The sequence below is a fragment of the Brevundimonas pondensis genome, assembly GCF_017487345.1.
Taxonomy (GTDB): domain Bacteria; phylum Pseudomonadota; class Alphaproteobacteria; order Caulobacterales; family Caulobacteraceae; genus Brevundimonas; species Brevundimonas pondensis.
Genome location: NZ_CP062006.1, coordinates 2,376,496 through 2,431,983, shown reverse-complemented (window position 1 = coordinate 2,431,983; position 55,488 = coordinate 2,376,496). Strand labels below are relative to the sequence as shown.

Sequence of the window (55,488 nt, the reverse complement as noted above, 5' to 3'; positions counted from 1 at the left end):
CTCCCATGCATCTGGTTCGCGAACGGAACGGTCGGGCTTCCACACCGTTGCGCTGCGACAGACTGTTCCTAGCCAAGCTTGTTCCTGGTTCAAAGCGCGGAGCGCCGGATGCTGCAAGCCCTTCTCGACCAGACCTTTCTGACGCGGGCCATTCGGGTGCGCCTGCCGGACGGTCGCGAGCTGACGGCGGGGCCGGGAACCCCGGAGCTGACGGCCGAGATCACGAACATGAAGGCGGCCTTGGCCATCGCCGCCAATCCCGATCTGGCCCTGGGCGAGGCCTTCATGGACGGGACCTTCCGGGTCGAGGGCGGCGACATCTACGACTTCCTGCAACTGACGACGTCGCAACTGGCGATCCGCCCGCGCGCAGGACGACTGACCTTGTTGCAACGGCTTCGGCGGGGTGCGGAGCAGGCCAACGACCGGTTGCACGCCCGCAGCAACGTCCACCATCACTATGACCTGACGGTCGACTTCTATCGGCTGTTTCTGGACGAGGACCTGCAGTATTCCTGCGCCTTCTTCGAGACGCCCAACGCCACCCTGGATCAGGCGCAGGTCGCCAAGAAGCGGCGCCTGATCGACAAGCTGCTGCTGACGCCGGGCCAGAGCGCGCTGGACATCGGCTGCGGCTGGGGCGGGCTGGGCCTGTCGATGGCCGAGCGCGGGGCGCGCGTCACCGGCGTCACCCTATCGACCGAACAGCATCGCACCGCCAATGAACGGGCGGTTGCGCGCGGCCTGTCCGACCGGGCCGAGTTTCGGCTGCAGGACTATCGCGACCTGAACCAGACCTTCGACCGCATCATCTCGGTCGGCATGTTCGAGCATGTCGGGACCCCCAATTATCAGGAGTATTTCGATGGGGTGGCGCGGCTGCTGGCGGACGACGGGGTGGCGGTGATCCATTCCATCGGCCGCAAGACACCGCCCAGCCGCACCCAGCCCTTCATCCGCAAGTACATCTTCCCCGGCGGCTATATTCCGGCCCTGTCCGAGGTCTTGCCCGCCATCGAGCGATCGGGTCTGTGGGTCACGGATATGGAGGTGCTGCGCCTGCACTACGCCGAGACCTTGCGGCATTGGCGCGAGCGGTTCCTGGCCCGGCGCGACGAGGCCCTGGCCCTGTACGACGAACGTTTCTGCCGGATGTGGGAGTTCTATCTCGCCGCCAGCGAGGTCGCCTTCCGCGAACTGGGCCACATGGTCTTCCAGTTGCAGTTGACGAAGAAGCAGACGGCGGTCCCGTTAAGCCGGGATTATCTGTGCGAGTGAGCTCTTCCTCCCCATCAAGTGGGGAGGGGGACCACGAAGTGGCGGGGGTGGGACAGTGGAACCAAGCAGCCCCTCCGTCACGTCGCCTGAGGCTCCGCGCCACGCAGTGGGGAGGAAAAGAAAAAGGCCGCTCTTTCGAGCGGCCCTGATCGTCTGATCTGTCTTCGCCTCAGGCGACTTCGATCCGGTAGCTTTCGATGACCGTGTTGGCCAGCAGGGTGTCGCACATGCGCTTCACCTCGGCTTCCTTGTCGGACACGCTGTCGTCGAGGTCGAACTCGATCAGCTTGCCGACGCGGGCGTTGGCGACGCCGGCCCAGCCCAGGCCCTGCAGGGCGCCTTCGACGGCCTTGCCCTGAACGTCCAGGACGCCGGGCTTCAGGAAGACGTGAACCTTAACCTTGGCCATTAGTGCAGTCCCCCTTGGATCACGGTCGGCATGTCCTTCATGATGCCGAGGCGGCGGGCCACCTCGGTGTAGCTTTCGATGACGTCGCCCAGGTCGCGACGGAAGCGGTCCTTGTCCAGCTTTTCGCCGGTGGTCGAATCCCACAGGCGGCAGCTGTCGGGGCTGATCTCGTCGGCCAGGATGACGCGGGCGAAGTCGTTCTCCCACACGCGGCCGAACTCGATCTTGAAGTCCACCAGGGTGATGCCGACGGCGCCGAACATGCCGCACAGGTAGTCGTTCACCCGCACCGTCATGGCCAGGATGTCGTCCAGTTCCTGCGTGGTGGCCCAGTTGAAGGCCGTGATGTGCTCTTCCGTCACCATCGGGTCGTTCAGCTCATCCTTCTTGTAGTAGAATTCGATGATCGAACGGGGCAGGGGCGTGCCTTCTTCCTGACCCAGGCGGGTGGCCAGGCTGCCTGCGACGATGTTGCGGCAGACGACTTCCAGCGGAATGATCTCGACTTCACGGATCAACTGCTCGCGCAGGTTCAGGCGCTTGATGAAGTGGTTGGTCACGCCGATGCCGTTCAGGCGCGACATGATGAACTCGCTGATGCGGTTGTTGATGACGCCCTTGCCTTCCAGGGTCGCCTTCTTCTGCGCATTGAAGGCGGTCGCGTCGTCCTTGAAATACTGGATCAGCGTGCCGGGCTCGGGACCCTCGTAAAGGATCTTGGCCTTGCCCTCGTAGAGCTTCTTGCGCTTGGTGTTCATCAATCGGGTCCCGAACGGGAAGAAAACGGACGGCCTCAAAACGAAAAACGCGCGGCCCTGGCCCAAAGGTCAACCGGGGGCGGCGCGGTCCTGAATCGACGGCGGCTATATAAGACCGCACGCCCTTTAACCGAAGGGCGTCTGTGACACAAATATCCTCCTGTAACCTAGCGTCAGGGGCGCGACCGCGAGTCTGGTTGCGTTCGTCTGCGAGGGGGCTATAGACGGCGATGCGGGCCCTGCTTTTCGTCCGCGACTGGAGTTACGACGCGCATGACGACCTTCGACGATCGGGAAAAGGGCTACGAGACCAAGTTCGCCCTCGATCAGGAACAAGAGTTCAAGGCCATCGCGCGTCGCAACAAGATGCTGGGCCTCTGGGCGGCCGAGAAGATGGAGCTGTCGGCTGACAGCGCCGAGCAATACGCCGCCGCCGTGGTCCGCGCCGACTTTGAACAGCCGGGCGAAGAAGACGTCTTCCGCAAGATCGCCGGCGACTTCAAGGCTTCGGGCCTGACGGTTTCGGAAGGTGAACTGCGCTCCAAGATGGACGAACTGGCCTCGATCGCCCGCGAACAGATTCGCGCCGGCGAGTAGCTCCGGGTTCATCCGACCGAATTCAGAAGGGCCGCTGCCGGTGACGGCAGCGGCCCTTCTTTCGTTTTCGGTCGGTCTATTTCGGCATCAGCACGGTGTCGATGACATGGACGACGCCGTTCGATTGGCCGACGTCGGCCTGGGTGATGGTCGAGGTTCCGCCCTTGGCGTCGGTGATGGTCCACTTGCCGCCGCCGGCGTCCCTGACCGTCAGCTTCTCTCCCTGAACCGTGGTCAAGATCGCGGCGCCGCCGCCTTTCTGGGCCTCGGCGGCGATGTCGGCGGCGGTCAGGCGGCCGGGCACGACGTGATAAGTCAGAATCTTGGTCAGGGCCGCCTTCTGGGCCGGTTGCATCAGGCCCTCGCGCGTGGCGGCGGGAATCTTTTCGAAGGCGGCGTTGTCGGGGGCGAAGACGGTGAAGGGGCCGGCGCCCTGCAGGGTCGTAGCCAGACCGGCGGCCTGAACGGCGGCGACCAGGGTGGTCAGGTTCGGCGCCTTGGAGGCGTTGACGACGATATTGTCGCTCGGGTTCATGGCCACGCCGCCGACCATGGGCTCGGTGGAAGCCGGAGCCATCGCGGCGGAATCCGCGGGCATGGCCTCGGTCGGGGCCTTCTCGACCTTGGCTTCGTTGTTGCCGCAGGCGGCCAGCGCCAGCAGGGCGGCGGCGGATACGGTGGCGAGGCTGGCGGTTCGGATCATCTTCATGGCGTGTCTCCATCAGCGCCGCTCGAGGGGGCGGCGGCGTCGGGGAGAACTACGGGCGAGCAGGGCAAATGGTTCAAATTTTCCGGCGCGACGCGTGATCGCCGTGCGCCTGCTTCAGCTCAGGAAGGGCGCCAGCACCGCCCAGGCACGGCGCTTCTCCGCCAGGGGCCGGGCGTGGGCTGGACTGGAGGAGGGCAGGTCGATCAGGGCGACACCCTGCAGATTGGTCAGGATGCGACGCCCCAGCCTGGCCGCCAGCCCGCCGTTGAAGGCCACGGCGCGAAGGTCGGGCAGGCTGTTGGCTAGGCCGCGCAGGTCGGCGGCTTCGGGCGAGCGAATGGCGCCGTCCAGGCTGCCGGCGCGTTCGGCTGAGGCGATCACGTCCCATAGGCCGACGCCACGCGCCTTCAGCCGATTCAGTCGGGCGTCATAAGAAAGTGCGGGCAGGGCCTCGCCCAGCAGACCACCCATCAGCGGCCAGAAGCTGTTGCGCGGGTGGGCGTAATACTGGGCCGCCTTCAGCGAGGCGTCGCCAGGCAGGCTGCCCAGGATCAGGACGCGGGTGTGGTTGTCGACAACAGGCTCGAAGCCGACGCTGCGGGCGTTCATGGTCTTTGGGGTTGGCCCTTGCGCGCCCGATCATACTCTATGTCGGTCTGCCAGGTCCGTCCGCCGAGGCGGAAACTGACGTTCTCCCCCACGGCCGCAGAACCATCTTCGTAGTGGAAGCGCATATTGGACGCCATGCACTGGAACACACGATCATGACGGCGCGAGGCGGCGGTGGGATTCACTACGGCGCAAGCCTCGGGCCGCCCATCCTCACCGACCAGGCATTGCATGGTCAGGGAGAAACCGACCATGCCGTTCAGGCAGCGTCCGGCCGCCGCCTGATCAACCGTGCGCGTAATCGTACGATAGCCTGACTCAGGTTCCGCATCGTCCTGCAGGTGGGCGCCCGGAAGGCTTCCCAGCAAGATGAGGCTCAGCAGCGCCTTGATCATGCCTCGCCGAAGACCCGTTTGAACACCACGTCGACGTTCTTGGTGTGGTAGCCGAGGTCGAACAGGGCCTCGAGCTGGTCGTGGGGCAGGGTGACGCGGGCGTCGGCCTTGAGGAAGTCGAGGAAGGCGCCTTCGCCGCGCCAGACCTTCATGGCGTTCTCCTGAACCGCCGCATAGGCGTCTTCACGCGACACGCCGGCCTGGGTCAGGGCCAGCATGACCCGTTGCGAGTGCACCAGACCGCCCAGGCGGTCGATGTTCTTCTGCATGTTCTCAGGGTAAACGTTCAGGCGCTCGACCACGCCCGCCAGACGGTGCAGGGCGAAGTCGAGGTGGACCGTGGCGTCGGGGCCGATGCCGCGCTCGACCGAGGAGTGGCTGATGTCGCGCTCGTGCCACAGGGCGACGTTCTCCATCGCCGGGGTCACGGCCGAGCGGACCAGACGGGCCAGGCCGGTCAGGTTCTCGGTCAGGATCGGGTTGCGCTTGTGCGGCATGGCCGACGAGCCCTTCTGACCCTTGTCGAAGAACTCCTCGGCTTCGAGGACTTCGGTGCGCTGCAGGTGGCGGATTTCCACGGCCAGGCGCTCGATCGACGAGGCGACGACGCCCAAGGCGGCGAAATAGGCGGCGTGACGGTCGCGTGGGATGACCTGGGTCGAGACGGGCTCGACGGCCAGGCCCATCTGGTCGGCGACATATTGCTCAACCGCCGGATCGACATTGGCGAAGGTGCCGACGGCGCCCGAGATGGCGCAGGTGGCGATCTCTTCACGGGCGGTGACCAAGCGGCGCTTGGCGCGCTGGAACTCGGCGTGATAGCCGGCCAGCTTCAGGCCGAAGGTCACCGGCTCGGCGTGGATGCCGTGCGAACGACCCACGGTCGGGGTGTATTTGTGCTCCTTGGCGCGGGCTTCCAGCGCGGCCAGGACGCGATCGACGCCGCCCAGCAGCAGGTCGGTCGAGCGCGCCAGCTGCACCGCGAAACAGGTGTCCAGCACGTCCGAGGAGGTCATGCCCTGGTGCAGGAAACGGGCTTCCTCGCCGACGATTTCCGACACATGGGTCAGGAAGGCGATGACGTCGTGCTTGGTGGTGCGTTCGATCTCGTCGATGCGGTCCGCATCGAAGGTCGCGTCCTTGCCCTTGGCCCAGATGGCCTCGGCTGATTCCTTGGGGATCACGCCCAGTTCCGCCATCTTGGTGGCGGCGTGGGCCTCGATCTCGAACCAGATCTTGTACTTGGTCTCTTGCGACCAGATGGCGACGGCTTCGGGGCGGGTATAGCGCGTGATCATGGACCGGTCGTGTCGTTCGCGACGGCCCGCGAGTCAAGGTTCGCCATTGACTTCTCGTCCCCTTGTCCCAGATAGGGGCCTCAGAGGACGACCTCTCCCTTCTTTGGGCATGACTGCCGGGACGACCCGGCTCGCCATGCAAGGGAGTAGCGTCATGGCCTGGATTTTCCTTCTTCTCGCCGGTCTGTTCGAGATCGTCTGGGCCTTCCTGATGAAGGCGTCGGACGGGTTTTCGAAGCCGTGGCAGACGATAGGCACCATCGTCTTCATGATCATCAGCTTCGGCCTGCTGTCGATCTCGATGAAGACCCTGCCGCTGGGCACCGCCTATGTGATCTGGACCGGCATCGGCGCGGTCGGGGCCTTCGTGGTCGGCATCGCGGTTCTGGGCGAACCCATCACCCCCATGCGGATCGGCGGCGCGGTCCTGATCATCTCGGGCCTGGTTGTGCTGAAGCTCTCCTCCAGCCATTGATGGGCGACAGCCCAACAGGAGCGACGACCATGGAACTGGTGATCGGTGACAAGCTCTATTCCACCTGGTCGTTGCGGCCCTGGCTGGTGCTGAAGCGCTGCGGCGCGGACTTCACCGAGACGGTCATCCGTCTGAACCGCCCCGACACCGCCGAGCAGATCGCGCTTCATTCGCCCGCCGGGCGCGTCCCGGTGCTGAAGGTCGATGGCGAGACCATCTGGGACAGCCTGGCCATCTCGGTCTGGTGCGCCGAACGCTATCCCGAGGCTGGGCTGTGGCCCGCCGACGCCCATGCGCGCTGGCAGGCCCGGTCGGTGGTCTGCGAGATGCATTCCGGCTTCATGGCCCTGCGCAACGAGTGCGCCATGGCGCCGGACCATTCCATGGTGGGCCCCGACCGCAGCCCGCCGCCGAAGGGCGAGGATACGGCCGCCGACATCCGCCGTCTGGTGCAGATCTTCCGCGAGGCCCGCGCCCGCTTCGGCGCTGGCGGCGACTATCTGTACGGCGAGTGGTCGATCGCTGACGCCTTCTTCACCCCGGTCGCGGCGCGGGTGCGTCATTTCCAGATCGATCTGGCCGCGCACGGCGACACGGATGGCGCAGCCCGCGCCTATGTCGACGCCCTGCTGGCCCAGCCTGACTTCATCGCCTGGGGCGAGGGGGCTCTGGCTAACGCCGCTTAAGCCTGGTCGAAAACCGGTGATTAACGAGTGATGTTACAATCTGTCCTTGCGGCGTCGGGCCGTGGGGGACAGGCGATGCGGACGATCAGTCGCAACACCAACTGGGGCAAGGTCGCCCGCGGTTATTTTCTGGCTGGCCTGGCTTTCGCCTTCGTCTGGGCCATGCTCCTGTCCAGCCTGGTCTGAGCGAGTTCTAGCGGGTCCCGGCGGTCGGGGCGGCCTCGGCCACCTGCATCGGTGCAGGCGCGACAGGCGGCGGCGCGACGTAATCCAGACGGATCGGCACGGTTTTCGCGCCTGACGCCACGGCGTCCAGCGTGTTCAGCGGCGCCCCCAGCATGCGCTGGTAGATCCAGTAGGCGGCCACGACCTTTTCCACGTACTCGCGGGCCTGTGGCACGTCGATGGTCTCGATCAGCAGCAGGGGATCGGCGTCCGGTCCCAGTTTCCGCACTGCGGCCAACATCGGCCCGGGTCCGGCGTTGTAGGAGGCCACGGCCTTCAGCAGATCGCCCTGGAAGGACTCGATCTGGAACAGGCGGTTCACATAGTCCTGACCCAGCTTCAGGTTGGTCGCGGGGACGAACAAACGCTCGGGGCTGCGGACATAGCCCTGATCCCCGGTCATATAGGCGGCGGTCGTAGGCATGACCTGCATCATGCCATAGGCCCCGGCCCCGGAACGGGCGGTGGCGTTGAAGTCGGTTTCCTTGCGCGCGATCGCATAGACCAGCGCCTTCTCGATGGTGAAGCCGCCCTCGGGCGCCAGCTCCGGCATGGGATAGCGGGTCGCGTCGATGCGGCTGGCTTCGGACTGGGCCGCGCGGTTCGGGGCCACGGTGCGGTAAAGTCCGGCCCACAGGCGCCGTGCGGCGTCGTCGCCGGCCGAGCGCATTCCGGTGCGGGCGGCTTCCTCGGCCTCGTTGCGGCGACCGACCTCATAAAGGGCGACCGTGCGGCGCGCGGTCTCGTCGGACCGGATGAAGGCGTTCAGTTCGCGGGCGTCCACGCCGGTGGGCTCGGGCGTGAAGGCGGCGCGCTGCATTGTCGCCGCGCCATAGGCGCGTGGGCCCATGTTCTCGATGACCGGCTCTTCGCCCAACTGGCGCAGGGCGACCTGGCCGTAGAAGGTGGCGGGCCAGCGCGCGCACAGGCGCAGATATTCGGTCACGCGATCCTGGCGGCCCGACCGGGCGGCGGCGCGGGCGGTCCAGAAGGCGGCGCCGGCGCGGACCCAAGGGTCTTCCGTCGGATCTTGAGCCACGCGCTCGAAGGCGCGAAAGGCGTCGGAGAACTCGTTCATGCGCCAGGCGGCCAGGCCGGCGCTCCACCAGTCGCCCATCTCGGCCCCGGTGCGCCAGGCGCCCGCCAGATCGTCGTTGTTCAGAGCGACGCGCGCGGCCTTGGCCGGGTCGGTGACGCCGCCGCTTCCGGCCCCGGTCACGCTGGCCCAGGTGCGTTCCAGCAGGTTGCCGGGACGTTTCGGCTCGGGCGCGCCGTCGGGAATGCGGCGCATGGCCAGGGTATAGACCCGCTGCGCCATCGGCAGGTCGGAATAGGTCTCCAGCCAGGCCGCCAGTTCGTCATAGGTGGCGACGTGGGTGGGGTGGAACAGGCGCTCGAACTCGACCTGACCCAGCAGGATGCGGTCCTGGGCCTGACGCGCCGAACTGCGCGCCAGCTCCAGATCGCCGCGCCGCAGGGCGTCGAAGGCGGTGGTGTAGCTGAGCCGATCGGAACTGCTCAGCGCCGTCGGCGTTCGATCCGAGTCGTTCGCGACATAGGATGTTCCGCCGTCACCGGCTCCATTGTCAGCGGCCAGGGCTGCAGGCGCAATCGTGGCGCAGATCGCAGCAACGAGCAGGGGCGCGAGGGTCGCGCGGTGGAAAAGGTACATACGCGGCGGCCCCCTTCGTCGGCGCCGCTCCCGTCTCGACTCGGGATTGTCAGCGCTCTGTGGACTGGTCGTCAGCCGCTAACCATGCCTGAATCAGGCCTTCGGCTCAACCTGGGCCGTATCCAGACGCGCCGCCAGCGACAGGATGTCGGCCCAGGCGGCTCGCTTGGCCTGGGGCTGACGCAGCAGGAAGGCCGGGTGCAGGGTGGTCATGACGGGGGCCGCAGCCGTCCCGTCATCAAGCCGCCATTCGCGCCACTGACCGCGAATTTTCATCAGGCCTTCCTCGGTGTTGAGCACCGATTTCGCCGCCGCCGCCCCGACCAGAAGCACGGCCCTGGGCTGCATCAGAGCAAAGGCCCGTTCCAGGAAGGGGGCGCAGGCGGCCTGTTCCTGCGGCGTCGGCAGGCGGTCGCCGGGCGGTTTCCAGAAGACGGTGTTGGTCATGAAGGCCTGATCGGCCAGACCCGCAGCCGCCAGCATCCGGTCCAGAAGCTGACCGGGCTGACCGACGAAAGGCTCGCCGCGCAGGTCCTCGGTCTCGCCGGGCGATTCGCCGATCAGCAGGACGGAGCCCCTGGGATTGCCGCGAGCGAACACCGCCTGACGCGCCCCCATGGCCCGCAACGGGCAGCCCTGGAAGGCGGCGATGGCCTCGCCCACTTCATCCATGGTCGTGGCGGCGGCGGCGACACGGCGCGCCTCGGCCACGGCGTCGGCCCCTGACATTCCTCCATGCAGGGCCGTGACCGTGGCGGCGGCCTTCTGCATCACCTGCGGCGCCGGCGGGGCGACAAAAACCGTGCGATCGACCGGCGCGTCCAGATAGCAGGCGTCCACCCCCGCATCGCGCCAGAAGGCGAGCAGGGCTTCGGTTGCGGCGGTGTCGAGGGGCTGGGGCGTCATTCCGTGACAGGGATAAGCCTTGACCGCCGCTGCGTCACCTCATGATAAGGCGGATAACCACGACGATAACGAGGATTCAGGGGAAGATGGCTGAGCAAGCGATCGAAGGCGGCGCAATCAACGCCTGGCAGGAAGCCGTCATCGACAAGCTGCCGCCGGCCGAAGCGCTGGAAGGCGTCGAGCGCGAGGTCATGGAATATGACGTCGTCATCGTCGGCGGCGGCCCCGCCGGTCTGTCCGCCGCCATCCGCCTGAAACAGCGCGCCGAGAAGGACGGCAAGGAGATCTCCGTCGCCGTTCTGGAGAAGTCGGCCGAGATCGGCGGCCACATCCTGTCGGGCGCCGTGATCGATCCCAAGGCCCTGAACGAGCTTTTCCCCGACTGGAAGGAACGCGGCGCGCCGCTGGAGACCCCGGTCAAGACGGACAAGTTCCTGGTGCTGGGTCCGCAGGGGCAGGCGTCCCTGCCGATGTTCGCCATGCCGCCCTTCATGCACAACCACGGCTGCTACATCGCTTCCCTGGGCAATGTCGCGCGCTGGCTGGGCGAGCAGGCCGAGGCTCTGGGCGTCGAGGTCTATCCCGGCATGGCCGCCAGCCACGTGGTCTGGGACGAACCGTCCGGCCGGGTGAAGGGCGTCGTCGCCGGCGTCTTCGGCATCGACCGCGAAGGCAAGCCGACCGGCGACTTCCAGCCCGGTCTGGAACTGCACGGCAAGTATGTCTTCATCGCCGAGGGCGTGCGCGGCTCGCTGGCCAAGACCATCATGGCCCGCCATGACCTGACCGCGAACTCGGACCCGCAGAAGTTCGGCATCGGCCTGAAAGAGCTGTGGCAGATCCCGGCCGAGAAGCATCAGCCCGGCCTGGTCCAGCACACGACCGGGTGGCCCCTGGACGACAAGACGGGCGGCGGGTCCTTCCTGTACCACTTCGGCGACCGCTACGTGTCCGTCGGCTTCGTGGTGCACCTGAACTACCAGAACCCCTTCCTGTCGCCGTTCGACGAGTTCCAGCAGTTCAAGCACCACCCGGCCATTGCCGAGCATCTGGAGGGCGGCACGCGCGTCTCCTACGGCGCTCGCGCCATCACCGAGGGCGGTTTCCAGTCGGTGCCTAAACTGGCCTTCCCTGGCGGCGCCCTGATCGGTTGTTCGGCGGGCTTTGTGAACGTGCCGCGCATCAAGGGCAGCCACAACGCCATGAAGACCGGCATGCTGGCCGCCGACGCCGCCTATGAGGCCGTGATCGCGGGCCGCGAGGGCGACGTGCTGGACGCCTACGAAGAGGCCTACAAGGCGTCGTGGGTCTATAAGGAGCTGAAGATCGTCCGCAACGCCAAGCCCATGCTGTCCAAACTGGGCACCATGATGGGCGGCGCGGTCAGTATGTTCGACATGTGGGTCAACCACCTGACCGGCGGCTTCTCCTTCTTCGGCACGATGAAGCACACCAAGACGGACGCCGCCTCGACCGGTCTGGCCAAGGACTTCAAGCCGATCACCTATCCCAAGCCGGACGGCAAGCTGTCGTTCGACAAGCTGTCCTCGGTCTTCATCTCGAACACCAACCATGCTGAGGATCAGCCGGCCCACCTCAAGCTGCTGAATCCCTCGGTGCCGATCGAGGTCAACCTGCCCAAGTATGGCGAACCGGCGCGGCTCTATTGCCCGGCGGGCGTCTATGAGGTGCTGACCGACGAGCAGGGCCAGAACCCGCGCTTCCAGATCAACGCCCAGAACTGCGTCCACTGCAAAACCTGCGACATCAAGGACCCGTCGCAGAACATCGTCTGGACCACGCCGGAAGGCGGCGGCGGCCCCAACTACCCGAACATGTAAGGCCTAGGGGTTTCAGCCCCTTGCGGGCGGAAGGGAAAGCGTGAAGGGTCCGCCCATGCGCTTCGCCTTCCGCCGCTCCGCCCTGTTCGCCGCCGCCTCGCTGATCGCGTTGGGTCTGGCCGCGCCGTCTCTGGCGCAGGAGGCGACGCAGACGCCGCCGGTTCAGGCTGAAGATCCTGCCGAGGCCGCCGCGCGAGAAGCCGCAAAGGCGGCCGGTGAAGCGGCGAACAGTCCGGATCAGACGGACGATTTCGATGGTGAAGCCATTGTCATCACTCCGCGCGGCGACGTCGACAGCCAAGACCCCGAAATCATCATCGCGGATGCGGCGGAGACGCCTGCGGTTCCCCCTATCCCGGCGATGTGGGCTCCGATCCCGACCGACGCCGAGGGTCGCAGCGCCTACGGCTACTACCTCGCGGGTCGCAACGCCCTGACCAGCGGCGAAGCCGAAGCGGGCGCTGACTATCTGGCGCGAGTTGAAAGGCTGACGCCCGAGCAGCCGCGCGTGCGGGAGCAGGCTTTCACCGCCGCGCTTCTCGCTGGCGACCTCGACGACGCGGGGCGGATCGCGCCCGACGGAGAGGGCGTGTCGCCCGTCATTGTTCAGGCCGGGCGTCTGGTCGCGGCGGTTCAGGCCTTCGTTCATGGCGATACGCGCAAGGCCGACGCCATGTTGAAATCCAGCCCCATTGGCGAACCTCATGATCGCGCCGGGCTATATGTTCAGGGCTGGATCGCGGCGGCGGTCGGCGACTGGGATCGGGCGCTGGCCTTGCCGCCAGTCGAACTGGATCCGGTCAGCACCCTGGTGGCGCGGTCCAATCGCGCCAAATTGCTGGAACGACGGCGCCGTTTCGATGAAGCCGACGCCGAATGGCGGGATCTGACCAGCCACGCTATCGCGTCGCGCCTGTTCCGGCTGCCATACGGCGAGTTTCTGGAGAGGCGCGGCAAACGTGATCTCGCTCTGGTCCAATATGACGCCGCCATAGCCGCGGGGGCGAACGACCGCGCCACGACGCAGGCGCGCGCCCGCGTCCTGGCGAAGGGGCGCGCGCCGGCGTTTCCCTCATGGCGACAGGGGGCGGCCCAGGCGCTGCGGATCGCCGCCGATCAGGCCATCGCCCAGCGCGCGCTGGAATTCGGCGTGGTCTATCTGCGTCTGGCGCTGAACCTTGCGCCGGACGACCAGACGCGTCTGATGATCGGCCAGACGCTGGAACAGGCAGGACTGGAGGCGGCGTCGCGAGCAGCGCTTGGCGCGATAGGGCCGCGGGACGTCGAGCTGTTTACCGCCGCCCGGGTGCAGAGCGCCCTCAGTCTCGAGAAGGATGGTCAGTCGGAGGCTGCGCTTTCGGAGTTGCGTCATGCGGCCGCCGCGCGCCCGGACGAGGCCGGCGTCGCCTATCTTCTGGCCGGTCAGCTGGTGCAGATGAAGCGGTTCGACGAGGCGCTGACGGTTCTGAACGGCCCCTTGCTGAACGTCGCCGACCAGGGGTTCGAGGTGAATTTCCTGCGCGGCGCCGCCTATGAGGCGCTGAATCGCAAACCTGAGGCTGAAGCCGAGCTGTGGGCCGCCCTGCAGAAGCAACCCAACAATCCGACGGTGTTGAATTATCTAGGCTATCTGTGGGTCGATAGCGGCGCGCGCGTGCAGGAAGGCGCCGAGATGATCGCCCGCGCCTTCGCCGCCGATCCGTCGGACGGCAATATCCAGGATTCTCTGGGGTGGGCCCAGTATCGCCAGGGACAGTTCGAGGCGGCGGTCGAGACCCTGGAGCAGGCCGTGGCGAAGGAGCCCGCCAACGCCGAGATCAACGATCACCTGGGCGACGCCTACTGGGCCGTGGGGCGTCAGCGCGAGGCGGGCTTCCAGTGGAACCGCGTCCTGACGCTGGAGGTCGAGGCCGAACGCAAGGCCGAGGTCGAGACCAAGCTGCGCGACAAGCTGGGGCAGGCGCCGACCGACGACAGCGGCGCGGGCGTTTCGGACTGATCTGGTGACGCTGAGCGGCCTGGCTCCGGCCAAGATCAACCTTTTCCTGCACGTCGGGCTGGTGGCGGCGGACGGCTATCACCCCCTGGCCAGTCTGGTCGCCTTCGCCGACGTGGGCGACGGGGTGACTGTCACGCGGGCGGATCGCCTGTCGCTGGACGTGACCGGGCCGTTCGGCGGCGCTCTGGCGGGCGAGGGCGACAACCTGATCCTGCGCGGCCTGCGGGCGCTGGGCGAGGCCGCCGGGATCGGCGCGCCGCCGGTGGCGGTGACCCTGGACAAGCAGCTTCCCATCGCCGCGGGTCTGGGCGGCGGGTCGGCCGACGCGGGGACGGCCATGCGTTTGGCGGCCCAGCTTCTGGACCTTGATCTGGACGAGGCGGCGCTGGAGGCCGTCGCGGGGGTGGTCGGGGCGGACGGCCCCATGTGCCTGCGCGCCCGTCCGGCCTGGGCGACGGGAAAGGGCGACGACCTGACCGACGAACCGCGCCTGTCGCCGCTGCACGCGGTCCTTCTGAACCCCGGCCTGCCGTCGCCGACGGGAGCGGTCTATCGCGCCTATGACGACGCGCCCGCTGGCGAAGCGAACTGTCCGGAAGCGCCCATCGACTGGTCGCCAGCCGCCGTGATCGAGTGGCTGAAGGGCCAGCGCAATGATCTGGAAGCGCCCGCCCTGCGCGTCACGCCGGGCATAGGCGAGGCCTTGTCGGCCATGAACGCCGCGCCGGGCTGTCGCCTGACGCGGATGTCCGGCTCGGGCGCGACGGTCTTCGGCCTGTTCGAGGATGCTGCGGCGGCGGAAAACGCTGCGGTCACGCTGCGACGCCCCGGCTGGTGGGTGCGATCCTGCCTGTTGGGAAATCCTGGGTCCGGTTGAACTCGGCCCCGCCGCCCTCTAGGGTCCGCGCTCAAATTTTGCGCTGCGAAAACGAGCCGCCGTGACGACCGAACCCCTATCCTTCCAGGACCTGATCCTGACCCTGCACAAATACTGGGGCGACCAAGGCTGCGCCATCCTGCAGCCCTACGACATCGAGGTCGGCGCCGGCACCCTGCACCCGGCCACGGTGCTGCGCGCCTTGGGCCCCAAGCCTTGGAAGGCCGCCTATGTCCAGCCGTCGCGTCGTCCGGGCGACGGCCGTTACGGCGAGAACCCCAACCGGCTGCAGCATTATTACCAGTATCAGGTCATCCTGAAGCCGAACCCGGACAACCTGCAGGAGCTGTACCTCGGCTCGCTGGCCGCCATCGGCATCGACCCCAAGCTGCACGACATCCGCTTTGTTGAGGACGACTGGGAAAACCCGACCGTTGGCGCCTGGGGCCTGGGATGGGAGGTCTGGTGCGACGGCATGGAGGTGACGCAGTTCACCTATTTCCAGGGCGTCGGCGGCATCGAGGTCGATGTGGTCTCGGGCGAGCTGACCTACGGGCTGGAACGTCTGGCCATGTATGTTCAGGGCGTCGACAACGTCTATGACCTGAAGTTCAACAAGGAGGGCCTGACCTACGGCGAGGTCTTCCTCGAGAACGAGCGCCAGCAGTCGGAAGCCAACTTCCACGGCTATGACGTCGCCGCGCTGAAGCGCCGCTTCGAGGACATGGAGCGCGAGGCCGCCCACTTCCTGACCATGAAGGGGCCGCAGGGCCAGCCGCTGGTCCTGCCCGCCTATGATCAGGTGCTGAAGGCCTCGCACCTGTTCAACCTGATGGACGCCCGCGGCGCCATCGCCGTCGCCGAACGCCAGAGCTACATCGGCCGCATCCGCGACCTCTGCAAAGCCTGCGCTCTCGCTCAAGTCGAACACGAACGGGCGACCGCCTGATGCCCCAGCTTCTCCTCGAAATCTTCTCTGAAGAAATCCCCGCCCGCATGCAGCAGGGCGCCGCGCGCGATCTGGAGCGCATGGCCTCCGAGCGTCTGAAGGCCGCCGGTCTGACCTGGGAGGCGCTGAACGCCTTTGCCGGGCCGCGCCGCCTGACGCTGGTGATCGACGGCCTGCCCGCCGCCACGCCCGACCGCAACGAAGAGGTCAAGGGGCCCAAGACCTCGGCCCCGGCTCAGGCGCTGGAAGGCTTCCTGCGCAAGACCGGCCTGACGCAGGACCAGTTGGTCGAGCGCGACGGGATCTGGTTCGCCGAGATCAGCAGTAAGGGCCGCCAGACCACCGAGGTCTTCGCCGAGGCCGTGGATCAGATCGTCCGCAGCTTCCCCTGGCCCAAGTCGATGCGCTGGGGCGTGGGAACCCTGCGCTGGGTGCGCCCGATCAAGCGCATCATCGCCCTGTTCGACGGGGCGGTGGTCCCGTTCGAGATCGACGGCATCCAGTCCGGCGACGTGACCGAGGGCCACCGCTTCCTCGGCAGCGGCAAGCCGTTTGCGGTCAAGGACTTCGCCGACTACCGCGCCAAGCTCGAGAAGGAATACGTCCTGCTGGACGTGGCCGACCGCAAGCTGCGCATTCTGGACGGGGCCAAGGCCGCTTGCGCCGCACGCGGTCTGGTGCTGGTCGACGATGACGGCCTGCTGGACGAGGTCGCCGGTCTGGCCGAATGGCCGACGCCGATCCTGGGCGACATGGACCCGCAGTTCCTGTCCCTGCCGCCCGAAGTGGTCCGCCTGTCGATGAAGGTGCACCAGAAGTATTTCGCCGTGCGCGATCCCTCGAAAGACGGTCTGGCCCCCAACTTCCTCGTCGTCGCCAATATCGAGGCCACCGATGGCGGCAAGGCCCTGTCCGCCGGCAACAGCCGCGTCCTGTCGGCCCGCCTGAACGACGCCCGCTTCTTCTGGGACGAGGATCAGAAGGTCGGCTTCGACGCCTGGAACGACAAGCTGACGGGCGTCACCTTCCACGCCAAGCTCGGCGCCCTGTCCGAGCGCGTCGACCGCATCGCGGCGCTGGCGCGTGAGATCGCGCCTCTGGTCGGCGCCGACGCGGCGCAGGCCGAGCAGGCCGCGCGCCTGTCCAAGGCCGATCTGGCCTCGGGCATGGTCAGCGAGTTCCCCGAACTTCAGGGCATCATGGGCGGCTACTACGCCCGTCTGGCCGGCTATCCCGACGCCGTGGCCGACGCCGTGCGCGACCACTACAAGCCGCAGGGGCCGGGGGACAGCGTCCCGACCGCCCCGGTTACGGTCGCCGTCGCCATCGCCGAGAAGCTGGACACCCTGGTCGGCTTCTTCGCCATCGACGAAAAGCCCACCGGCTCGCGCGATCCCTACGCCCTGCGACGCGCCGCGCTGGGCGTGATCCGGCTGGTGCTGGAGAACGGTGCAAGACTGAAGCTACGCGACCTCTTGCCTGACATCTGGCGTGTCTATTTTGAGCAAGCTTGGGTCCGTTCCAACCCGCAAAGCGCGCTGGGTCGGGCTGAGCAGCGTCGCTTTTACGCCGAATTGGATATCGCTGCTCAGCAGGAAGACATCGAGCGCTTTGCCCAGCTTTCTCGTTCTGAGGGGAGGCTTGAGGGATGGTATGAAACGTCAGAGGCCCTCCTCGCCTTCTTCGCTGACCGCCTGACCGTCCTGCTGCGCGACCAAGGCCAGCGTCACGACCTCGTGGCCGCCGTCTTCGCTCTGGGCGACGACGATCTGGTGCGGATCGTGCGTCGGGTGGAGGCGCTGGCCGCCTTCCTCGCCACGGACGACGGAGCCAACCTGCTGGCGGGCTACAAGCGGGCGTCGAACATCCTCAAGGCCGAGGAGAAGAAGGGACCGCTGCCGCAGGGCGCTGTCGCCACCGGCCTGGCCAACCAGCCGGCGGAAGAAACTGCGCTGGCCTTCGCCGCCGCCGCCGCCGCGACTGCCGTGGACGCGGCGCTGGAGACGGAAGACTTCGCCGCCGCCATGACGGCCCTGGCCGCCCTGCGTGGCCCGGTGGACGCCTTCTTCACCGCCGTCATGGTCAACTCCGACGTGGCCGAGGAGCGGGACAACCGCCTGAAGCTGCTGGGTCAGGTGCGCGGCGTCATGGGTCGGGTGGCGGACTTCGGTCAGATCGCGGGGTAGGGCTCTCTCCGAACCGACCGTCGCGTCGCCCCCTCCACCGCTTCGCGGTCCCCCTCCCCACAAAGTGGGGAGGAAAGGGGCACGTGTCTTTCCTCCCTGTCGCGTAGCGATGGGGAGGTGGATCGGCGGCGGAGCCGACGAGACGGAGGGGGCGGCGCAGACGGCTGAAAATCTGCATCCCGATACATCCTCTCACGGATTGTTACGTCCTCGGCCTCGCCTTCGCAGGTGCAGCGCGCTAGTGAGTGCCACCGTACGCGGGACTCAAAGATCCTGCGGCGACAGACCACGGCTCAGGGACTGCAAGATGACCAAGTGGGTGTACGGCTTCGGCGGGGGCTCCGCTGACGGCGATGCGTCGATGAAGAACCTTCTCGGCGGCAAGGGCGCGAACCTCGCGGAAATGTCGTCGCTGGGCCTTCCGGTGCCGCCCGGCTTTACGATCACGACGGAAGCCTGCGTCCACTATTACTCCAACGGCGAGACCTATCCGGCCGAGCTGGCCGATCAGGTCGCCGCCGGTCTGAAGACCGTCGAGGGCATCGTCGGCAAGACCTTCGGCGACGCGTCCAACCCCCTGCTGGTCTCGGTGCGCTCGGGCGCACGGGCCTCGATGCCGGGCATGATGGACACGGTGCTGAACCTGGGCCTGAACGACCAGACGGTCGAGGGTCTGGCCGCCCTGTCCGGCGACCGCCGCTTCGCCTTCGACTCCTATCGTCGTTTCATCACCATGTATTCCAACGTGGTTCTGGGCATCGGTCACGATCAGTTCGAGGAGGTTCTGGACGACCACAAGGATCGTCTGGGCGTCTCGGTCGACACCGAACTGACCGCCGAGAACTGGGAAAAGGTCGTCGCCGACTATAAGGTTCTGGTCGAGCGTGAACTGGGCCAGCCCTTCCCGCAGGACCCGCATGACCAGCTGTGGGGCGCCGTCTCGGCCGTCTTCGCCAGCTGGATGAACGATCGCGCGAAATTCTATCGCCGCATGCACGACATCCCCGAGAGCTGGGGCACCGCCGTCAACATCCAGTCCATGGTGTTCGGCAACATGGGCGAGACCTCGGCGACGGGCGTGGCCTTCACCCGCAACCCCTCGACCGGCGAAGCCAAGCTGTACGGCGAGTTCCTGATCAACGCCCAGGGCGAGGACGTGGTCGCGGGCATCCGCACGCCCCAGTCCCTGACCCAGGCGGGCCGCGAGGAGATGGGCGAGACCGCGCCTTCGATGGAAGAGGCCATGCCGATCGTCTTCGCTGAGTTCGTGGACGTCGTGAACCGGCTGGAAAGCCACTATCGCGACATGCAGGACATCGAGTTCACGGTCGAACAGGGCCGCCTGTGGATGCTGCAGACCCGCAACGGCAAGCGCACCGCCAAGTCGGCGCTGAAGATCGCCGTCGATCTGGCCTCCGAAGGCGTGATCTCGCAGGAAGAGGCCGTGTCGCGGGTCGAGCCCGCCGCTCTGGATCAGCTGCTGCACCCGACGCTGGATCCCAACGCCGCCCGCACCGTGGTGGCGGCGGGCCTGCCGGCCTCGCCCGGCGCGGCCACCGGCAAGATCGTCTTCGACGCCGACGAGGCCGAGCGCCTGTCGCAGGTCGGCGACGCCGTCATCCTGGTGCGCGAGGAAACCTCACCCGAGGACATCCACGGCATGCATGCGGCGCGCGGCATCGTCACGGCGCGCGGCGGCATGACCAGCCACGCCGCGGTCGTGGCGCGCGGCATGGGGCGTCCCTGCGTCTCCGGCGCCGGTGAAATCTCGATCAACGAGAAGGCCGGGATCTTCACCGCACGCGGCCGCACCTTCAAGGCCGGCGAAGTCATCACCATCGACGGCGGCAAGGGCGAGGTCCTCGATGGGGCCGTGGCCATGATCGAGCCGGAGCTGACGGGCGACTTCCAGACCCTGATGGCCTGGGCTGACGGCGTGCGCCGTCTGAAGGTCCGCGCCAACGCCGAGACTCCGCTGGACGCCAAGACCGCGCGCGGCTTCGGCGCCGAGGGCATCGGCCTGTGCCGCACCGAGCACATGTTCTTCGACGAGGCCCGCATCGCCGCCGTGCGCGAGATGATCCTGGCCGACGACGAGCAGGGCCGTCGCGCGGCCCTGGCCAAGATCGCCCCGTTCCAGAAGTCGGACTTCGTCGAGCTGTTCACCATCATGAGCGGCCTGCCGGTGACGATCCGTCTGCTGGACCCGCCGCTGCACGAGTTCATCCCGCACACCGACGCCGACATCGACGCCCTGGCCGCCGTCTCGGGTCTGGACGCCGCCAAGCTGAAGCGTCGCGCCCGTGAACTGCACGAGACCAACCCCATGCTCGGCCACCGCGGCTGCCGCCTGGGCGTCGCCTATCCCGAGATCTACGAGATGCAAGTCCGCGCCATCCTCGAGGCGGCGCTGGAGGTGAAGAAGGCGTCGGGCGTGGCCCCGATCCCGGAGATCATGCACCCGCTGGTCGCCCTGGGTCTGGAGATGAAGTATCTGCGCGAGCTGACCGACCGCACCGCCAAGGCCGTCTTCGCCGACGCCGGCGACAGCGTCGACTACCTGGTCGGCACCATGATCGAACTGCCGCGCGCGGCCCTGCGCGCCGCCGATCTGGCTGAGTACGCCGAGTTCTTCAGCTTCGGCACCAACGACCTGACCCAGACCACCTTCGGCATCAGCCGCGACGACTCCGGCCACTTCCTGCAGGCCTATCTGGACAAGGGCATCTTCGAGACCGATCCCTTCGTGCGTCTGGATCAGGACGGCGTGGGCGACCTGATCCGCATCGCCGAGGAACGCGGTCGCGGGGTCAAGTCGGACATGAAGATGGGCATCTGCGGCGAACATGGCGGCGATCCGTCGTCCATCGCCTTCTGCGAGAGCGTCGGCCTCGACTACGTCTCCTGCTCGCCCTACCGGGTGCCGATCGCCCGTCTGGCCGCCGCCCAGGCCGCGCTGTCGGCCCGTTCCGGCGAGGAGCGCGAAAAGGACCGCTAGAGCGAAATCGGTTCAGATGCGCGCATCTGAACCCAGATGTTCGCTCCAGCATCAATCCTGGAGCCTGATCTACCGATCAGGCTCTAGAGGCCTGTTTCAGGTCTGAGCGTGCAAAGGCGGTCCCTCGGGGCCGCCTTTTTCGTGCCGGAATAAGGTCACGATCAATGTAACGACGTATGTGTCCAGGCGCACACGGTTGCGCCTGTGTATCCGCATGCCTCTGGAACGGATAGGCGGGATGCCCATTTAACTCCGTGCTGGATGGGGCCGGTGACCGCAGAAGTCACCGCATCTAGTTTTACTAGGAGTTATAGAAACAATGCGTAACATTCTTCTCGCCGCCGCCGCCATTTCTGTTTTCGCTGCTCCCGCGTTCGCTCAGTCGGGTCCGGACGCCCGCGGCTATGGTTCGCTGGGCTACACGCATGTTGAAGGCGACAACGCCATGACCGGCGCCGTGACCGGCCGCCTGGGCGTCAACCTTAACCGCTACCTGGCCGTCGAGACCGAGGCCTCGGTCGGCGTCAAGGACGACGACTTCACCGTCGCCGGCGTCGATGGTTCGATCAAGCATGAGTGGGACGCCGCTGGCTATGTAGTCGGCAAGTATCCCGTGAGCGATAAGCTGGAGCTGTTCGCCCGCGGCGGTTACGGCCACACCGAGCTGAAGCAGGAGATCGTCGGCGCCAATACCGACGTGGGCGGCGACAGCTGGAACTACGGCGTCGGCGCCAACTACTATCTGGACGGCGTCAATGGCGTGCGCGCCGACTGGACCCGTCGCGATTTCCGCGACAACGCCGGTGAAGCCGACGCCTATTCGGTCAGCTATGTCCGTCGCTTCTAGGCGCTGGTGATATGAAGGGGCCGTTCCGTAGGGAGCGGCCCCTTTTCACCTGCCGATGGTATGTGTTGCAATTGTCACGAATGGCGCACGACCATGCAGCGCTCTGTCGCGCGTGTGGAGGAACGGCGAAATCTAGGATAGATACCAGCCTAGTCTGGCTATCCGTAGGGGGCGAGCCAGTTTGCACTTAGGAGAAGACATGGTTCGGTCATTTGCCGCCGCTGCAGGCGTGCTCGCGTTCATGGGTGTGGCTGCTTCGGCCCAGGCTCAGAGCGCTTTCGAGCCGACGCCTTACGCCACCATCGGTTACACGTCCTTTGACGCCAAGGATTCGGGCGTCAACGTTGGCGCCATCACCGGTCGCGCCGGCGTTCAGCTGCATCCCAACTTCGCCACCGAAGGCGAGCTGTCGTTCGGCGTCCAGGATGACGATGTTCGCGAACAGGGCGTGGACGTCAACATCAAGCACCGCTTCGACATTGCCGCCTATGGCGTGGCGATCCTGCCTCTCGGCGATCGCGCTCAGCTGTTCGCTCGCGTGGGCTTCGGTCACACCGAGATTGAAGCCAAGGCTTCGGCTGCCGGCGCCGCCGCTTCGGTTTCGCTGGACGGCAAGAGCTGGAACTACGGTGTCGGCGGCCAGTATTTCCTGGATGGCAAAAATGGCGTGCGTCTGGACTGGACGCGCCGCGATTTCACCGAAGACCAGGGCGAGGTCGATGTTTACAGCATCAACTACGTCCGTCGTTTCTAGAGTCTGACGGCTCTTACGACGAAGGCCCGCTCCGAAAGGAGCGGGCCTTTTTCGTGTGGCTCGGATGGTTTGTGGGTCAGGCCAGGTCCGGGGCGAGGGCCCAGCGCAGAGAGTTCTCGCCGAAGGGCTTGATGAAGAAGTCGCGATAGCGCTCGAACACCTCCACGATCCTGGCCTTCAGATCCTGGGTCACGGACTCGCCGCGTTGACGTTTCAGCGCCGCCACGCAGTTGACGACGATGTCCTGATGGGCTGATCCGCCCATATGTTTCAGCACCGTGGCCACGTCATGGGCCAGCGGATCGTTGAGCTTTTCGGTCCACGGTGAAACGGTCTGAGTCATACGGGCGCCATCCCCCTCGCTCTCAACACCTGTTACGGTTTGCAAAAAAATCCGAACAGTGCAAGCGCCGCCGGAAATAATGATTCCCGTTATCTGGCTTCAGGGGCGTTTTTGCACAAAAACCGTGCCCGCCGAGTAGCCGGCGCCGAAGCTGCAGATCAGGCCCGTGTCGCCCGGCGCAAAGCCGTCATTCTTCAGGTGGAAGGCGATGATCGACCCCGCCGAGGAGGTGTTGGCGTAGTCGTCAAGGATGATGACATTCTCGCTCGGCTCCGGCTCGCGGCCCAGCACCTTTTTGCCGATAAGGGTGTTCATGTTGATGTTGGCCTGGTGCAGCCACATCCGCTTGAGCCCGTGCGGGTCCAGGTTCAGCTCGGCGGCGTGGTCCAGGATCATCTCCGAGACCATGGGCACCACCTCCTTGAAGACCTTGCGACCCTGCTGGACGAACATCTTGTCGGTCAGGCCGTCGGACGACACGGGCTCGCTCGCGCCCGTCGGCAGGGCGGCGCGGTTCAGGAAGCCGAAATTGTTGCGGATGTTGTTCGAGAAGCTGGTCTTCAGCTTCGTGCCGACGATGTCCCAGCCGCCGGGGCCGGCCTGATCCTCGGCCTCGATGATGACGGCGGTGGCCACATCGCCAAAGATGAAGTGGCTGTCGCGGTCCTTGAAGTTCAGGTGGGCCGAGCAGATTTCCGGGTTGACCATCAGCACGGCCTTGACCGAGCCCGAGGCCACGAAATCCGCCGCCGTCTTGATGCCGAAGGTAGCGGAACTGCACGCCACGTTCATGTCGAAGGCGAAGCCCTCGATCCCCAGCGCCTGCTGCACCTCGATGGCCATGGCGGGGTAGGGGCGCTGCATGTTGGACGCGGCGCAGATGACGGCGCCGATCTCGCTGACGGGCTTGCCCCAGGCCTTGATGGCGTCCTGCGCGGCCTTCACGGCCATCTCGGCCAGGATCGACAGTTCGTCGTCGCCGCGCGCGGCCAGATTGGGCAGCATCCGCTCGGGGTCGATGATGCCGGCCTTGTCCATGACGAAGCGGGACTTGATGCCTGAGGCCTTCTCGATGAAGGCCTCGGACGAGGGCGTCTTCAACTCTAGTTCGCCTGCGGCGATGGCCTCGGCGTTTTCGGCGTTCCAGGCCTCGGCCCAAGCGTTGTAGGCGGCGACCAGTTCGGCGTTCGAGATCGATTGCTCCGGCGTGAACAGACCGGTGGCGGAAATGACGGCTTGGGGCACTGGCTTCTCTTTCCCTCTCGCCCGGCGCCTCGTTGAATGAGGGGCGTCCGTTGCGATGACGAACCCCCTCAATAGGCCGGTGGAAGGCTGCGGTCGAGACTGGCCTTGATGCCACGCCACCAGCGATTGATCCGCCCACGCGGCGGCGCGGGCAGGGGATGGTCGCGCGCGGCGATCAGGGCCTCGACCAGATCCTCGGCCTCGCACGGCCAGCCGTTTGGCGTGACATAGACCGGATAGCCGATCAGGGCGGCGTGGATCAGGCTCTGCAAGCTGGCGCGGCGGGAGCGGTGCTCGAACGTCAGCCGGTCGTCGGTCAGGCCCCACCCCGCATAGAAGGGGCGGCCATAGACGCTGACCGGCTTGCCCCGCATCAGGGCCTCGAACCCGGTCAGCGAGGTCAGCGTCGCCAGCCGGTCGCAGGCGTTCAGGCAGTCGATGATGTCGAGGTCGTCAGCCGAAGCGTCGACCTCCTCCATCGCCGCATGGTCCAGCAGGCCGGGGCGGTTGCCCGCCGTCACGTCCGGGTGGTTGCGATAGATCAGGAAGGCGTCCGGATGATCCGCCCGCGCCGCCTTCACTAGGCCGGAGTTGGTGCGCAGGTCAGGCCCGCAGCCCATCATGATCGAGCGGTCGTTTTCGACCTGACCCACGACCAGCAGGATGGGCCTGTCTTTCGGCCAGGATGCCGGGACGCCCGCCCCCTTCAGATTGTATTTCGACAGGCCCGCCTCGACCACGCGGGCGCGCAAGCGCTCGGCCCGCGCCGCCTGATCCGGCGAGGGCTCGCCCGCCTCGATCAGGCTTTCCAGACGGCTGGGCCGGGTCGGGTCGTAATAGACGCCCTGATCGTCCAGCGCGACCGACAGGGCGCCGAAGAAGTCGGAGCCCAGGCCGCGCGAGCGGATGAAGCCGTCCTCCATCCGCACGACGGGGCCTTCAAAGGCGTCGGCGGCGGCGCGGATCTGCGGCGTCTCCTTGCCGGCCCACCAGATCAGCTTGCCGCCCGTCGCCCGCGCATGGGCGACGGCGGCGCCGGAGCGCCAGAAATAGCGGACGCGGCTCTTGGGCGAGTTCAGCAGGCGGCGCACCGGCGGCCGCTTGGCCGGGGCGAAGCCGACGGCGGCGAAGGCGCCCGCCAGCCGGTCGGCCCGGTCGCGCAGGGCGATCAGCCGTTCCAGCGCCTGTTCCGCCTCGCATCGCTGGCCTGTCACCGGATCGACATAGCGGCTGTAGGCGATCAGCGCCGCCGCCGCGATCTGCTCCAGATCGCGCGCCTCGCCGCGCCGTCCGGTCTCGACCGCATCCGTCGTCAGGCCCCAGCCGGAATAGAAGGGGGCGCCGAAGCAGCGCACCGGCAGGCCGCGCAACAGAGCCTCGAACCCCAGGGCCGAGGTCACGACATAGACCGCGTCCACCGCCGCCAGCAGGTCGGCGGGCCGCACATCCGTGTCAATCAGGGTGACGCCGTCCAGTTCGTCGGCGGGGATACAGCCCTGCTTGCGCCCCGCCGCCACCGCCGGGTGGCGCTTGACGATCAGCTGGGCGTCCGGCTCGTCGCGCCGCGCCGTCGCCAGCATATCCGAGAAGCTGGCCTCATTGGCCAGTCCATAGCCGATGGAGGCGTCGCCGAAGGTCTGATCCACGATCAGCACCCGGCGGCCGGGCTTCAGCAGGCCGGGGTCCAGCGGCCCGCCCATATTGGTTTTGGACACGCCGGAGGCGACGATGCGGTCGATCAGGCCGCGCGCACGGGCCTTCATGGCGTCATCGCACCAGTCGGGCGCGGTCTGGATCAGATGCTCCAACCGACTGGGTCGGGTGGCGTCGTAATAGACACCCAGATCATCGACGATCAGGCTGAGGCTGGTCGCGCCGCTCTCGCCGATGCCGACCGAGCGCAGGAAGCCGTCTTCCAGCGCCACATAGGGTTTGCCGTGTTTCGCCGCCCAGCGCCGGCCCGCCTCCGCCGTCGGCTTCATGCCCCAGCCGAGGACGGCCTCGATCGACGATCCGGGCAGGGCGGACAGGTCGTAATCAGGCAGGAAGGCGGACAGGAACGGCACCTTCAACACCCCCGGCGCACAGACCCAGGCGCGGGTTTTCGGCAGGGGTGGAAGCGGTGCGGTCATGGGGGTTGTCTAGGTTGAACGCGAGCGGCGCGCCACCCCGCACTTCCTTCTCCCTCAAGGGGAGAAGGAAGTTAGAGGACGGACAGCAAATCCTGCGCCTGATGCAGGTGCAGCCGCTCCACCATCTCGCCCTCGACGCGGATGACGCCCAGCCCGGCGGCCTCGGGCGCGGCGAAGGCGGCGACGACCTTGCGCGCCCATTCGATCTCGTCGGACGAGGGACCGAACGCCGCGTTGGCGCCCTCGATCTGCGAAGGGTGGATCAGGCTCTTGCCGTCGAAGCCGTACAACCTGCCTTGCGCGCACTCGGCCGCAAACCCCGCCTCGTCCTTGATGCGGTTGAACACGCCGTCGATGACGCTCAGGCCATTGGCGCGGCCGTGGGCCACGACCGCCGCCAGCCAGGGCTTCAGCGGCTCCCGGTCCGCCGAGGCGCCCGTCCTCAGATCCTTGGCCAGATCATTGACGCCCAGCATCAGGCCGCTCAGCGCCCCGTCCGCCTCGGCGATGTCTTTCAGGTCCACCAGGGCGCGCGGCGTCTCGATCATGGCCCACAGATCTGCGTCGGGGCGAAGCGCCGCCGACAGGGCATGGACCATGGTCGCGCTCTCGACCTTGGGCGCGACGATCAGATCGACAGGCGCATCCCGCAGGGCCTTCAGGTCGTCGGCTCCCCAGGCCGTGTCCAGGCCGTTGATCCGCACGCCGAGGCGCGGGCCGAAGCCGCCTTCGCGCGCTGCTACGATCGCCGCCGCGCGGGCCTCTGCCTTCATTTCCGGGGCGACCGCGTCCTCGAGGTCCAGAATCGCCACGTCGCAGCCCAGGCCGCGCGCCTTTTCTACGGCGCGCGCGTTGGAGGCGGGCAGGTAGAGGACGCTGCGGGCGCGCCTCATGCGGTGAAGACCCCGGCCATCAGACGTTCCAGCGCCGCGGCGTCCACGGCGTCGAAGGCGGCCTTCTCGGTTGCGTCCACGTCCAGAACGGCGATCAGCTCGCCCGCCGCGTCCAGCACCGGTACGACGATCTCGCTGGCCGATCGGCTGTCGCAGGCGATGTGGCCGGGGAAGGCGTGGACGTCTTCGACCACCTGGGTCAGCCGGTCGCGCGCCGCCGCGCCGCAGACGCCGCGCCCGAAGGGAATGCGCAGGCAGCCCAGCGTTCCCTGATAGGGGCCGACCACAAGTTCCTCGGGCTTGGCCTCGTCCACGACGTAGAAGCCGGTCCAGAAGAAGACGGGAAAGGCGTCAGCCAGCATCGAGGCCACGGTCGCCATCCGTGCTGTCCGGTTCGGTTCGCCATCCAGCACCGCCAGAATCTCGGCCTCGACTTCGGCGTAGCGTTCGGCCTTGTCGGCGGGGCGGTCGTCGCGGGCGACATAGGACATGGCGGCTCTCCTTCTCGAGACCGCCATATAGGCTGCGGCCTTGCTGTACAAAGGGGCGGGCGCTGCGGATCGAGAAAATAGAACAAAGAGCGAACAATTGACTTGAGAGTGTCACGAGCCGTGCGTAGCTTCCTTCATGCCTGTCTCGGCGGGCTGTTTCGGGAGAGTGGGATGAGCAGTGCATCGCAGGCGGACGAGAACTTCGCTCGGCAACTGGCGTGGCTGGATCGCGAATTGGCCCTGAAGGTCGAAGAGGCTCGCGCCGGCGATCCCGGCAACCGGGCTCTGGCCGTGGGTTTGTTGATCGGCCTGGTCGCAGGCATGACGCGAGGCGGATCGACCTCGTCATGAGCATGATGCCTAAGGTGTCGCTGGAGCGTCTGCTGGAGGGCGTCGACTGGTCGCGCTGTTCCGGCCGCGAGCTGCACCGACTGGCCGAAGGCGCGGCCCAGGCGGCTGTGCGACAAGAAAGTGGTAGGCCCGGAGGGACTCGAACCCCCAACCAGACCGTTATGAGCGGTCGGCTCTAACCATTGAGCTACAGGCCCCCGAAGCAGGGAGGACGTGCCTAGCAGGGGATGCGTCCGCTGCAAAGCCGCCCCGGACCTGTCGTGCTTTTCATGCTGATGAACGGAACCTGCACGGGGGTCTTTTGCGTTCGTTCAGCTTGAAACGGCCAAGGTAGGGTCGTGGCTGGCGAAGACGCTTGGCCGATTGATTTCGACGGAGACTATGATGACCCGCACCGCACGCGCCCTGATGCTGGGCACGGCCCTGATGACTCTGGCGGTTCCCGCCATCGCCTCCGCCCAGACGGGCGCTTCTCCGATGCAGGTGCACGCCATGGCGCAACAACCCGCCCTCAACCTGTCTGCCTTTGGCGAGGTCAAGGTCGCCCCGGATCAGGCCACGATCAACTTCGGCGTCGTCACCGAGGCCGCCACGGCCCAGGAAGCCATGACCCAGAACGCCCAGCAGATGACGCGCGTCGTCGCCGCCCTGCGCCGCGCCGGTATCGCTGAGCGCGACATCCAGACTTCGGGCCTGAACCTGTCGGCGCAGTACGACTATCAGCAGAACGAGCCGCCCAAGCTGCGCGGCTATCAGGCCCAGAACCGCGTCACCGTCGTTATCAACGACCTGACCAAGGTCGGAACGACCGCCGACGCCGTGGTCGCGGCGGGCGTCAACCAGATCGACGGCATCAGTTTTGGCCTGAAGGACGCCAAGGCCGCCGAGGACCAGGCCCGTCAGCTGGCCGTGCGCGCCCTGCAGGACAAGGCGCGTCTCTACGCCCAGGCCCTGGGCGTCCAGTTGGGCGGGGTCCGCACCCTGACCGAGGGCGGCGGCTATATGCCGGAGCCGCCGCGTCCCATGTACGCTCGCGCCATGGCCATGGACGCCGGCGGCGCCTCGACCCCGGTCTCGGCTGGCGAACTGACGGTCCGTATCGACATCAGCGGAACCTACGACATCGGCCGCTGATCGGCTGAGCGATCAGACGGGGAGGGCTCGCCGGCGACGGCGGGCCCTTTTCCCATTTCATTACCGCGCCTTCATTTGACGCTGTCCGCACGCGCCCTATGCTCGCGGCAGGCCGCGCGTGGCCACTGACGGGACGGCCGCCTTTTTCATGAAACAGTTCTTCCTGACCATGCTCGGCGTTTTCGCCGGGCTCGTGGCCTTCTTCATCGTCCTGCCGATCGCGGCGCTTCTGTTCTTCGCCGCCGCCGCGGGCGCCTCCAAACCGACCACGCCTGCCAATTCGGTGCTGGAACTGGACCTGCGCGAGGGCCTGACCGACCAGCAGCCGACCAATCCTTTCGCCGCCTTCAGCGGTTCGGGCCTGTCGGTGATCCACATCGTCGACACCCTGGCTCAGGCCGAGAAGGACGACAGCGTCAAGGTTCTGCTGGTCCGCGCGCCGGAAGGCGGCATGAACCCTGCCGCCGCTGACGAGGTGCGTCAAGCGATCAACCGCTTCCGCGCCTCGGGCAAGACGGTTATCGCCCACAGCCAGGGCTTCATGCCGATCGGCGCGGTGGTGTCCAGCTATATGGTCGCGGCCAGCGCTGACCAGCTGTGGATGCAGAACACCGCCAGCTTCCAGGCGGTCGGCCTGTCCAGCGACAGCCTGTTCCTGGGGCGCGCCTTCCAGAAATACGGCGTCAAGCCCGAGTTCGAGCAGCGTTACGAGTACAAGAACGCCGTCAACGAATACACGCAGAGCGACTACACCGGCCCGCACCGCGAGGCGATGACGGCCTGGATGACCTCCATCTACGACAGCGCCCTGGCCAATGTGGCGCGCGACCGCAAGGCCACGCCCGAGGCGCTGAAGGCGACCATCGAGGCCGGTCCCTATTCCGCCGAACAGGCCCTGTCGCTGAAGCTGGTCGACAAGATCGGGCAGGTCGAGGAAGCCGAAGCCGCCGCCAAGGCCAAGGCTGGCAAGGACGCCAAGATTATCAAGTTCGGCGACTATGCCGCGTTGCAGGGCGCGCGTAACGGCTCGGGCAAGTCGGCCATCGCCATCGTGGGCGGCGAGGGCGCCATCACGACCGGGCGCGGCCAGAGCGCCTCGCCCTTCGGCTCGGGCTCGGACATCCGCTCGGACGACACGGCCAGGGCCATCTACGACGCCATCGAGGACAAGGCGGTGAAGGCTATCGTCTTCCGTGTCTCGTCGCCGGGCGGCTCGCCTGAGGCGTCCGAACAGATCCTGGCCGCCGTGCGCGCAGCCAGGGCGGCGGGCAAGCCGGTGGTGGTGTCCATGGGCGCCTATGCCGCCTCGGGCGGCTACTGGATCAGTTCGGAAGCCGACTGGATCGTCGCCCAGCCCTCGACCCTGACCGGCTCCATCGGCGTCTTCGGCGGCAAGTTCGTGCTGGCCGACGCCCTGGGCCGTTTCGGTCTCGACATGCGCGGCCTGTCGGTCGGCGGCGACTACGCCGACGCCTTCTCGCCGGTGCAGGGCTTTGATCAGGGCCAGCGCGCCGCCTTCGCCGCCTCGATGGATCGGACCTACGAGGAATTCGTCGCCCGCGTCTCGATCGGTCGCAAGTTGCCCGTCGAGCGGGTGCGCGAAATCGCCAGGGGCCGCGTCTGGACCGGGGCCCAGGCCAAGGGCCTGGGTCTGGTCGATGAACTGGGCGGTTTGAACGAGGCCATCATCAAGGCTCGCAAGCTGGCCAATATCCCGACCAGCGAGTCGGTCCGCTTCAAGCGATTCCCCACGCCGCAGTCGCCGTGGGAGGCACTGGCCAGCGCCTTCGGCGCTTCGGGCCAAGCGGCTGACGCCATGATCTCGGTCGGGCGCGTCATGGGCGATCCGGCGGCCCAGGCCATGCTGAATCGGGTCGAGGCCGAGCGCCTGCGCAGCCGCGGCGCGGTGGTGCTGGCCGACCAGCCGGCATTTTGATGGCGAAAATCCTGACTGATGCGTGATGTCGCAGTCCATTGACCGTTCAGGTCGATGGACCGACATTGGGTTTCAGGCGTTCCTTCATCGGCGCGCCGCGAAAGGCAGTTCCATGATCCAGTCCGACCCCTTTGTTCAGATCGGCCTCAACGCCCGACGTCGCACCGGCGGCGGCTTGCTGGCGCCCTTCGTCTGGCTCGGCGGTCTGATCGCCACGGCCTTGGCCGTGACCGTTGGCGCAGTCCTGGCCGTCCTGACCGCAGCCGCCGTGGCGGTGATCGCCCTGATCGCCGGCGTGGTGGTCTTCTTCGCCGGCTTCGCCTTCCGCGCCCGGCGCGCCCGCGCCGCCACGGCCCGTCGTGACGAGGGCGTGATCGACGCCCAGAAGGTCGGCGACACCTGGGTCGCTTATGGCTGGGAACGCGAAGGGCGCTGATCGGGCGCCATGCTGAACTTCATCGACGCCCCGTCGCCCAACTTCAACGCCCGGCGCGGCCCGCCGGACATGCTGGTCCTGCACTACACCGGGATGCAGACGGCGGACGAAGCCGTCGCTCGGCTGCGCGATCCGGTCGCCGAGGTCTCGGCCCATTACGTCGTGAATGAAAACGGCGTTATTCTGCGGCTCGTGCCGGAGGAGCGCCGCGCCTGGCACGCCGGTCGGGGCGTCTGGCAGGGCGAAACCGACGTCAACGCCGCCTCGATCGGCATTGAGATCGTCAATCCGGGCCATGAGTTCGGCTATCGCGCCTTCCCGGAAGCCCAGATTGCGGCGGTGATCGAACTGGTCGCTGACATTCGCTCGCGCTGGACCATTCCCGACGCCCGTATCATCGGCCATTCCGACACGGCGCCGGACCGCAAGCAGGACCCGGGCGAGCTGTTTCCATGGAAACGTCTGGCCGAGGCCGGGCATGGTCTGTGGTTCGATCCCGCGCCCGAGCGCGTCGCCGCCCTGGGCGCCGACCTGTCGCCGGGCGACGAGGGGCTGGGCGTCATCGTCCTGCGCTCGGGCCTGCACCGGCTGGGTTACGGTCTGAAGCCGGGCGGCGACTACGACGACGAAACCCGCCTGACCGTCGAGGCTTTCCAGCGTCACTGGCGGCCCGACCGTATCGACGGGATCGCCGACGGCGAGACCCGCGCCCGCCTGGTGGGCCTGCTTCAGTTGGCCTCGGCCGAGAGCGTTACCGGCGTTCTGGATTGACGCGCGGGCCGTTCGCGCGCACTTAGCCCCCGCCAGACGGCCGGGCGGTCGCGGCGAGAGCTTGCTCTTGTCGAGGAAAGTCCGGGCTCCACGGTGAAGAGGCGGCGGGTAACTCCCGCCCGGGGCGACCCGAGGGACAGCGCCACAGAAAGCAAACCGCCTGGGCTCCGGCCCGGGGAAGGGTGAAAGGGTGGGGTAAGAGCCCACCGCGTCGGCGGCAACGTCGGCGGCATGGCAAGCCCCGCCTGGAGCAAGACCGAATAGGGACGTCGCGCGGTTTCGGCCGCAGGGTTCACCGCCCGAGACGTCCGGGTAGGTCGCGAGAACCGCTCAGCAATGGGCGGTCCAGAGGAATGATCGTCGCCGCTTTCGGGCGGAACAGAACCCGGCTTACAGGCCGTCTGGCGTTTTTGTTTGGGCCTACCGGCCTTCGGCCTACTTGAGGCCCGTTCAGCTTCTCCCTCTCCCGGCGGGAGAGGGCTTGAGCCTCGGAGAGCGAAGCGATCCGCAAGGCGAAAGGGTGAGGGGCCGCGCTGTCAGTCGGCGGAAGCCGCAGCGCGACGGCTCACGCCGACGGCGCCCGAGCAACCCTCATCCGGTCCTGCGGACCACCTTCTCCCATCGGGAGAAGGGACGAACCGTTGCCTTCAGGGCTCGCCATTAACCCCTGCGTTGAAAACATGGCGGAAAAAGCCGTCCACAGGCTGTGAATACTCTTGATGTTGCTTGTATGTTCTCATTTTACACTTGGTTTCAGGTTCGGCGAACTGCAAATTTGGTTAAAGGGTGTCAACTAATCCCATTGAGACCCATCTGATCCCATGCTATCCCACAACCTCATGAGTAGGGGCTGTCGCCCGACGCGTGGTGTCATCAACGGATTTCAGGGGCGGGCCGAGGGGCTCGATTGGGGCAGGGCGTGTTTCTCTCGACCTATGAGAAGCAGCTGGACGGCAAGCGCCGTCTCCTGATCCCTCAGGAATTCCGCACGGCTGAAAACGGCGCTGAACACGGCGTCTTCTGCTTCCCCTCCATCGAAGCCGACTGCCTGGAAGCGGGCGGCGACAAGCTGTTCGCCGAATACCGCGCCGTCATCGAAAGCCTGCCCTTCGGCGATCCCTATCGTTCGGCGCTGGAAGCCTCGATCTTCGGCGAGCAGAAGCCGCTGTCCTATGACTCGGCGGGCCGCATCACCCTGCCGGAGCACCTGTGCGCCGAGGTCGACCTGTCGGACACGGTCGTCATCTACGGCGTCGGCGAGCGCTTCCAGATCTGGAACAAGGACAAGTGGGCCGCGCACCGCGCCGAGCAACGCCGCATGGCGCGTGAAGGCCTGAAACAGTTCGGTGAAATGCGCCGTCAGGCTTCGGCGGTGAAGGCCGGGGGCGCGGCATGACGTCTCCACACGCCCCCGTCCTGCTGGCCGAAGTCCTCGAAACCCTGAATCCGCAGCCCGGCGACGTCGTCATCGACGCCACCTTCGGCGCTGGCGGCTACACCCGCGCCATTTTGGAACGCGGCGCTCAGGTTATCGGTCTGGACCGTGATCCGACCGTCCAGCCGCACGCGGACGCGGTCGCCGCCGCCTATTCCGGCCAGTTCCAGCTGATCCGCACGCCTTTCGCCGGTCTGGCTGAAGCTTTCGCCGAGAGCGGCAAGGCGCAGCTGAACGGCGCGGTCTTCGACATCGGCGTCTCGTCGATGCAGCTGGATCAGGTCGAGCGCGGCTTCTCCTTCATGCGTGACGGGCCGCTGGACATGCGCATGGGCGATACGGGGCCGACCGCCGCCGACATCGTCAACACCTGGGATCACGGGCCGCTGGCCCATATCTTCAAGCAGTACGGCGACGAGCGTCAGTCGGGCCGGGTGGCGACCGCCATCCTGCGCCGCCGCCTCGAGCAGCCCTTCAGCCGCACCCTGGATCTGGCGGAGGTGGTTGAAAAGGCTCTGGGCGGTCGTCGCGGCGCGCCGATCCATCCCGCGACCCGCGTCTTCCAGGCCCTGCGCATCGCCGTCAACGACGAGCTGGGCCAGCTAGAGCGCGGTCTGGAAGCGGCCGAGGCGACTCTGGCGCCCGGCGGGCGTCTGGTCGTCGTCACCTTCCACTCGCTGGAAGACCGCATCGTCAAAGCTTTCCTGACCGAGCGCACCGGCAACGCGCCGGGCGGTTCGCGTCACGCCCCGGTCGCGGTCGAAACCCGCAAGCCCAGCTTCGACCTGATGTTCAAGGGCGCGCGTGAGGCCGGCGAGGCCGAACTGGCCGCCAACCCTCGCGCCCGCTCGGCCCGGCTGCGCGCCGCCGTCCGCACCGAGGCTCCGGCCTGGGGCGCGATTGGAGGGAAGCGGTCATGATCGCCGTTCCCGTTCCGGTGAAGCGCCTGTTCGACTGGAAGGTCCGCGGCGTGCGCTGCGTCGAGATCATCGGCGTGGTCTGCGTCGCCGCCTTGGTCTTCTCGGTCTACATCGCCAAGGCCGCCGCCGCTCGCGAAAGCGCCGAGATCAGCCGCATCGAGGGCGATATCCGCGAGAACCGCGAGCGCGTCCGCCTGCTGCGCGCCGAGGCGACCCGGCTGGAGCAGCCCGCGCGGCTGGAGGCCTTGTCGCGTGAAATCGGCCTCGGTCCCGTCGACGTGAAGAAGCAGGCGGTCGAGACCGGTCTGCCCGCCATCGCCCCGCCACCTGCGGTCGCCGCCGCGCCCGCTGTTGAACCCGTCGCCGGGGAGAGCCTGCATTGAGCGTGCATGATCACCACGGCATGGACTATCGCCGCCCCGCGCCGGGCCGCCAGCAGCCGCGCCCGCAGGGCCCATCGGTCGGCGGCCTTTTCGCCGCCTGGGGCCGCTGGGTCGCCAACTGTGTCTGGTGGCTGGAGCACTCGTTCGAGCGCGCCCGCGCCGACGGCCGTCCGGAAGAAGACACCCGCGTCCGCATCTTCCTGATCCTGGCGGTCTTTTCGGCCGTCTTCGCCTGCCTGGCTCTGGGCGCGGCCCACGCCGCCCTGTTCGCGCCGCGCGGCGGCTCGGGCGTGGGCTTCAACCCCAACGCCCTGACGCGCGCCGATCTGGTGGATCGCAACGGCCAGCTGCTGGCCACCAACATCACTCACTACGGCCTCTATATCGACCCGCGCGAGATCTGGGACCCGGCTTCCGCCAAGGCCCAGCTGCGCCGCGCCCTGCCGCGCGTCTCGGCCAAGCGTCTGGATCGCGTGTTGGACGGCGAGCGTCGCCTGCTGGTGCTGAACGGCCTGACCCCGTCCGAGCGCGGCGCGGTGCACGCCCTGGCCCTGGGCGGCGTCTCGTTCGAGCCCGAGGATCGTCGCGTCTATCCTCTGGGCACCTCGGCGGCCCACCTGATCGGCCGCGCCGACACGGGCGGCGAGGGCGTGTCGGGCTCCGAACTGGCCTTCAATCAGGAAATCCGCGCGGCGGGTGCCGCCGGCGAGGACTTCCAACTGTCGATCGACCTGCGGGTGCAGGGCGTGGTCGAGAATGAACTGGCCGCCGCCGCCGAGGCCGCCGGGGCCAAGGGCGCGGTCGCCGTGGTCACCGACGTCCAGACCGGCGAAGTCCTGGCCATGGCCAGCTGGCCGACCTACGACGCCAACCGCCGCAACAGCGCGCCGGAAGAGGCGACGCTGAACCGCGTCACCTCGGGCCACTATGAAATGGGTTCGGTGTTCAAGAGCTTCACTGTCGCCGCCGGCATCGACACGGGCCGCGCCGACATGAACACCCTGTTCGACGCCTCCCAGGCCCTGCAGATCGGCAAGCGCCGCATCAAGGACTTCCACGCCACCAACAAGGTGCTGACGCTGGAGGAAGTCTATCTGCACTCGTCCAATATCGGCACCTCGCGTCTGGCCGTCGAAATGGGCGGCGACGTGATGCGCGACTACTTCCAGCGGCTGGGCCTGTTGGACGCCGCGCCGATCGAGTTGAAGGAATCGGCCCGTCCGTCACACGTGCGCAAGTGGGACGACAGCACCCTGGCCTCGCTGTCCTTCGGCTACGGCATCATGGTCACGCCGATCCAGTACGTGGCCGCCTACGCCTCGCTGGCCAACGGCGGGCGCTATGTGCCCCTGACCCTGCGCAAGGGCGGTCTGCCCAACGCCCGCACGCGTCAGGTCGTCTCGCCCGAGACCTCGGCCACCATGCTGGACTTGATGCGCCGCAACGTGACGCGCGGTTCGGGCCGCTTCGCTGACGCCCCTGGCCTGCGGGTCGGCGGCAAGACGGGTTCGGCCAACAAGCTGGTCAACGGCCGCTATGATCCGACCCACGCCGTCGGCTCCTTCGCCGCCGTCTTCCCCGCCGACGGTCCGGTGACGGCCAAGCGCTATACGATCTTCGTTCTGGTGGACGAGCCGTCCTCCTATCCGCGCACCGGCGGCTATGTCGCCGCGCCCGCCGTCGGCAAGATCGCCGACCGCATCGCGCCTTTCCTCGGCGTCGAGCGCAAGGCCGACCGCTGGTCCACCGCTCTGGGCGAAAAGATCCCCGAGTTCCAGGACGTCGAGGGCGACGGCCGATGAGCGCGCTTCGTCTTTCTGAACTGCTGCGTCGCGACGTCAGCTCGGACCCCGAGATCACCTCGGTGACGTCCGACAGCCGCAAGGTCGCGCCGGGCGCCCTGTTCGTCGCCCTGCCGGGCTCGGCGGCGGACGGCCGCGCCTTTATCCCGCAAGCCCTGGCTCGGGGCGCCGCCGCCATTCTGGCCCCGTCCGACACCCCGGCCGGCGCCGCGCCCCTGCTAGTCACCTCGGGTGACGTGCACCGAGCCTATGCGCTTGCCGCACGCAGCTTCTACGGCGCACAGCCCAAGACCTGCGTCGCCATCACCGGCACCAACGGCAAGACCTCGGTCGCCAACTTCTGCCGCCAGATCTGGGCCGGCCTCGGCCACAAGTCGGCCAGCATGGGCACGCTGGGCGTGGTCGGTCAGAAGGGCGACAAGACCTACGCCCTGACCGGCCCCGGTCTGACCAGCCCCGACGCCGCCGATGCCGCCCGCCTGCTGGCCGAACTGGCCGCCAAGGAGGTGACCCATCTCGCGCTCGAGGCCTCGTCGCACGGCATCGAGCAGCGTCGTCTGGACGGGGTGGCCATCCGCGCTGCGGGCTTCACCAACCTGACCCAGGACCATCTCGACTATCACGGCACCATGGCCGAGTACCGCGCCGCCAAGCTGCGCCTGTTCGAAGCCTTGCTGCCGCGCGGCCGCACCGCCGTCCTGAACGCCGACTCCGACGCCTATTCGGCCTTCGCCTCGGCTTCGATCATGGCCGGACTGGGCGTCATGGGCGTGGGCGAGCGCGGGCGCGACCTGTCGTTGCTGGCGCGCCGGGCCACGCCGGAAGGCCAGCGCCTGACCATCGACGCGCGCGGTCGTATCCACGACGTCCTGCTGCCTCTGGCCGGCGGCTTCCAGGCCTCGAACGCGCTTGTCGCGGCGGGCCTGTGCATCGCGGGCGGCGAAGATCCCGACCGGGTCATCCCGGCCATGGCGTTCATTCGCGGCGCCCAAGGCCGTCTGCAACGCATCCCTGGCGAAGGCTCGCGTGGCGGCGAGGTCTATGTCGACTACGCCCACACGCCGGACGGTCTGGAGACGGTGCTGAACGCGCTTCGTCCCCACGCGACGGGCCGCCTGATCGTCGTCTTCGGCGCCGGCGGCGACCGCGACCGCGCCAAGCGGCCGATGATGGGCGAGATCGCCGGTCGTCTGGCCGACGTGGCCATCGTCACCGACGACAATCCGCGCTCGGAGGACCCCGCGACCATCCGCGCCCACGTCCGCGCCGGCTGCCCCGATGCGCTCGAGATCGGCGACCGCCGCGAAGCCATCCGCCACGCCGTATCGCTGATGCGCGAAGGAGATGTGGTGGTGATCGCCGGAAAAGGGCATGAACAGGGACAGATCGTCGCCGGGGTCGTGCATCCCTTCGACGACGCCACCGAAGCGACTGAAGCCCTGCGCGATCATGCCTGACACCCACACGCCGCTCTGGACCGCCGAAGCCATCGCCTCGGCGACCGGCGGCCAGCTCCACGGACCCGACGCTGACGTCGCGGGCCTGACCTACAACAGCCGTGAAATCCAGCCGGGCGGCCTCTTCCTGGCCCTGCACGGCGCGCGCGACGGGCATGAGTTCGCCGCCGCCGCCTTCGCCGCCGGCGCCACGGTCGCTCTGGTCGACCGCCCGGTCGAGGGCGGGCCCTATGTCCAGGTCCCCGACACCCTGAAGGGGCTGGAGGCCATGGGCGTCGCCGCGCGCGATCGCGCCCGTCTGCGCGGCGCCGTCACCGGCAGCGTCGGCAAGACCAGCGTGACCCAGGCGATCAAGGCCGGTCTCGATCTGGCCGGGTCCAGCCACGCCTCGATCAAGAGCTACAACAACCACATCGGCGTGCCGTTGACCCTGGCGCGGATGCCGCACGGCACCGACCGCGCTGTGTTCGAGATCGGCATGAACCATCCGGGCGAGATCGGGCCGCTGTCGGCCTTCGTCCGCCCCCACGCCGCCTGCGTCACCACGGTCGGCCCGGTCCACATTGAAGCCTTCGCCGACGGCGAGGCGGGCGTGGCGCGCGAGAAGGCGGCTATCTTCCAGGGCCTGATCCCCGGTGGGATCGCCGTGGTCAACGCCGCCGACGCCCACGCCGACATCGTGCGCCAAGGCGCGCTGGACGCCGGGGCCGTGGTCCGCACCTTCGGCCGCGAGCCGGGCTGCGACGCCCGCCTGCTGAACTTCACGCCCGACAGCGAGGGGGCGACGGTCGTCGCCGAACTGGATGGCCTGCGCATCGAATATCGACTGGCCCAGTCGGGCGTGCACTGGGGCCTGAACAGCCTGTGCGTCATCCTGATGCTGCAGGCGCTGGACGTGTCGTTGGACACCGCCTTGCAGGCTTTGGCTGGCTTCCAGCCTCTGGCCGGACGCGGGCAGATGAAGACAGTCGCCATCCCCGGCGGCGCCTTCACCCTGATCGACGAGAGCTACAACGCCAATCCCCTGTCGATGAAGGCGGGCTTCGTCAGTCTCGGCGCCAAGCCGGTCGGGCAGGGCGGTCGCCGCGTCGTCGTCCTGAGCGACATGCTGGAGCTGGGCGACCACAGCCGCGCCCTCCATGAAGGTCTGGCCCCGGCCATTGCGGCGGCGGGGCTGGACGTCGTGCACACGGCGGGCCCGCAGATGCGCCAGCTTTACGACATCCTGCCGCCGTCGCTGCGGGGCCAGTGGCGCGAAACCGCCGCCGAACTGGCCGCCGAGGCCGCCAGCCTGGTCCAGCCCGGCGACGTGGTCATGGTCAAGGGATCGAACGGGTCGCGAGCCGCGCTGGTCGCGGCCGCGCTTGCAAAACTCGGCGCCGCCGATCAAGGCAACAACCCCTCAGACAGCGGCGCGCCGCGCGCGACGCGATAGGGTCTAAAGAATGTTCTACCTGCTCTATCTCTATTACGCGGACATCGCGCAGGAATATCCGCTGCTGCACCTGATCCAGTATCAGACGGTGCGCGTCGCCCTGGCCATGGCGACGGCCATGATCGTCGCGGTCGCCATGGGCAGCCGCTTCATCAACTGGATTCGCGCCAAGCAGGGCCGGGGTCAGCCGATCCGCGAGGACGGCCCGGTTTCGCACCTGTCCAAGGTCGGCACACCGACCATGGGCGGCCTGATGATCCTGGCGGGCATCGGCGTCGCGGTCTTCCTCTGGGGCGACCTGACCAACCCCTACATCTGGATCGTCTCAGGCGTGACGGCGGCCTTCGGGGTGCTGGGCTTCATCGACGACTACGCCAAGGTGACCAAGCAGACCTCGGCGGGCCTGACATCCAAACAGAAGCTGGCGGCTCAGGCGGTCGTGGCCGTGATCGCGGGCGTGCTGACCGTGGTCTGGATGACCTATTCCCCGACCTCGCCGGGGCTGGAAACCTCGATCGCCTTCCCCTTCCTGAAGGCCATCCTGCTGAACATCGGCTGGTTCTATGTGGCCTTCGCCGCCTTCACCATCATCGGCTTCTCCAACGCCGTGAACCTGACCGACGGTCTGGACGGCCTGGCCATCGTGCCGGTGATGATGGCGGCGGGCGCCTTTGGCATCATCTCCTATCTGGTCGGCAACTTCGTCTTCGCCGAGTATCTTCAGGTCCACCATGTGCCCGGTTCGGGCGAGCTGGCCATCTTCTGCGCCGCCATGATCGGCGGCGGCATGGGCTTCCTCTGGTACAACGCCCCCCCGGCCAAGATCTTCATGGGTGACACCGGCTCGCTGGCCCTTGGCGGCGCGCTCGGCTCCATCGCCGTGGCCACCAAGCACGAGCTGGTGCTGGGCATCGTCGGCGGCCTGTTCGTGGTCGAGGCGGCCTCGGTCATGATCCAGGTCGGCTACTTCAAGCTGACCGGAAAGCGCATCTTCCTGATGGCGCCCATCCACCACCATTTCGAGAAGATGGGCTGGCCGGAATCGACCGTCGTCATCCGTTTCTGGATCGTCGCCGCCATGCTGGCGCTGCTCGGTCTGGCCACGCTGAAGCTGCGCTGATCCCATGATCCCGGTTCCCGGCTTCGAGGGCAGGCGGGTCGCGGTCTTCGGCCTGGGCCGATCCGGGATCACCGCCGCACGCGCGCTTCAGGCCGGCGGCGCCGTCCCGGTCCTGTGGGACGACGGCGTCTCGGGCCGGATGCAGGCCGAGGCCGAGGGCTTCCTGGTCGAGGACCTGACCCGCGCCGACTGGTCGGGCTTCGCCGCCCTGGTCCTGTCGCCGGGCGCGCCGCTGACCCACCCAAAGCCGCACTGGACCGTCGAGCGCGCCCATGCGGCGGGCGTGCCGGTCATCGGGGACGTCGAGCTGTTCGCTCGCGCCCTTCACGCCTTGCCTGAGGGGCGGTGCCCCCGTGTCGTCGCCATCACCGGCACCAACGGCAAGTCCACGACCACGGCCCTGATCGGCTGGGTGCTGAAGTCGGCGGGGCTGACCGTCCACATCGGCGGCAACATCGGCATCGGCGTTCTGGCCCTGCCGGCGCCGACGCAGGACGCCGTCTATGTCATCGAGGTCTCGTCCTATCAGCTGGACCTGACGACGAGCTTCGCCCCCGACGTGGCCATCCTGACCAACATCAGCCCCGACCATCTGGACCGCCACGGCGGCATGGAAGGCTATGTCGCCGCCAAGCAACGCATCTTCCAGGCGCAGGGGCCTGAGGCGTTGGCTCTGGTCGGCGTGGACGAGGCCTGGGGGCAGGGGATTGCAAACGACCTGCGCACGCAGGGGCGACGCGTCTGCACGGTTTCCACCCTCTCCGTCATCCCGGGGCCGGATGCGCAGCGTTCGGAGCCCGGGACCCAGGCGGCTGAGCCTGTCGCCGAGGCCTGGGTTCCGGGTTCGGCTGCGCCGCCCCGGAATGACGGCATTGAGGCGGCCCCCGGACTGCTGAGCCTCAACGGTCAGCTTGTCGCTAACCTTTCCGCCGCCCGCTCGCTGCCGGGACGTCACAACGCCCAGAACGCCGCCTTCGCCTATGCGGCGGCCCGCGCGCTCGGCGTGTCGCATGAGGCGGCGGTCGAGGGTCTGCTGAGCTTCCCCGGTCTGGCGCACCGCATGGAGGCCGTGGGCCGTCTCGGCGGCGTGCGCTTCATCAATGACTCCAAGGGCACCAACGCCGACGCCGCGCGTCAGGCCCTGGCCTCCTACCCCTCCGTCTTCTGGATCGCGGGCGGCAAGGCCAAGGAGGGCGGCATCGACAGCTTGCGCGACCTCTTCCCCCGCGTGACCAAGGCCTATCTGATCGGCGAGGCCGCCGACGCCTTTGCCGTCACCTTGGCCGACACCCCCCACGTCGTGGCCCACACGATGGAGCGCGCCGTCGAACTGGCCGCCGCCGACGCCGCCAAGGCCGAGGGCGAGCAGGTCGTTCTGCTGTCGCCCGCCTGCGCCAGTTTCGACCAGTTCCCCGACTTCGAGGTGCGAGGCGAAGCCTTCCGCGCCGCCGTCCTGTCGCTGGGCGCGAAAGCGGAGCCCGCCGCATGAGCCAGAGCTACAGCCACCCCTTTTCGCGCAACGATCAGAGCCTGATCGCGCGCTGGTTCTGGACCGTGGATCGCGGCCTGCTGGGCGCGGCCCTGACCCTGGTGGCGCTGGGCGTGTCGCTCAGCTTCGCCTCCAGCCCCGCAGCCATCCTGGCCGATGAATCCATCACCGATCCCTTCCACTATTCGTGGCGGATGATCGTCTGGGCCGGCATGGGTACGACCCTGATGCTGACCACTTCGCTGCTGTCGCCGCGCGGGGTCCGGCGGATCGCGGTCCTGGCCCTGTTCGGGGCCATCGTCGTCATGGCGGCTCTGCCCTTCATAGGCGACACGGTGAAGGGCGCCGCGCGCTGGGTGAACCTGGGCCCGTTCAGCCTTCAGCCGTCCGAGTTCGCCAAGCCGGGCCTCATCGTCTTCGCCGCCTGGATGTTCGCCGAGGCCCAGAAAGGGCAGGGGGTGCCGGGCGTCAGCATCGCCTTCGGCTTCTGGGCCCTGACGGTCGGCCTGCTGCTGATCCAGCCGGACATCGGCCAGACCCTGCTGATCACCACCACCTTCATGGCCGTCTTCTTCATGGCTGGGGTGCCGCTGAAATGGGTGGCCGTCATCGCCGCCATGGGCGCCGGCGGGGTGGTGTCGCTCTATTTCACCTTCAGCCACATGCGCGACCGCCTCAGCCGCTTCCTGTCGCCCGAGACGACCGACACCCATCAGATCGACAAGGCGTCCGAGGCCATCCGCGCGGGCGGTCTGGTCGGGCGCGGCATCGGTGAGGGCGTGATGAAGCGCTCGGTCCCCGACCTGCACACTGACTTCATCTATTCGGTCGGCGCCGAGGAGTTCGGTCTGGTCCTGTCGTTGATCCTGATCGGCCTCTACGCCTTCATCGTCATCCGCGGGATGAAGAAGGCGATGAAGCTGAACGACCCGTTCGAGCAGACGGCGGCGGCGGGCCTGTTCATGCTGATCGGGCTGCAGGCCTGCATCAACGTGGCGGTGAACCTGAACCTGATCCCGACCAAGGGCATGACGCTACCCTTCATCAGCTATGGCGGCTCGTCGATGATGGCCATGGGCCTGACCATGGGCTTCGCCCTGGCCCTGACGCGCCGTCGTCCGGGGGCCTATGAGCCGGGCTCCAACATCTCCCCGCCGCGCCGTCGCCTGCTGCCGTAAGAGAGTATCGTCTATGACCAAGGTTTGCGTCGTCGCCGCCGGGGGCACTGGCGGCCACATGTTCCCCGCCGAGGCTCTGGCCCGCGAACTGGCCGCGCGCGGCTGGCGCGTGGTGCTGGCCACCGACGCGCGCGGCGAGCAATACGCCCACGCCTTCCCCGCCGAGGAACGTCTGGCGCTGGACGCCGCTACCGGCAGCGGGCCCATCGGGATGCTGAAGGCGGGTCTGGCCATCTGGCGCGGCGTGGGCCAGGCCAAGTCGGCCTTTGACCGCACCGGCGCGGATGTGGTCGTCGGCTTCGGCGGCTATCCGTCGGCCCCGGCTCTGGTCGCCGCCATTCTGCAGAAGCGCCCGACCCTGATCCACGAACAGAACGCCGTGCTGGGCCGCACCAACCGGATGCTGGCCCCGCGCGTCGGCGGCGTGGCCTCGGCCTTCCCGACCCTGGGCCGCGCGCCCGAGGCGGTGAAGGCCCGCGCCCAGGTGGTCGGCAACCCGGTTCGCCCCGACATCCGCGCCCTGTTCGACCGCGCCTATGTCGCGCCCGAAGGGGACGGCCCGATCCACGTGTTGGTGACCGGCGGCAGCCAGGGCGCTCGCATCCTGTCCGAGACCGCGCCGCGCGCCCTGGCGGCCCTGCCCGAGGCCATCCGCAGCCGCCTCAAGGTGCAGCAGCAGTCGCGGCCTGAGACGCTGGAGAGCGCCCGCCAGATCTATCTGGAGGCCGGCATCGCCGCCGAGGTCGCCCCCTTCTTCCGCGACATGGCCGACCGCCTGTCGAAAGCGCATCTGGTCATCGGCCGCGCCGGGGCCTCGACCTGTTCGGAACTGGCGGTGACGGCCCTGCCGTCCGTCTTGATCCCGCTGAAGATCGCCATGGACGACCACCAGACCCTGAACGCCCGCGCCCTGTCCGAGGCCGGCGCCGCCCGCGTCATCGCCGAGGACGATCTGACGGTGGACAGCCTGACCGCCGTCCTGACCGAGGTTATGTCCGACCCGGCGGCGCTGACCGCCATGTCCGTCGCCGCCCGCTCGGTCGCCATCCCCGACGCCGCCGCGCGTCTCGCCGATCTGGTCGAAGCGGCGGCGCGCTGAAGCGCCGCATGGCCTTGGGTCGCGCAGCGAAGCTGTCTAGGCTGCGGCTATGCCCCAGTTCGTCGTCGATCTGACCAACAACGTCTTCGCCCTGTGGAACCAGTTCTACTGGTTGCCGGAATGGGCCGTGATCACGATCATCACCGCCGTCTTCGTCTTCATTGGCTGGGCGGCCAATCAGGTGGTCTTCGCCCTGCTGAAGCTGGCGGTGCGCAATCGTGACGTCTTCTGGAAGGGGATGCTGGGCCGCGCCCGGCTGAAGGTGCGGATCGCGGTGATGATCATCGCCCTGGCCCTCGCCGTCACGGTGTCGCCGCTGGACCCGGAGCCGTCGTTGTTCATCCGGCGCACCCTTTTGTTCGGCTTCATTCTGGTGTGCGGCTGGATGATCGCCGGGGCGGTCGACATGGGGGCGGTCGTCCACCTCAAGAAGTTCAACATGGACTCGGAGGACAACCTCCTGGCCCGCAAGCACGTCACCCAGACGCGCATCCTGCAAAGGGTCGCCGCCATCCTGATCGGCCTGATCACGCTCGGCTTGGCCCTGCTGACCATTCCCGGCGTGCGGCAATGGGGGCTGTCGCTGCTGGCCTCGGCGGGGGTGGTTGGCATCGTCGCCGGTCTGGCGTTGCAACCCTTCCTGACCAACCTGCTGGCCGGCATCCAGATCGCCACGGCCCAGCCCATCCGTCTGGACGACGCCGTCATCGTCGAGGGCGAATGGGGGCGGGTCGAGGAGATCACCTCGACCTATGTCGTGGTCAAGCTGTGGGACTGGCGGCGGATGATCCTGCCGCTGACCTATTTCATCCAGAAGCCGTTCCAGAACTGGACCCGCGACGACAGCCGCCTGATCGGCGTCGCCTTCCTCTATGTGGACTATGAAGCGCCCATCGATCGACTGCGGGTCAAGCTGGAAGCCATCGCCCACGCCTCGCCCCTGTGGGACGGCGACGTGGTGTCCCTGCAGGTCACCGACATCACCGCGCGGGTGGCCCAGGTTCGCTGCCTGACCAGCGCCAAGAACGCCTCGGTGGCCTTCGACCTGCGCTGCGAGGTGCGCGAGAAGATGCTGGCCTTCATGCGCGATGAATGCCCTCAGGCCCTGCCGCGGGATCGGGTGGACCTGGATCGTGCCATGCCTTCCGTCGCCGGACCCGCCGAGGGCCGCTGAACCATCTCCCGCCGTCATCCTCGCACGACGTCAGCAAGGTCGAGGCCGCCTCCACGCCCGATCCTCGGGTCAAGCCCGAGGATGACGGCATATGGGGGACGGAGAGGAGCGCCCCTCAGTCCTTCATCCGTTCGCGCCCGATCCGCACAGCTTCCGCCGCGCTGACCGCATCCGCTGTCCGCGTCTCCGCACCGCAGGCCACGGCGGCCAATTCCGCCGCATCTCCGCCCGGCGTGATGGCGTAGGGCGCTGACTTCGTCGGTGTGATCGGCCCCTCGACGCCGTCAGCGCGCAGCGAGGCGAAGTCCAGCCGGTCCGCCGTCTGCGCCGCGCAGTCGAACCGCCACCAGGACCAGCCGCCGGCATAGGCGACGTCGCCGATGACCATGTCCTCCTCGTTGATCTGCAAGGACCGCATCCGCACCCCGTCTCCATCCGGCGTCAGCGAGGCCGCGTCGGCGAAGACGGCGAAGCGCCCGATCCCGGTCAGGACCAGGGCGTGATCCTGGGCCATGGCGGACGTCGCCAGCAGGAAGAAGGCCGCAGTTGCGAGGAAGGCGCGTTGCATTTGATGGTCCCGTCGTTAACCGCATCCGCAAACCACGTATTGAGACGCGGCGTCTAGAACCAAGCCATGTATCAGGAACCGCACGGAGCCGACGCCGCCATCGCCCCGCCCGACCGGCGGGCGCGCGACCGTCGCCCGTTCCGCCAGCAACGCCGCCCGGAAGAGCGCGTCCGCATCCTCGGCGAGACCGTCGACCTGATGCGGCCTGAGGAAATCCTGCTGCACGTCGAACGCTGCATCGAGGCGGGCCAGCGCAGCATCATCGCCAACCACAACCTGCACAGCCTCTACCTGCTGCCGCGCACGCCGGGGATGCGGCGGCTCTATGAGCTGGCGGACGTGGTCGAGCTGGATTCCACGCCTCTGATCCACTTCACCCGGTTGCTGGGGCTGCACAGCCGGCCCTTCCATCGTTGCACCTATCTGGACTGGCGCGACCAGTTCTGGAGCATGGCCAACCGCAAGGGCTGGCGCGTCCTCTACGTCGGCGGCGCCGACGGGGTGGCGACGACGGCGGCGGAACGTCTGAGCGCCCGTTATCCGGGGGCGGCCATCGAGGGACTGTCCGGCTATTTCGACGCCACGCCGGGATCGTTGGGCAATACCGCCATCCTGGCCGCCGTGCGTGACTTCCAGCCGAACGTCCTGTTCGTCGGCATGGGCATGCCGCGTCAGGAGCTGTGGATCGCAGACAACATCGAGGCCCTGCCAAACGCAGTCATCCTGCCGGTCGGCGCTGCCTTCGACTATGAGGCGGGCGTCCAGAAGGCGGCGCCCCGCTGGATGGGGCGGCTGGGCGTCGAGTGGCTGTTCCGCCTGTTCGCCGACCCCAGGCGCCTGTTTGCGCGCTACTGCGTCGAGCCCTGGTTCCTGATCGGCCCGGCGCTCGGCGACGTACGGGCTGCGGTGCGGCGGCGTAAGGTTGAGCCTTAAGCCGCCACGATCTGCTCGGCCTGTTTCAGGTTGACGCTGACCAGCTGGCTCATGCCGCGTTCCGGCATGGTGACGCCGTACAGGCGATCCATCCGGCTCATGGTCACCGGGTTGTGGGTGATGACGATGAAGCGGGTGTCGGTGCGGCTGCGCATTTCATGCAGCATCCGGCAGAAGCGGTCGACGTTGGCGTCATCCAGCGGCGCGTCCACCTCGTCCAGCACGCAGACGGGGGCCGGGTTGGCCAGGAAGACGCCGAAGATCAGCGCCGCCGCCGTCAGGGCCTGTTCGCCGCCGCTCATCAGGCTCATGACCGACAGGCGCTTGCCGGGCGGGCAGGCGTAGATCTCAAGGCCGGCTTCCAGCGGATCGTCGCTCTCGACTAGCTTCAGCTCGGCCTGACCGCCGCCGAACAGGGCCTCGAACAGGGCCTTGAAGTTGGCGTTGATGACGTCGAAGGCCGCCACCAGCCGCTCGCGGCCCTCGGCGTTCAGTTCGTCGATGCCGTCGCGCAGCTTGGCGATCGCCTGGGTCAGGTCGATGCGTTCGGACTTCATGGCGCCCAGGCGCTCGCCGTACTCGGCGGCCTCTTCCTCGGCGCGCAGGTTGACCGCGCCCAGGGCCTCGCGCTCGCGCTCCAGCCCGGTCAGCAGACTCTCGGCGCCGGCCGTGTCCGGCGGGCGGGCGATGGCGTCGTCGATCAGCTTCTGGCCCAGTTCGTCCGGCGACATCTGCGCCGTCTCGCGGACATTGGCCTCGGCCTCGGCCAGACGCTCGCTCGCGGCCTCTGCGCGGGCGGCCAGACCAGCGCGAGCCTCGCGCGCGGCCCCGGCGGCGGCCTCGGCGGCGCGGCTGGCGCGGTCGCTCTCGCCCGCCGTGCTCTCGGCCAGCGACAGGGCCTCGGTGGCGGCGCTCTTGCGCGTCTCGGCGGCGATCAGGGCGTCCATCAGGGTGCCGCGCTGTTCGGCGAAGCCCTGCGGCGCGATCTCGGCCTGCAACAGCTGCGCGGCGGTCTTGTCGGCGTCCTTGGTCAGAGCCGTGACGCGGGCGGCGCTTTCCTTCGAGCGCCCGGCCCAGCCCTCGTGGGCGCGGGTCAGGCTGCCCAGACGCTGTTCGCGTCCGGCGCGGTCGCGGGCCTCCTCGTCGCGGGTCGAGCGGGCCGTCTGCGCCGCTTGCCGCGCCGCATCCGCCGCCACACGAGCGGCGGCCAGTTCGTCACGCAACCCGGCGATGGTTTCCGACGGGGCCTCGACGCTCTGCGCGGCCTCCAGCGCGGCCTGGGCCTCGGCCACCTCGCCGTCCAGCCGGGCGACGGTCTCGTCCAGGGCCTGGGCGCGGGCCTCGCGGCGGGTCTGGTCGCGCATCAGGCTCTCGACCCGGTCGCGCGCGACGACCACGGCCTTGTCGGCGGCGAAGGGCTTGAGGCGGGCGGTCTTCACCGCCTCCTCGGCGGCGCGGAAGGCCTCGGTGGCGCTCTTCTGAGCGGCCTGGGCCGCCTCCAGCGCAGGCTTGCCGGTGTCGATCTCGGCTTCCAGCTCGGCCAGACGCGTGCGCTGGGCCAGTCGCACGGCGGCCGGGCGTGGGGCCTCGGCGCGGCTGACGAAGCCGTCCCAGCGATAGAGGTCGCCCTCGGCCGTCACCAGGCGGGCGCCGGTCGGAAGGGTCTTGGCGAGGCGCGGGGCTTCGGACTGGCTGGCGACGACACACAGGGCCAGACGCGCGGCCAGTTCGGCGGGCGCGGTCACATGAGCCGCCAGCGGCGTTACGCCTTCAGGCCAGACGGGCGAGGGGGCGTTCGCCCATTTTTCGAGCTTGGCCCAGTGGGCGGCGGCGCGGGCGTCCAGCGCCGCGTCCAGATCGTCGCCGAGGGCCGCAGCCAGCGCCGCCTCATAGCCCTTGGCCGCCGACACCTTGTCCAGCGCGGGCGGATGGTCGCGCTTGCCGGTGACCAGCAGCTGGGCCAGACCCCGCGCCTCGGTTTGCAGGCGGCCCAGCCGGTCCTCGGCGGCGCGAGCCGCCGTGCGGGCTTCGGCCTCGACGCGGGCCAGATCGCCGCGCGCGGTCTCGGCGGCCTCGACGGCTTCGCGGGCGGCGGTCAGCTCGGCCTGCGCCGTCTCCAGTGCCGTGCGGGCGGTCGCCAGTTCCGGCGTTTCGAGCGGGCCGAGCGCCTCTCGTTCGCGTTTGGCCTGATCGTGCTGGCCGACGACGCGGGCCAGCCGGGCCTCGGCGTCGCGCTTCCTCGCGCTCTCGGCGTTGGCGCGGGCCTCGACGGCGGCCAGGGTTCCGGCCAGTCGCTCGACCTCGGCGTCGGCGGCCTTGCGGGCGTCCTCGGCGGCCAGAAGCGCCTTTTCCAGTTCCGGGCCGCGCTCGGGGGCGGCGGCGATCTCGGCCTTCAGCTTCGTCAGTTCGTGGTCCAGCCGGTCCAGCTCGCGCTTGGCGTCGGCGGCCATACGTTCCTCGCGCTCGACGTCAGAGGCGATGCGGGTCGCCTCGGCCTTCAGCCGGTCGACCTCGGCGCGGGCGGCCTGTTCGGCCATGTCGAGGCGGTCGCGTTCCAGCGTGGCCCGGTGCAGCAGGGCGCCGGCGACGGCGTCTTCCTCGCGCGCGGGCTTCATCGCCTCCTGCGCCTTCAGGGCGTCGGCCTCGGCTTTCGTCGCAGCGGTCGTCGCTTCGACCACGGCGCGGTCGGCGTCGCGCAGTTCCTGAGCCGCGACCTCAGCCGCCGCCTTGGCGTCGTTCCAGCGCACATAGAGCAGGGCGGCTTGCAGGGCGCGGATCTCGGCTGAGATCTTCTTGTACTTCTCGGCCTGCCGCGCCTCGCGCTTCAGCCGGTTCAGCGCCGTCTCCAGCTCGCGCCCGATGTCGTCGAGGCGGTCCAGATTGGTCTCGGCGGCCTTCAGGCGCAGTTCGGCTTCGTGACGGCGGGTGTGCAGACCGGCCACGCCGCCCGCCTCTTCCAGAATCCGCCGACGGTTCTGCGGCTTGGCGGCGATCAGTTCGGAGATCTGGCCCTGACGGACCAGGGCCGGACTGTTGGCCCCGGTCGAGGCGTCGGCGAACAGCAGCTGGACATCGCGGGCGCGGACCTCCTTGCCGTTGATGCGATAGGTCGAACCCTGGCCCCGGTCGATGCGGCGCGACACCTCCAGCACCGGGCTGTCGGTAAAGGGCTGGGGGGCGCGCTTCTGGGCGTTGTCGATGGTCAGGACGACTTCGGCGTGGCTGCGCGGCGGACGGCCCGCGGCCCCGGCGAAGATGACGTCGTCCATGCCCTGACCGCGCATGGCCTTGGCCGAGTTGGCACCCATGACCCAGCGCAGGCTTTCCAGCACATTGGACTTGCCGCAGCCGTTGGGGCCGACGACGCCGGTCAGGCCGGCCTCGATCTGGACTTCCGCCGCGTCGACGAAGGATTTGAAGCCGACGAGCTTCAGTCTCTGGAATTGCATCGGCGGGGGCTTAGCGCCCCTTGAGCAGCGGGTCTATGGCCGCCGCCAGGGTTTCGAGCGAGTGGTCGGCGGTTCGACGCCCATTGACGAAGAAGGTCGGCGTTCCTTCAACGCCCGCCGCCACAGCGGCTTCGATGTCGCGCTGAAGGGCTTGGCCGGTGGCGGGGTCGGCCAGGCAGGTCTCGATCTGCGGCTGAGTGCGTCCACTGACGGCGACGGCGTCCATGTACCATTGGCGGGCGTCGCCGCTGGCGAAGGCGGCGGCCTGACCAGCCATGAAGTGATGGGCGACGTCGAAGAACTTGCCCGGGGCCGCGCAACGGCCGATGGCGGCGGCGGTGGCGGCGACCTGGACCGGTTGGGTGGGCATGTCGCGGAACACGAGCCTGACCTTGCCGGTGTCGATGTAGCGGGCCTTGAACGTCGGCAGGACGTCGTTGGTCCAGTGGGCGCAATGGGTGCAGGTGAAGGAGGCGTATTCAATCACCGTCACCGGGGCGTCGGCGCGGCCCAGGATGCGGTCAGCGGCCGTCACGGCCGGTACGGACGGGGTGGCGGGCAAGCGAGCCGCCGCAGCGTCGGCCGCCAGGGCCGGTGCGCCGGTCGTCAGCACAGCGGTCAGGGCCAGGGCGGTCCAGAGGCTTTTCATCTTCATTTCGCCGTCAGAAGAGGATCAATGCTTTGGGACAGGCTCTCCAGCGAGCGGTCGCCGACAACCTGGCCGTTGACCATGAAGGTGGGCGTGCCGGTGACGCCCGCGTCCTGGGCGGCCTTGATGCGTTTCTCCATCGCCGCCACCCCGGCCGGGTCCGAGATGCAGGTTTGGAACCTGGCTTCGCTCAGTCCGGCGTCGCGCGCCGTGCGCAGCAGAATGTCGCGTGGCGGCGTGCCGGAATGAAGCTCAGGCAGAGCGCGCATGATCTGGTCGATCACATGGAAATACTTGTCCTCGCCCGCGCAGCGCGCGATCAGGAAGCCAGCCACGGCGACATCCTGTGGCGGGGTGGGGAACTCGCGGAAGACGTAGCGCACCTTGCCGGTGTCCACGTATTTGGCCTTGAACTGGGGCCAGACTTGCTCGTTCCAGGCGGCGCAGCCGGAGCAGGTGACGGAGGCGTATTCGATCACCGTCACCTTGGCGCCTTCGGGCGCGCCCAGAGCCATGTCGCCCTCGGCGGGGGCTGCGTCCTTGCCGCTACAGGCCGCCAGGGCCATTGCGACGCTCAGGGCCGCAGCCCCTGCCAGCTTCCTCAACATGTCCACGCCCCCCTCTGGTAGAAGTTATTTCTTGGCCAGTTCCGCGTCGATGGCTTGCGACAGGCCCGACAGACTGCTGTCGGCGACCTTCGTGCCGTTGACGATGAAGGTCGGCGTGCCGGTCACGCCGGCGTCGATGCCGGCCTTGATGCGGTTGCTCATTTCTTCGATGGCGGCCTTGTCGCGGATGCAGGCCTCGGTCTGTTCCTGGCTCAGGCCGGCGGCCGCAGCGGCGCGGAAAAGGGTGGTGCGCGGCGCCACGCCCGCCATCCATTCCTTCTGGCTGGCCATGATGTCGTGGACGACGTCGAAATACTTGTCCGGCCCGGCGCAACGCGCGATCAGGAAGCCGGCGACGGCGATGTCCTGCGGCGGGGTGGGGAACTCGCGGAAGACATAGCGGACCTTCTTGGTGTCCACATACCTGGTCTTGAATTCCGGCCAGACTTCCTCGTTCCAGACGGCGCAGTGACCGCAGGTGACTGAGGCGTATTCCACGACCGTCACCTTGGCGTCCGCACCGGCGCCCATGGCCATGTCGCCGTCGGCGGCGCCGCCCGACTTGGCGGTGCAACCGGCGACGGTCGCCATGGCGGCCAGAGCGGCGGCGGTCAGGGCCGCGCGGCGGCTCATCGAAGCGTAACGGAACGTAGCCATGAGGCGTCCTTAGGCGAGAGTGTGACTCAAAAGGATGGCGCGATTCCCGTGAGCGTGCGCGATCCACATACTTGTCGAGAACAGGTGCGGCGAAGGTTTGTCAACGGCGCTCGTTTTCGAGAGGCTGCGACAGCACCGCCCGGCCCAGCTTTCTGAGCGCGGCTTTCAGGCTGTCGGGAGCGTCCTCGACAGCGGCGGCCAGTTCGGCTTCGACCGAGGCGGGCAGGGGCGGCAGGACGGCCTTGCCGCGCGCTCGCGGCTTGGCGCCCGCCACGGGCAGGGGCTTCACCGGCCCCTGGGCGATGCGCAGCTTCTCGACAGATCCGGCGCCGAGAAACAGGTTCACCCGCTGGATGATGTCCTCGGACTGATGCTGCACCAGCAAGGCGGCGGGACCGGCCACGCGCAGCTCCAGCGTGCCGCCGGCGCCGCCGCGACCCTTGGTCAGCTTCTGCGGGCGGGTGACGCGGGCCAGGCGTTCGCCGACGATCTCGACCCAACGCGGCTCCAGGGCGCTTGCGCCGCGTCCGAACTGGGCGTCCAGCTTCTTGATCAGCGGGGCCAGCGAGCGACCGGCTGGGGGCGGCGGGCGCAGTTGCGGGCGCGTCCGGCGTCGGGCCAGGATTTCGCGGGCTTCGCTTTCAGTGGGCAGAGGACGACGCATTCGTTCTATATAGCTCGCCCCATGCCCGACGTCTCTTCCCTCCGCGCCGCCTTGCTTGATTGGTACGACGCCCATGCGCGGACCCTGCCATGGCGCGCGCCGCCGGGGGCGCGGACGCGCACCGAGCCCTATCGGGTCTGGCTGTCCGAGGTCATGTTGCAGCAAACGACGGTGCCGCACGCCGCCCCCTATTTCGAGCGGTTCACCACGCGCTGGCCGACGGTCAGCGATCTGGCGGCGGTCGAGGACGCCGACCTGATGGCCGCCTGGGCGGGGCTGGGCTACTATGCCCGGGCCCGCAACCTGCTGGCCTGCGCCCGGGCGGTGGCCAGCGAACATGGCGGCGTCTTTCCTGACACCGAAGCGGCGCTGCTGGCCCTGCCGGGGGTGGGCGCCTATACCGCCGCCGCCGTAGCCGCCATCGCCTTCGATCAACCCGCCAATGTCGTCGACGGCAATGTCGAGCGGGTCATGACCCGCCTGTTCGCGGTCGAGACCCCTCTGCCCGCCGCCCGGCCCGAGCTGAAGCGACTGGCCGCCCTGTTCGTCAGCGGCGAGCGGCCCGGCGACTGGCCCCAGGCCCTGATGGATCTGGGCTCCGGCGTCTGTCGGCCCAAGTCGCCGTCGTGCGAGCTCTGTCCTCTGGCCTTCGGTTGCGAGGGGTTGAAGACCGGCGCGCCCGCCCGTTATCCGCTGAAGACTAAGAAGGCCGAGCGTCCGCATCGCCATGGCCACGCCTTCGTCCTGCGTGACGGGGAGGGGCGGATCGGCCTGGTGCGCCGGCCGGACAAGGGGCTGCTGGGCGGCATGCTTGGTTTGCCAACATCGGACTGGAGCGCGACACCCGTCTTTGATCCCCCTTCGACGGCGAACTGGACCGAGGCGGGGGCGGTCGAGCACGTCTTCACCCACTTCAGCCTGACCCTGACGGTCCATTTTGGCGCGGGCGATGGCGATTTCATCTGGACCGAGGCGGATCAGGCGCTGGCCGCCTTGCCGACGGTGTTCCGCAAGGCGCTGGAGCGCGGGCTGGCGGCCTAACCTGTCACCCTCAGGCTGACCGTGCCCCGTCGTTCGCGCGGCATGACGACGACGTGGTTGTTCAATCTCTGGAAGGTCAGGTCGATGGCGCTGTCGCCGACCTCGAGGTCCAGGATCGACATCTGGTGAAGTCCTGTCGGCATGGCGGGGTTGGACACCTCGACCAGCCCCTCGGCGGCGTTGATCGACACGCCGAGCACGGCCTGCAGCATCAGGAAGACCGACCCCGCCGCCCAGGCCTGAGGCAGACAGGCGACCGGATAGGCGATGGGCGGCTCGCCCGTCTCGCGCACGAAGCCGCAGAACAGTTCCGGCAGGCGCAACTGGAAATGGGCCGCCGCGCCAAAGACCTCGCCCAGCAGCATGGAGACGGCCTGCCGTTCGCCGTAGCGAGCCATGCCCGCCGCCGCCATGGCCGTGTCATGCGGCCAGACCGAGCCGTTGTGATAGCTCATGGGATTGAAGCGGGCCTGACCCTTGGCCAGGGTCCGCAGGCCCCAACCGGATCGGAATTCCGCCGTCAGCATCCGCCGCGTCACTAGTCGGGCCCGCTCAGGCGAGGGCAGGCCGCTGAACAGCAGATGCCCGGCGTTGGAGCCGATCGCCCGCATCTGCCGCCCGTTCCCGTCGAGGGCTACGGCGTAGAAGTTCTGATCCTCCATCCAGAAACGGTCTTCGACCAGGACGCGCACAGCCTCGGCCCGCGCCCGCCACTGTATGGCGCGGTCATCACCCAGGCGTGCGCCGATGTCCGCCAGGGCCTTCCAGGCGGCGAAGGCGTAGCCTTGGACCTCGAGCAAGGCGACGGGCCCCTGAGGGAAGCAGCCGTCGCTGTCGAAGATGGAGTCCTCGCTATCCTTCCAGCCCTGGTTGGACAGGCCGGTCTCGGCGGCGCGGGCGTAGTCGATCAGGCCGTCGCCGTTGCTGTCGCCATAGTCGCTCATCCAGCCCGCCGCCGCGATCAGGTGGGGCCACAGGGCGCGGATGGTTTCCATGTCGTTGGTGCGACGGGCGTAGGCGCCGGCCAGGGCGATGAACAGGCAGGTGGTGTCGACCCCGCCGTAATAGAGGCCGAACGGCACTTCGCCCAAGGCGCTCATCTCGCCGCCGCGCGTCTCATGCATGATCTTGCCGGGGGCGGAATCCATGAAGGCGTTGACCTCGGTCGCCTGTCGCGCCGCCAGATAGGTCAGCACCCCCTTGGCCAGGCTGGGGTCGATCCACAGC

General features: G+C 68.0%; 50 protein-coding genes, 1 tRNA gene and 1 other RNA gene (1 of these 52 only partly in view). 31 read left to right on the top strand and 21 right to left on the bottom strand.

What is annotated here, in order from left to right:
• Positions 1 to 108 precede the first annotated feature (108 nt).
• A complete protein-coding gene (locus IFE19_RS12110) occupies positions 109 to 1,278 on the top strand; it encodes an SAM-dependent methyltransferase (RefSeq protein WP_207822659.1) in 1,170 nt (389 codons plus the stop codon).
• Positions 1,279 to 1,447: 169 nt separating this feature from the next.
• Here IFE19_RS12110 and purS read toward each other — a convergent pair whose 3' ends face one another.
• Entirely contained in the window at positions 1,448 to 1,687 is a 240-nt protein-coding gene (purS, locus tag IFE19_RS12105; protein ID WP_207822657.1) for a phosphoribosylformylglycinamidine synthase subunit PurS, read from the bottom strand.
• A complete protein-coding gene (gene purC, locus IFE19_RS12100; protein WP_207822655.1) occupies positions 1,687 to 2,445 on the bottom strand; it encodes a phosphoribosylaminoimidazolesuccinocarboxamide synthase in 759 nt (252 codons plus the stop codon). The genes purS and purC overlap by 1 nt, the downstream gene beginning before the upstream one ends.
• 273 nt (positions 2,446 to 2,718) lie before the next feature.
• Here purC and IFE19_RS12095 point away from each other — a divergent pair, with 273 nt between their 5' ends.
• Positions 2,719 to 3,042, top strand: coding sequence for a DUF1476 domain-containing protein (locus tag IFE19_RS12095; protein ID WP_105563082.1), 324 nt, complete (start codon positions 2,719 to 2,721; stop codon positions 3,040 to 3,042).
• Between the two features lie 76 nt (positions 3,043 to 3,118).
• Here the strand turns inward: IFE19_RS12095 and IFE19_RS12090 are convergent, their stop codons facing one another.
• The 4 genes from IFE19_RS12090 to purB all read right to left on the bottom strand — a co-directional run bounded on the left by IFE19_RS12090 (position 3,119) and on the right by purB (position 6,053).
• Positions 3,119 to 3,751, bottom strand: coding sequence for a fasciclin domain-containing protein (locus IFE19_RS12090; protein ID WP_207822653.1), 633 nt, complete (start codon positions 3,749 to 3,751; stop codon positions 3,119 to 3,121).
• 114 nt (positions 3,752 to 3,865) lie between these two features.
• Positions 3,866 to 4,360: a DNA-deoxyinosine glycosylase gene (locus tag IFE19_RS12085; RefSeq protein WP_207822651.1), complete on the bottom strand. Its 495-nt coding sequence runs from the start codon at positions 4,358 to 4,360 to the stop codon at positions 3,866 to 3,868.
• Positions 4,357 to 4,755, bottom strand: coding sequence for a hypothetical protein (locus IFE19_RS12080; protein WP_207822649.1), 399 nt, complete (start codon positions 4,753 to 4,755; stop codon positions 4,357 to 4,359). Before IFE19_RS12080 ends, IFE19_RS12085 begins: the two co-directional genes overlap by 4 nt.
• Complete coding sequence (gene purB, locus IFE19_RS12075) at positions 4,752 to 6,053, bottom strand: adenylosuccinate lyase (protein WP_207822648.1); 1,302 nt, start codon at positions 6,051 to 6,053, stop codon at positions 4,752 to 4,754. The genes IFE19_RS12080 and purB overlap by 4 nt, the downstream gene beginning before the upstream one ends.
• A 154-nt stretch (positions 6,054 to 6,207) precedes the next feature.
• Here purB and IFE19_RS12070 point away from each other — a divergent pair, with 154 nt between their 5' ends.
• On the top strand, positions 6,208 to 6,528 hold the full coding sequence (locus tag IFE19_RS12070) for a DMT family transporter (protein WP_207822646.1): 321 nt from the start codon (positions 6,208 to 6,210) through the stop codon (positions 6,526 to 6,528).
• Between the two features lie 29 nt (positions 6,529 to 6,557).
• Positions 6,558 to 7,214, top strand: a complete 657-nt coding sequence (locus IFE19_RS12065) for a glutathione S-transferase family protein (RefSeq protein ID WP_207822644.1) — start codon at positions 6,558 to 6,560, stop codon at positions 7,212 to 7,214.
• Positions 7,215 to 7,407: 193 nt separating this feature from the next.
• On the opposite strand, the gene IFE19_RS12060 is transcribed toward IFE19_RS12065, so the two are convergent.
• Together IFE19_RS12060 and IFE19_RS12055 are read right to left on the bottom strand one after the other, a co-directional pair.
• Positions 7,408 to 9,111 (bottom strand): lytic transglycosylase domain-containing protein, encoded by a 1,704-nt coding sequence (locus tag IFE19_RS12060; RefSeq protein ID WP_207822642.1) that lies wholly within the window; start codon positions 9,109 to 9,111, stop codon positions 7,408 to 7,410.
• 93 nt (positions 9,112 to 9,204) lie between these two features.
• Entirely contained in the window at positions 9,205 to 10,017 is an 813-nt protein-coding gene (locus IFE19_RS12055) for a uracil-DNA glycosylase (RefSeq protein WP_207822640.1), read from the bottom strand.
• Positions 10,018 to 10,208: 191 nt separating this feature from the next.
• On the opposite strand from IFE19_RS12055, the gene IFE19_RS12050 reads away from it, so the two are divergent.
• The 8 genes from IFE19_RS12050 to IFE19_RS12015 all read left to right on the top strand — a co-directional run bounded on the left by IFE19_RS12050 (position 10,209) and on the right by IFE19_RS12015 (position 22,468).
• The gene (locus IFE19_RS12050; protein WP_225910501.1) at positions 10,209 to 11,858 is read left to right on the top strand and encodes an electron transfer flavoprotein-ubiquinone oxidoreductase; all 1,650 of its coding nucleotides are present in this window, start codon (positions 10,209 to 10,211) and stop codon (positions 11,856 to 11,858) included.
• 55 nt (positions 11,859 to 11,913) lie between these two features.
• A complete protein-coding gene (locus tag IFE19_RS12045) occupies positions 11,914 to 13,857 on the top strand; it encodes a tetratricopeptide repeat protein (protein WP_207822636.1) in 1,944 nt (647 codons plus the stop codon).
• Positions 13,858 to 13,861: 4 nt separating this feature from the next.
• Entirely contained in the window at positions 13,862 to 14,734 is an 873-nt protein-coding gene (locus tag IFE19_RS12040; protein WP_404822129.1) for a 4-(cytidine 5'-diphospho)-2-C-methyl-D-erythritol kinase, read from the top strand.
• A 61-nt stretch (positions 14,735 to 14,795) separates the two neighbouring features.
• Positions 14,796 to 15,683 (top strand): glycine--tRNA ligase subunit alpha, encoded by an 888-nt coding sequence (locus IFE19_RS12035; protein ID WP_207822633.1) that lies wholly within the window; start codon positions 14,796 to 14,798, stop codon positions 15,681 to 15,683.
• Positions 15,683 to 17,869 carry a glycine--tRNA ligase subunit beta gene (gene glyS / locus IFE19_RS12030; protein ID WP_207822631.1) on the top strand — a complete coding sequence of 729 codons (2,187 nt, stop codon included), beginning with the start codon at positions 15,683 to 15,685 and terminating at the stop codon, positions 17,867 to 17,869. The genes IFE19_RS12035 and glyS overlap by 1 nt, the downstream gene beginning before the upstream one ends.
• A 307-nt stretch (positions 17,870 to 18,176) precedes the next feature.
• Entirely contained in the window at positions 18,177 to 20,867 is a 2,691-nt protein-coding gene (gene ppdK, locus IFE19_RS12025) for a pyruvate, phosphate dikinase (RefSeq protein WP_207822629.1), read from the top strand.
• Positions 20,868 to 21,186: 319 nt separating this feature from the next.
• A complete protein-coding gene (locus IFE19_RS12020) occupies positions 21,187 to 21,714 on the top strand; it encodes a porin family protein (RefSeq protein ID WP_207822627.1) in 528 nt (175 codons plus the stop codon).
• Positions 21,715 to 21,913: 199 nt separating this feature from the next.
• On the top strand, positions 21,914 to 22,468 hold the full coding sequence (locus IFE19_RS12015) for a porin family protein (RefSeq protein WP_207822625.1): 555 nt from the start codon (positions 21,914 to 21,916) through the stop codon (positions 22,466 to 22,468).
• A gap of 76 nt (positions 22,469 to 22,544) precedes the next feature.
• Here IFE19_RS12015 and IFE19_RS12010 read toward each other — a convergent pair whose 3' ends face one another.
• From IFE19_RS12010 to IFE19_RS11990, 5 genes are all read right to left on the bottom strand, one after another.
• Positions 22,545 to 22,811, bottom strand: a complete 267-nt coding sequence (locus IFE19_RS12010; protein ID WP_207822623.1) for a hypothetical protein — start codon at positions 22,809 to 22,811, stop codon at positions 22,545 to 22,547.
• Positions 22,812 to 22,910: 99 nt separating this feature from the next.
• The gene (locus tag IFE19_RS12005) at positions 22,911 to 24,056 is read right to left on the bottom strand and encodes a beta-ketoacyl-ACP synthase III (RefSeq protein WP_207822621.1); all 1,146 of its coding nucleotides are present in this window, start codon (positions 24,054 to 24,056) and stop codon (positions 22,911 to 22,913) included.
• Between the two features lie 68 nt (positions 24,057 to 24,124).
• On the bottom strand, positions 24,125 to 26,188 hold the full coding sequence (locus IFE19_RS12000) for a capsular polysaccharide biosynthesis protein (RefSeq protein WP_225910262.1): 2,064 nt from the start codon (positions 26,186 to 26,188) through the stop codon (positions 24,125 to 24,127).
• Positions 26,189 to 26,259: 71 nt separating this feature from the next.
• On the bottom strand, positions 26,260 to 27,081 hold the full coding sequence (locus IFE19_RS11995; protein WP_207822620.1) for an HpcH/HpaI aldolase/citrate lyase family protein: 822 nt from the start codon (positions 27,079 to 27,081) through the stop codon (positions 26,260 to 26,262).
• Positions 27,078 to 27,572, bottom strand: a complete 495-nt coding sequence (locus tag IFE19_RS11990) for a GAF domain-containing protein (RefSeq protein WP_207822618.1) — start codon at positions 27,570 to 27,572, stop codon at positions 27,078 to 27,080. Before IFE19_RS11990 ends, IFE19_RS11995 begins: the two co-directional genes overlap by 4 nt.
• A gap of 171 nt (positions 27,573 to 27,743) precedes the next feature.
• On the opposite strand from IFE19_RS11990, the gene IFE19_RS11985 reads away from it, so the two are divergent.
• Complete coding sequence (locus IFE19_RS11985) at positions 27,744 to 27,923, top strand: hypothetical protein (protein WP_207822616.1); 180 nt, start codon at positions 27,744 to 27,746, stop codon at positions 27,921 to 27,923.
• A gap of 121 nt (positions 27,924 to 28,044) precedes the next feature.
• On the opposite strand, the gene IFE19_RS11980 is transcribed toward IFE19_RS11985, so the two are convergent.
• Positions 28,045 to 28,120: transfer RNA gene (locus IFE19_RS11980), tRNA-Ile, on the bottom strand.
• Positions 28,121 to 28,307: 187 nt separating this feature from the next.
• Between IFE19_RS11980 and IFE19_RS11975 the strand changes: the two genes are divergently transcribed.
• The 16 genes from IFE19_RS11975 (at position 28,308) to IFE19_RS11900 (ending at position 45,692) form a co-directional block, all read left to right on the top strand.
• Positions 28,308 to 29,057 (top strand): SIMPL domain-containing protein, encoded by a 750-nt coding sequence (locus IFE19_RS11975; RefSeq protein WP_207822614.1) that lies wholly within the window; start codon positions 28,308 to 28,310, stop codon positions 29,055 to 29,057.
• A gap of 148 nt (positions 29,058 to 29,205) precedes the next feature.
• Positions 29,206 to 30,993, top strand: coding sequence for a signal peptide peptidase SppA (gene sppA / locus IFE19_RS11970; protein WP_207822612.1), 1,788 nt, complete (start codon positions 29,206 to 29,208; stop codon positions 30,991 to 30,993).
• A gap of 112 nt (positions 30,994 to 31,105) precedes the next feature.
• Complete coding sequence (locus IFE19_RS11965; protein ID WP_225910261.1) at positions 31,106 to 31,429, top strand: hypothetical protein; 324 nt, start codon at positions 31,106 to 31,108, stop codon at positions 31,427 to 31,429.
• 9 nt (positions 31,430 to 31,438) lie between these two features.
• The gene (locus IFE19_RS11960) at positions 31,439 to 32,200 is read left to right on the top strand and encodes a peptidoglycan recognition protein family protein (RefSeq protein WP_207822608.1); all 762 of its coding nucleotides are present in this window, start codon (positions 31,439 to 31,441) and stop codon (positions 32,198 to 32,200) included.
• A gap of 32 nt (positions 32,201 to 32,232) precedes the next feature.
• Positions 32,233 to 32,609: RNase P RNA component class A (rnpB, locus tag IFE19_RS11955), an RNA gene on the top strand.
• 510 nt (positions 32,610 to 33,119) lie between these two features.
• Positions 33,120 to 33,596 carry a division/cell wall cluster transcriptional repressor MraZ gene (locus IFE19_RS11950; RefSeq protein ID WP_207822606.1) on the top strand — a complete coding sequence of 159 codons (477 nt, stop codon included), beginning with the start codon at positions 33,120 to 33,122 and terminating at the stop codon, positions 33,594 to 33,596.
• On the top strand, positions 33,593 to 34,555 hold the full coding sequence (gene rsmH, locus IFE19_RS11945) for a 16S rRNA (cytosine(1402)-N(4))-methyltransferase RsmH (protein ID WP_207822604.1): 963 nt from the start codon (positions 33,593 to 33,595) through the stop codon (positions 34,553 to 34,555). The genes IFE19_RS11950 and rsmH overlap by 4 nt, the downstream gene beginning before the upstream one ends.
• A complete protein-coding gene (gene ftsL, locus IFE19_RS11940; protein WP_207822601.1) occupies positions 34,552 to 34,938 on the top strand; it encodes a cell division protein FtsL in 387 nt (128 codons plus the stop codon). Before rsmH ends, ftsL begins: the two co-directional genes overlap by 4 nt.
• 20 nt (positions 34,939 to 34,958) lie before the next feature.
• The gene (locus tag IFE19_RS11935) at positions 34,959 to 36,740 is read left to right on the top strand and encodes a peptidoglycan D,D-transpeptidase FtsI family protein (RefSeq protein ID WP_225910500.1); all 1,782 of its coding nucleotides are present in this window, start codon (positions 34,959 to 34,961) and stop codon (positions 36,738 to 36,740) included.
• Positions 36,737 to 38,197 (top strand): UDP-N-acetylmuramoyl-L-alanyl-D-glutamate--2,6-diaminopimelate ligase, encoded by a 1,461-nt coding sequence (locus IFE19_RS11930; protein WP_207822598.1) that lies wholly within the window; start codon positions 36,737 to 36,739, stop codon positions 38,195 to 38,197. Before IFE19_RS11935 ends, IFE19_RS11930 begins: the two co-directional genes overlap by 4 nt.
• Complete coding sequence (locus IFE19_RS11925; RefSeq protein WP_207822595.1) at positions 38,190 to 39,632, top strand: UDP-N-acetylmuramoyl-tripeptide--D-alanyl-D-alanine ligase; 1,443 nt, start codon at positions 38,190 to 38,192, stop codon at positions 39,630 to 39,632. The genes IFE19_RS11930 and IFE19_RS11925 overlap by 8 nt, the downstream gene beginning before the upstream one ends.
• Before the next feature lie 10 nt (positions 39,633 to 39,642).
• Entirely contained in the window at positions 39,643 to 40,752 is a 1,110-nt protein-coding gene (mraY, locus tag IFE19_RS11920) for a phospho-N-acetylmuramoyl-pentapeptide-transferase (protein WP_207822593.1), read from the top strand.
• 4 nt (positions 40,753 to 40,756) lie between these two features.
• On the top strand, positions 40,757 to 42,241 hold the full coding sequence (murD, locus tag IFE19_RS11915) for a UDP-N-acetylmuramoyl-L-alanine--D-glutamate ligase (protein ID WP_207822591.1): 1,485 nt from the start codon (positions 40,757 to 40,759) through the stop codon (positions 42,239 to 42,241).
• Entirely contained in the window at positions 42,238 to 43,419 is a 1,182-nt protein-coding gene (locus tag IFE19_RS11910; protein ID WP_207822589.1) for an FtsW/RodA/SpoVE family cell cycle protein, read from the top strand. The genes murD and IFE19_RS11910 overlap by 4 nt, the downstream gene beginning before the upstream one ends.
• A 13-nt stretch (positions 43,420 to 43,432) precedes the next feature.
• Entirely contained in the window at positions 43,433 to 44,518 is a 1,086-nt protein-coding gene (murG, locus tag IFE19_RS11905) for an undecaprenyldiphospho-muramoylpentapeptide beta-N-acetylglucosaminyltransferase (protein WP_207822586.1), read from the top strand.
• Positions 44,519 to 44,567: 49 nt separating this feature from the next.
• Positions 44,568 to 45,692: a mechanosensitive ion channel family protein gene (locus tag IFE19_RS11900; RefSeq protein ID WP_207822584.1), complete on the top strand. Its 1,125-nt coding sequence runs from the start codon at positions 44,568 to 44,570 to the stop codon at positions 45,690 to 45,692.
• Between the two features lie 115 nt (positions 45,693 to 45,807).
• Here IFE19_RS11900 and IFE19_RS11895 read toward each other — a convergent pair whose 3' ends face one another.
• Complete coding sequence (locus IFE19_RS11895) at positions 45,808 to 46,260, bottom strand: hypothetical protein (protein ID WP_207822582.1); 453 nt, start codon at positions 46,258 to 46,260, stop codon at positions 45,808 to 45,810.
• A gap of 66 nt (positions 46,261 to 46,326) precedes the next feature.
• On the opposite strand from IFE19_RS11895, the gene IFE19_RS11890 reads away from it, so the two are divergent.
• Complete coding sequence (locus IFE19_RS11890; RefSeq protein ID WP_207822580.1) at positions 46,327 to 47,193, top strand: WecB/TagA/CpsF family glycosyltransferase; 867 nt, start codon at positions 46,327 to 46,329, stop codon at positions 47,191 to 47,193.
• On the opposite strand, the gene smc is transcribed toward IFE19_RS11890, so the two are convergent.
• The 5 genes from smc to IFE19_RS11865 all read right to left on the bottom strand — a co-directional run bounded on the left by smc (position 47,190) and on the right by IFE19_RS11865 (position 53,220).
• The gene (smc, locus tag IFE19_RS11885; protein ID WP_207822578.1) at positions 47,190 to 50,642 is read right to left on the bottom strand and encodes a chromosome segregation protein SMC; all 3,453 of its coding nucleotides are present in this window, start codon (positions 50,640 to 50,642) and stop codon (positions 47,190 to 47,192) included. The two genes, IFE19_RS11890 and smc, sit on opposite strands and share 4 nt — an antisense overlap.
• 10 nt (positions 50,643 to 50,652) lie before the next feature.
• Entirely contained in the window at positions 50,653 to 51,291 is a 639-nt protein-coding gene (locus tag IFE19_RS11880) for a thioredoxin domain-containing protein (RefSeq protein WP_207822576.1), read from the bottom strand.
• Positions 51,292 to 51,293: 2 nt separating this feature from the next.
• Positions 51,294 to 51,899, bottom strand: a complete 606-nt coding sequence (locus IFE19_RS11875; RefSeq protein WP_207822572.1) for a DsbA family protein — start codon at positions 51,897 to 51,899, stop codon at positions 51,294 to 51,296.
• Positions 51,900 to 51,923: 24 nt separating this feature from the next.
• Positions 51,924 to 52,556 carry a DsbA family protein gene (locus IFE19_RS11870; RefSeq protein ID WP_207822570.1) on the bottom strand — a complete coding sequence of 211 codons (633 nt, stop codon included), beginning with the start codon at positions 52,554 to 52,556 and terminating at the stop codon, positions 51,924 to 51,926.
• Positions 52,557 to 52,656: 100 nt separating this feature from the next.
• On the bottom strand, positions 52,657 to 53,220 hold the full coding sequence (locus IFE19_RS11865; RefSeq protein WP_207822568.1) for a DUF721 domain-containing protein: 564 nt from the start codon (positions 53,218 to 53,220) through the stop codon (positions 52,657 to 52,659).
• Positions 53,221 to 53,241: 21 nt separating this feature from the next.
• On the opposite strand from IFE19_RS11865, the gene mutY reads away from it, so the two are divergent.
• A complete protein-coding gene (mutY, locus tag IFE19_RS11860) occupies positions 53,242 to 54,261 on the top strand; it encodes an A/G-specific adenine glycosylase (RefSeq protein ID WP_207822566.1) in 1,020 nt (339 codons plus the stop codon).
• On the opposite strand, the gene IFE19_RS11855 is transcribed toward mutY, so the two are convergent.
• Positions 54,258 to 55,488: the 3' portion of an amylo-alpha-1,6-glucosidase gene (locus IFE19_RS11855; RefSeq protein WP_207822565.1), read on the bottom strand. The gene runs 917 nt beyond the window's last position; the window shows 1,231 of its 2,148 coding nt (coding positions 918–2,148); its start codon lies off the right edge, out of view; its stop codon occupies positions 54,258 to 54,260. The genes mutY and IFE19_RS11855 overlap by 4 nt on opposite strands.

What these genes read in the sequence shown, in the direction of transcription:
- IFE19_RS11895 (WP_207822582.1), bottom strand. Translation starts at nt 46,260, where the DNA reads ATGCAACGCGCCTTCCTCGCAACTGCGGCCTTCTTCCTGCTGGCGACG.
- IFE19_RS12080 (WP_207822649.1), bottom strand. Translation starts at nt 4,755, where the DNA reads ATGATCAAGGCGCTGCTGAGCCTCATCTTGCTGGGAAGCCTTCCGGGC.
- IFE19_RS11995 (WP_207822620.1), bottom strand. Translation starts at nt 27,081, where the DNA reads ATGAGGCGCGCCCGCAGCGTCCTCTACCTGCCCGCCTCCAACGCGCGC.
- IFE19_RS12070 (WP_207822646.1), top strand. Translation starts at nt 6,208, where the DNA reads ATGGCCTGGATTTTCCTTCTTCTCGCCGGTCTGTTCGAGATCGTCTGG.
- IFE19_RS12065 (WP_207822644.1), top strand. Translation starts at nt 6,558, where the DNA reads ATGGAACTGGTGATCGGTGACAAGCTCTATTCCACCTGGTCGTTGCGG.
- IFE19_RS12045 (WP_207822636.1), top strand. Translation starts at nt 11,914, where the DNA reads ATGCGCTTCGCCTTCCGCCGCTCCGCCCTGTTCGCCGCCGCCTCGCTG.
- IFE19_RS11935 (WP_225910500.1), top strand. Translation starts at nt 34,959, where the DNA reads ATGGACTATCGCCGCCCCGCGCCGGGCCGCCAGCAGCCGCGCCCGCAG.
- IFE19_RS11865 (WP_207822568.1), bottom strand. Translation starts at nt 53,220, where the DNA reads ATGCGTCGTCCTCTGCCCACTGAAAGCGAAGCCCGCGAAATCCTGGCC.
- murD (WP_207822591.1), top strand. Translation starts at nt 40,757, where the DNA reads ATGATCCCGGTTCCCGGCTTCGAGGGCAGGCGGGTCGCGGTCTTCGGC.
- glyS (WP_207822631.1), top strand. Translation starts at nt 15,683, where the DNA reads ATGCCCCAGCTTCTCCTCGAAATCTTCTCTGAAGAAATCCCCGCCCGC.
- IFE19_RS12000 (WP_225910262.1), bottom strand. Translation starts at nt 26,188, where the DNA reads ATGACCGCACCGCTTCCACCCCTGCCGAAAACCCGCGCCTGGGTCTGT.
- IFE19_RS12020 (WP_207822627.1), top strand. Translation starts at nt 21,187, where the DNA reads ATGCGTAACATTCTTCTCGCCGCCGCCGCCATTTCTGTTTTCGCTGCT.
- mutY (WP_207822566.1), top strand. Translation starts at nt 53,242, where the DNA reads ATGCCCGACGTCTCTTCCCTCCGCGCCGCCTTGCTTGATTGGTACGAC.
- IFE19_RS12010 (WP_207822623.1), bottom strand. Translation starts at nt 22,811, where the DNA reads ATGACTCAGACCGTTTCACCGTGGACCGAAAAGCTCAACGATCCGCTG.
- IFE19_RS12095 (WP_105563082.1), top strand. Translation starts at nt 2,719, where the DNA reads ATGACGACCTTCGACGATCGGGAAAAGGGCTACGAGACCAAGTTCGCC.
- IFE19_RS11890 (WP_207822580.1), top strand. Translation starts at nt 46,327, where the DNA reads ATGTATCAGGAACCGCACGGAGCCGACGCCGCCATCGCCCCGCCCGAC.
- IFE19_RS11930 (WP_207822598.1), top strand. Translation starts at nt 36,737, where the DNA reads ATGAGCGCGCTTCGTCTTTCTGAACTGCTGCGTCGCGACGTCAGCTCG.
- purC (WP_207822655.1), bottom strand. Translation starts at nt 2,445, where the DNA reads ATGAACACCAAGCGCAAGAAGCTCTACGAGGGCAAGGCCAAGATCCTT.
- IFE19_RS12055 (WP_207822640.1), bottom strand. Translation starts at nt 10,017, where the DNA reads ATGACGCCCCAGCCCCTCGACACCGCCGCAACCGAAGCCCTGCTCGCC.
- ftsL (WP_207822601.1), top strand. Translation starts at nt 34,552, where the DNA reads ATGATCGCCGTTCCCGTTCCGGTGAAGCGCCTGTTCGACTGGAAGGTC.
- IFE19_RS11870 (WP_207822570.1), bottom strand. Translation starts at nt 52,556, where the DNA reads ATGGCTACGTTCCGTTACGCTTCGATGAGCCGCCGCGCGGCCCTGACC.
- IFE19_RS12060 (WP_207822642.1), bottom strand. Translation starts at nt 9,111, where the DNA reads ATGTACCTTTTCCACCGCGCGACCCTCGCGCCCCTGCTCGTTGCTGCG.
- IFE19_RS11900 (WP_207822584.1), top strand. Translation starts at nt 44,568, where the DNA reads ATGCCCCAGTTCGTCGTCGATCTGACCAACAACGTCTTCGCCCTGTGG.
- IFE19_RS11880 (WP_207822576.1), bottom strand. Translation starts at nt 51,291, where the DNA reads ATGAAAAGCCTCTGGACCGCCCTGGCCCTGACCGCTGTGCTGACGACC.
- IFE19_RS11875 (WP_207822572.1), bottom strand. Translation starts at nt 51,899, where the DNA reads ATGTTGAGGAAGCTGGCAGGGGCTGCGGCCCTGAGCGTCGCAATGGCC.
- IFE19_RS11910 (WP_207822589.1), top strand. Translation starts at nt 42,238, where the DNA reads ATGAGCCAGAGCTACAGCCACCCCTTTTCGCGCAACGATCAGAGCCTG.
- mraY (WP_207822593.1), top strand. Translation starts at nt 39,643, where the DNA reads ATGTTCTACCTGCTCTATCTCTATTACGCGGACATCGCGCAGGAATAT.
- IFE19_RS12015 (WP_207822625.1), top strand. Translation starts at nt 21,914, where the DNA reads ATGGTTCGGTCATTTGCCGCCGCTGCAGGCGTGCTCGCGTTCATGGGT.
- IFE19_RS11990 (WP_207822618.1), bottom strand. Translation starts at nt 27,572, where the DNA reads ATGTCCTATGTCGCCCGCGACGACCGCCCCGCCGACAAGGCCGAACGC.
- IFE19_RS12110 (WP_207822659.1), top strand. Translation starts at nt 109, where the DNA reads ATGCTGCAAGCCCTTCTCGACCAGACCTTTCTGACGCGGGCCATTCGG.
- purS (WP_207822657.1), bottom strand. Translation starts at nt 1,687, where the DNA reads ATGGCCAAGGTTAAGGTTCACGTCTTCCTGAAGCCCGGCGTCCTGGAC.
- IFE19_RS11975 (WP_207822614.1), top strand. Translation starts at nt 28,308, where the DNA reads ATGACCCGCACCGCACGCGCCCTGATGCTGGGCACGGCCCTGATGACT.
- sppA (WP_207822612.1), top strand. Translation starts at nt 29,206, where the DNA reads ATGAAACAGTTCTTCCTGACCATGCTCGGCGTTTTCGCCGGGCTCGTG.
- IFE19_RS11925 (WP_207822595.1), top strand. Translation starts at nt 38,190, where the DNA reads ATGCCTGACACCCACACGCCGCTCTGGACCGCCGAAGCCATCGCCTCG.
- rsmH (WP_207822604.1), top strand. Translation starts at nt 33,593, where the DNA reads ATGACGTCTCCACACGCCCCCGTCCTGCTGGCCGAAGTCCTCGAAACC.
- IFE19_RS12090 (WP_207822653.1), bottom strand. Translation starts at nt 3,751, where the DNA reads ATGAAGATGATCCGAACCGCCAGCCTCGCCACCGTATCCGCCGCCGCC.
- ppdK (WP_207822629.1), top strand. Translation starts at nt 18,177, where the DNA reads ATGACCAAGTGGGTGTACGGCTTCGGCGGGGGCTCCGCTGACGGCGAT.
- IFE19_RS12050 (WP_225910501.1), top strand. Translation starts at nt 10,209, where the DNA reads ATGGAATATGACGTCGTCATCGTCGGCGGCGGCCCCGCCGGTCTGTCC.
- smc (WP_207822578.1), bottom strand. Translation starts at nt 50,642, where the DNA reads ATGCAATTCCAGAGACTGAAGCTCGTCGGCTTCAAATCCTTCGTCGAC.
- murG (WP_207822586.1), top strand. Translation starts at nt 43,433, where the DNA reads ATGACCAAGGTTTGCGTCGTCGCCGCCGGGGGCACTGGCGGCCACATG.
- IFE19_RS12085 (WP_207822651.1), bottom strand. Translation starts at nt 4,360, where the DNA reads ATGAACGCCCGCAGCGTCGGCTTCGAGCCTGTTGTCGACAACCACACC.
- purB (WP_207822648.1), bottom strand. Translation starts at nt 6,053, where the DNA reads ATGATCACGCGCTATACCCGCCCCGAAGCCGTCGCCATCTGGTCGCAA.
- IFE19_RS11965 (WP_225910261.1), top strand. Translation starts at nt 31,106, where the DNA reads ATGATCCAGTCCGACCCCTTTGTTCAGATCGGCCTCAACGCCCGACGT.
- IFE19_RS11985 (WP_207822616.1), top strand. Translation starts at nt 27,744, where the DNA reads ATGAGCAGTGCATCGCAGGCGGACGAGAACTTCGCTCGGCAACTGGCG.
- IFE19_RS11960 (WP_207822608.1), top strand. Translation starts at nt 31,439, where the DNA reads ATGCTGAACTTCATCGACGCCCCGTCGCCCAACTTCAACGCCCGGCGC.